Here is a 57,671-nt window from a genome sequence, read left to right as displayed (position 1 = left end):
CCAAGCTCGCGGCTTTTTTCGCGCAGTGCGGCATCAGTATCTGTATTGAAAATTAGTTGAGTTAAACCATAACGGTCACGCATGTCAATAAACGTGGTCCCGCCCAAATCGCGCGATTTTTGTACCCATCCGCACAAGGTAACAGATTGGCCTAAGTTGCTGATATTTAATTCGCCGCAGGTATGAGTTCTAAGCATAACAATATTTATAAAAGTTTGCAAAAGTAAGTTTTTGATTTCGGATTTCGGATGTTCGATTTCGGAATTTGAATTTATCAAATCAGAAAAATATTTGGCGCTGCAACTTTAAAGCCACAATTTCAGTTCCTTATACCCAAAATAGAACATCCGAAATCTCAAATATTCCCAAATCCGAAATCAAATCCTATCTTTGCACCATAATTCTCAAGGGGTGCCTTGCTTTGGTGAAATAAAAAACAAACAATTTGTTTTTACCAAACTGAAAGACAGGCTGAGATCAAACCCATGTCCCCCCAACCCCCTAAAGGGGGAGTTTTTAGTTTAAAGCCAGCCTTTAGCCTACTTGCTCCCCCTTCAGGGGGCTGGGGGGCTACACCTGATCCGGGTAATGCCGGCGTAGGGAGAGGTAACAAGTTAAGTATACTGCCATTGTACCCTGGTGAGCAGTTTAACTATTTTATTTTTTAAAACTTTGAAAAATTTATTCGCGGCTGCCATGGCCCTGCTGCTGCCCGCCCTGGTATCGGCCCAGCTTTCCATATCCGGAAAAATCACTAACCAATCCGGCGAAGCGCTGCCCGGCGCAACCGTTACCATCACCAACCCGGCTATCAATGCTATTGCCGATGCAACCGGCAAGTATCAATTTACCAATTTAAAGCCTGGCAACTACACATTAAAAGCCAGTTATATTGGCTATCAAACCACCGGCAAAAGCATCGTTTTAGGCAGCACGGTGATTATTAATATAAAACTTAACAGCAATACGTTTACAGCCGAGGAAGTTACCGTTAGCTCAACCCGTGCGGTTAAAAACTCACCTACCGCATTCACCAATTTAAGTAAAAAGGACCTTGCTAAAAACAACTTCGGGCAGGACTTGCCTTACCTGTTGAGCCTTACGCCATCGGTAGTTACCACATCTGATGCAGGCGCGGGTATAGGCTATACCGGTATCCGCATCCGCGGTTCTGATGCTACAAGGGTTAACGTTACCATCAATGGAATTCCGTTGAATGATGCTGAAAGCCAGGGATCATACTTTATTGATCTGCCCGATCTGGCCTCGTCTGTTGATAATATCCAGGTACAGCGTGGTGTTGGTACATCAACCAACGGTGCCGGTGCATTCGGCGGCAGTATCAATATTCAAACAACCACGCGCAGAGACACCGCTTATGCCGAAATCAATACATCGGCAGGCTCCTACGGCACTATCAAAAACACAGTTAATGCAGGCACCGGTTTATTAGGCGGACATTTTAGTTTAGATGGCCGGTTGTCGCGCATCCACTCCAATGGCTATATCGATAGGGCAACGTCCGACTTAAAATCCCTTTACCTGAGCGCCGCCTGGTATGGTAAAAACAGTACCATAAGGGCCAACGTAATATCGGGCCATGAACGCACCTACCAGGCCTGGAACGGCATTGCCGATTATGTTATAGGCGATAATACCCGGGCCGATAACCGTACCTACAACGAATTGGGCTTAATGGCCGATGGCTCGTTTTATAAAGACCAGGTTGATGACTACCTGCAAAACCATTACCAGTTATTGTACGATCAAAAGATAAGCGATAAACTATCGTTCAGCGGCGCCCTGCATTATACCAAAGGCAAGGGTTATTACGAGGAGTTCCGCCAGCAGGATGCCGTAGCCAATTATGGTTTAAAACCAGTGATCATTGGTACAGATACTATTACCACAACTGACCTGGCCCGCCGCCGCTGGCTGGATAATGAATTTTATGGTGTTACCTATGCCCTCAAATATCAGCCCGAAAGCAACCTGAACATGACTTTGGGCGGCGCTTATAACCAATACTCGGGCGCGCATTACGGCAATGTTATTTATACCAAAGAAAGTGCCGGCATAGGCCCCAATTATGAGTATTACCGCGATAATGCCAAAAAGAACGACTTTAATATTTTTTACCGCGCAGAGTGGCATTTAAGCAATGTTTTGTTGTATGCCGATGTGCAATACCGCCATATTTACTACAATTTTTACGGTATCGACAGAAACCTGAACAATGCGCAGCAAAGTGTTGAACTTAACTTTTTTAACCCTAAACTGGGTATAACCTATCAGCTTAATGAGCAAAGTAATGTGTATGCATCATTTGCGGTAGGTAACCACGAGCCAAATCGCGATGATTACATCAACTCTGTTCCGCAAAAAAGGCCAAAAGCCGAAAACCTTAAGGATTTTGAAGCAGGTTACCGTACCGTAGGCAAATTTTTTAGCGGCGGCATTAACGGATTTTACATGTTGTACAAAAACCAGCTGATATTAACCGGCGCGCTAAATGATGTAGGGTCGCAAATACGCACCAACGTTGCCAATAGCTATCGCGCAGGCGTGGAGCTTGACGGCAAGGTAAGGTTAACCAGCCAGCTCAACTGGGGGCTTACCGCCACCTGGAGCGCCAACAAGATCAAAAACTATCACCAGTTTTTCTCCAATTATGATGATGGCACATTAGTTGAAGAATCGTTTAAAACAACAACCATTGCCTACTCGCCATCGCTTACCGGCGCAAGCATCATCAGCTACAGCCCCGTCAAAGGCGGCGAAATTGCTTTCATCAGCAAATACGTGAGCAGGCAATATTTAGATAATACAATGAACCAAAACCCTGCAGGCTTCAACATAGCACCAGATAATATTGGCAGCCCGTATGCGGCCAACCGTTACCTGAAAAGCTATTTTACAAGCGATGTGAGGCTGCGGTATAATTTCAGCATCAGCGGGGTTAAAAACATTGGTTTGGGCTTACAGGTAAGTAACATCTTCAGCAAAAAGTACGAGGCTAACGGCGCTACTTATCCTGATATTGAAGGTGGCAATGTGGTTAACTACAACTACTATTTCCCGCAGGCGCCGCGCAATTTTATGGCATCGTTGAATCTTAACTTCTGATACAAATATTCACGAATTGAATCAACACGAATGGTCACGAATTTAAGCGAATTTCACGAATCTGGGCGGGTAATATTCAGACGGAACAGTGATACTAACGAAAAGGGGAGTTATGAATGATTTTATATCGCTTTTTATAGACCAAATAAAGGAAACCACCTGGGTGCAATGGCTTGCCGTTGCCCTAGGTGTTGCCGAAGTTTTGCTGGCACGCCGCAATAGCATCTGGCTTTATCCGGCAGGCATTTTGAGCACCGCGATTGCTATTTATCTTTTACTTAATGTTGGGCTTTATGCCGAATCCATCCTGAACATATATTACGTGGTAATGAGCGTTTACGGCTGGTGGTACTGGATAAAACGGCGAAACGAGCCGCCGGTACAAATTTCATGGAGCACCGGCACCGAGTGGAAAATAAGCATTGCCATATCTGTTGTTGGCTGGGTATTTTTTTATGTATTGCTCAAAAACCTGCCAGCTAAGTATTTTACACCATCAAACGTGCCGGTTTGGGATGCATTGATAACTTCAACGGCCTGGGCGGGCATGTGGCTGCTGGCAAGGCGAAAAATTGAGAACTGGATTTTTTTAAATATATCAAACCTGTTTGCCGTACCTATTCTGTTTTATAAACACCTGCCCATGTTTGCCCTGCTGACCATCTTTTTATTTGTAGTTGCCGTTTTTGGATATTTTGACTGGAAAAAGAAAGTCAAAGAGGGAGTTGAAAGCCGAAAGCTAAAGGCCGAAAGCTTTTAACTTCAAACTTACAAATTGCTTTGTGCTTTAAGGCGTTAGCTAAATGCGCAAAGTTTTCATGAACTTTAAAAATTGCTTTAAGCTTTTTGCTTTAAGCCTTTAGCTAAAATGAATCATCCATCATATTTACTAAAACCCGAATGGGTAAAAACCATTCGCGATGCGGCACCCAAAGCCGAAAAACTGGGCATGCTGCATCCTGATCAATTGGCATTGATATATGAACAGGGCTGGTTTAAATTTCTTGTTCCTGAAGCATACTCGGGTTTGCAGCTGGCCTTACCTGCTATGGTACGACTGGAAGAAAGCCTGGCCTGGGCAAATGGCAGCCTGGGGTGGGTGGTAACCCTGTGTAGCGGGGCAGGGTGGTTTGGTGGGTTTTTATCGCCACAAATAGCGCAGGAATTAGCTGGTAATCCTTATTTATGTTTGGCCGGGAGCGGTGCATCTACCGGCACGGCAACCATTACCGATGATGGCTACATCATAAACGGAACCTGGAAATATGCAAGCGGCGTACACCATGCCACACACATAACGGCCAACTGCATTATCAAAAACGGCGAAGAAACTGTTTTAAATGATGATGGCAGTGAACTGATCCTTCCTTTTATTTTCGACAGGAAAGATGTTGAAATTTTACCTGCATGGAAATACATCGGCATGATGGCAACCGGCAGCGATGCCTATAAAGTGACTGATCTTTTTGTTAAGGCCGACAGGTGTTTCAGGATCGATCCGGAATTTACGGTGATAGATGAGCCACTATACCGTTACCCGTTTTTGCAATTAGCCGAAGCAACCCTTGCGGCAAATATTTCGGGTTTAGCGGTCCGCTTTCTTGATCTTTGCGAACCACTGTTTAAGGAAAAACAATTGGACAAACGGGTAAGCACAGCCCAAAAAGAAACCATCAAACAGCTACTGGATGAGTTGACCGCCAAATTGCATGAAATCCGCCAGGAGTTTTTCATGGCAGTTGATGCATCATGGCGAAGTGGTTTAACAGGCAATGCCGGGTATTTAAACGAGGTAAGTACAAATAGCCGCAAACTTGCCAAAACAGCAAGAGAATTTGTAGACCAGCTGTACCCCTACTGCGGTTTGCAAGCCGCCAACCCCGATACCGAAATCAGCCAGGTATGGCGCGATCTGCACACCGCAAGCCAGCACTCCCTGCTAAATAGCCTCAGTTAAATTCCGGGTACAACAGAAGTGCTTTGAGATACCCCTGCATTAAAACCCGGTATTTTATCCGGCCGCCGATTTTAATGATTTGTTTTTTGCTTTGTAACAAAACCCTATAATTAACACAAACTTCACACAGCTTTTTAATTTCATTGCTGATATTTGGCCGATTCAAAGCAATATAAAAATGAAGTTTAAACATCTGCTGCTTATTTCCTTATCTGTAATCACCGTTTCTGCATCGGCACAAAAAAGAAAAACCACTACCACCGCCGCTTCAACAACTTCGGTACCCCGCCCTAAATTAGTTGTTGGTTTGGTAGTTGATCAAATGCGCTGGGATTACCTTTACCGCTATTATGACCGTTACCAAAGCGGCGGATTTAAACGGATGCTAAATGAAGGCTTTACCTGCGAAAACACCAATATTGATTATATACCTACCGTAACAGCCGCCGGCCATTCGTGTATCTACACCGGTTCTGTGCCTGCAATCCACGGAATAGCAGGTAACGATTTTATTATACAGTCAACCGGAAAATCTGTGTACTGTACCGATGATAGCACGGTTACCGCTGTTGGCAGCACTTCAAAAGCCGGGCAAATGTCGCCCCGCAATTTGCTGGTAAGTACCGTTACCGACGAATTAAGACTGGCCACCAATTTCCGCTCGAAGGTTATTGGCATTGCATTGAAAGACAGGGGAGGCATTTTGCCCGCCGGTCATACTGCAAACGCCGCCTATTGGTTTGATGATGCCACTGGCAACTGGATAAGCAGCACCTATTACATGACCGATCTGCCTGCCTGGGTTAAAAAATTCAACGATCAAAAGATCCCCGAAAAATACCTTAAACAGGATTGGAACGCGCTTTACCCGCTCACTACATATCTGCAAAGCGCACCCGATAACAGCCCCAGATACGAAGGCAAATTTGCCGGGATGGAGGCGCCAACCATGCCAGTTAAAACATCAGCATTGTATAAAGGCCATTTAGGAATGATCCGCTCAACCCCTTACGGAAACTCCATGACGCTTGATCTGGCCAAAGCAGCTGTTGAAAGTGAGCAATTAGGCAAAAACACCGTTACCGACTTTTTGGCCGTGAGCCTTTCGTCAACCGATTATATAGGGCATCAATTCGGCCCCAACTCTGTGGAAATTGAGGATACCTACCTGAGGCTTGACCGCGACCTGGCCTCATTTTTTACATACCTTGATGCTACTGTTGGTAAGGGCAATTATTCGATATTTTTAAGTGCCGATCATGGCGCCGCGCACAACCCCGGCTTCCTGGCAGATCATAACATCCCGGCCGGTACCTGGGATGACGGCCTGGCCCAAAAAGAAATGAACACTATGCTGAACGATAAATACAAAGCCGACAAGCTGGTTATCAGCATGGATAATTACCAGGTTAACCTCAACAATGCCGCTATTAAAAAAGCTGGTTTAAGCGAGGAGGCCATAAAACTTGATTGTATCCAGTATCTGCAAAAACAGCCGGCAGTTCAGTTTGCCGTTGATATGCAAAAGGTAAATGCTGCAACCATTCCTGAGGATTTGCGCACCCGTATTATCAACGGTTATAATACGGAGCATAGCGGCGTTATCCAGGTTGTTTTAAAACCCGGCTATTTTTCGGGTCATGGAGCAACCGGTACTACGCATGGAACCTGGGCGCCATATGATACCCATATTCCACTTGTATTTATGGGCTGGGGCATTAACCATGGCAGCCTAACCCGCCAAACCCATATGACCGATATTGCCGCTACCATAGCATCACTGCTACATATACAGGCTCCAGACGGCTGTATTGGGAAGACAATCAGCGAGGTGATAAAATAGGAAAGTCCGGATGTCGGTTAAGTCGGAAAGTCCGGAAGATGAATTTTCAAGACGTTCTTCCAAAATAAAAATTAAACTTTCGGTCTTTCCAACTACTTAAAATCATGAAAAAATACATTTCCAAATTTCATTATATAACACAGGATCTGCCAAACCGCAGTCATGCAGAACAAGTGCAGATAGCTTGCAGCGCCGGAGCCAACTGGGTACAATATCGCTGCATGACCAAAGCCGGAGATGAACTTATAGATGAAATAAACCAGATAGCCGAAATTTGTGACGAATGGGGCACTACACTTATTATAGCTAACCATTACCACCTCCTTCACCGGGTTGATGCGCAAGGTGCACACATAGAAGATCTGGAAGCTGATTTTGTCGCCATTCGCAAAGCCATAGGCGAGGATAAAACTTTAGGAGCTTCGGCAACTAACCAGGCCGAACTCCTAAATATACAAACCCTGGGTGTGGTTGATTACTGTGCATATGGTCCGTTTGCATATACGGATACCAAGCCGAATGATTTTCCCTTGTTAGGTTATGATGGTTACCGCCAATTAGTAAAAAAATCTATTGATATTCCTGTCATTGCAGTAGGCGGCATCGGGTTAAAGGATGTAGAGCAACTGCTTAAAATTGGAATTTATGGCATCGCTGTTTCGTCCGCCATTAACCTCTCGCCCGATCCTGCGGGTATGGTGAAGGAGCTGTACAGAACACTATATTGAAAAACGGAGCAGGGCACCACTTAAAGCCCTTATTTTTCCTCCAAACAAACTAAACAACACATCGTAACACGCTAACACACAATATTTTCATTGGTAAGATCAAATTAGCTATTGAATGCGTAAATTGCATATTATTCCAATACCTAATTCTAAATACCATGGAAACCTATAATAAAGTATGGCGGGCATTCTTTGCCGTTTCGCTAATTGCGATTGCCGTACAGCAATTTATTTACACCGGTTTCAGACCGGTGATTATGCCCCCGGAACCAGCGTTCATCGAACAAAGCACTTTCTGCATGTGCGTGGTAAGTATCCTGCTAATATTAATATCAATAGCTATTATGGCGGGTATCAATTCGCACGTAGTAGCCGATTATTTAGGTGCTTCGCTGCTCCTGATGCTGGTCCTTTTTCATATTCCTTACAATATAAAAACCAATTTGAGTAACCTGGGTGGCTGGACCAACGCACTGAAAATGTTAGCCTTTTGCGGCGGCGCTTTAATTGTGGCCACATCACTCCCAACCCACAAAATAAGCGGTATTGATATTGTAACCGAAAAGTTAAGACCAGCCGGCCCGTATTTCTTTGCAACCACTGTAATCGTTTTCGGTATCATGCATTTTGTTTATCCCACATTTGTAGCAACGCTTGTACCGGCATGGCTTCCTTTTCATCTATTCTGGACATACTTTGCCGGCGTAGCGCTTATTGCCGCAGGGGCAGCCATTGTGCTCCGGGTTAAGGTAAAGCTGGCAGCCACCCTCTTAGGTGTCGCGCTTCTTTTATGGCTTTTTATGCTGCACGTTCCCCGGGCCATTGCCGATCCGCACAGTGGCGATGGCAACGAGTGGACCAGCGTTTTTGAAGCTTTAGGTTTTAGCGGCATAGCGTTTTTAATAGCCGGAATGTATAAACCCAGGAGACCTGAAACTGGTCAGTAATTGGTCAAAACAGTTGTAGTTGTTTTAGCTGATTTGGTTTTGTTGTATATTCACGCAAAAATTCCATAGCATGACAGCTTATAGCTTTTTACAACATCTTCATTCCGGGTTCAGGTATATTGTACTGGCATTAATATTGGCAGCCATTATTGGCTCATTGATTGGCTGGCTGGGTAAAAAACCCTATACCAATGGCAACCGCAAGCTCAATTTGTTTGCCCTGATATCGGCACATACACAGTTGCTTATTGGCATAGTACTGTACTTTATTAGTCCACTTGTACAATTCAACAGTGAAACCATGAAAAACAATGTGAGCCGTTATTTTACTGTTGAACATTGGGTTATGATGGTAATAGCTATCGTTTTAATCACCATTGGCCACAGCAAATCTAAAAAAGCAGCAACTCCCGAAGGTAAGCATAAGGTTGTTGCTATCTTTTATATCATTGCTTTATTACTTATTTTGGTGGGTATTATACTAATCCCACGTAGCTAATAGGATTTAGCAAATAAATAGTTTCTAAATAAATTTGATAATTCATTTTTCTTTATAAATTTGTGACCTCGATGATTAAAAACTCACATAAAAACAGCTGGTGGCACCAATTAAATTTGGCAGCCGGATATGTTTTTGGTCAGAGATAATCTAATCAATTGTAAACCTAAGTAGGAAACCCGGCGACCCCAATTCGTCGGGTTTTTTTATTAAAAATATATTTTGAACGTAAAACATGAGCACTTTTAAAATAACCACCACCCATAAAAAACTACTTGCCGATACCACCACCCCGGTAAGCATTTATCTTCGCCTGCGCGATGTATTCCCCAACTCGCTGTTGCTGGAAAGTTCTGACTACCACAGCCGCGAAAACAGTTTAAGTTACATTTGCTGCGAACCAATTGCCGGCCTGGTGCTCAACAATGGCATTCTTAAAAAACAATATCCCGATGGCAGCCAGGAAAGCCATGAAGCCGGAACATTTGAATTAATAGACCAGCTTAACCAATTTATTGGCAGCTTTGAAACTGATCCCAATCCGCTTAAAATAATTTCGAATGGCTTGTTTGGTTATTTTACACACGAGGCAGTTGAACATTTCGAAACCATCAAACTAAAGCAAAGTGACGATGTTAGCCGGCAGATCCCGGTGATGCAATACCATATTTACCGTTACATTATCGCGGTTGATCATTTCAAGAACGAGCTATACATTTTCTATAACCAAAGCGAAGGCGGACCAACCAACGGCGGTATCGAGAAACTGGAATACCTTATCAAAAATAAAAACTTCCCCGAATACAGTTTTAAAAGCAGTGCTGCCGAAAAGTCAAACCTCACCAACGAGGAATTTATAGCCATTGTTGAAAAAATGAAGCAGCATATTTTCAGGGGCGATGTTTTCCAGATAGTACCTTCAAGAGCCTTCTCCCGCACTTTCCAGGGTGATGAATTTAATGTTTACCGCGCGTTACGCTCCGTTAACCCATCGCCATATTTATTTTATTTTGATTACGGCGATTTCCGGATCTTTGGTTCATCGCCCGAAGCGCAAATCACCATAAAAAACAACATAGCCAGCATATTCCCTATAGCGGGTACCTTTAAACGCAGCGGCGATGATGAAAAGGATGCAGAAATAGCCCGCAACCTGGAGAACGACCCCAAAGAATCTGCCGAACACGTGATGCTTGTTGACCTTGCACGTAACGACCTGAGTCGCCATTGCGAGCAGGTAAAAGTTAAGGCTTTTAAAGAAGTACAATATTACTCGCACCTCATCCACCTGGTATCGCACGTAAGCGGAAAGCTTTTGCCAGGCGTATCATCATTTAAAATTGTGGCCGATACCTACCCCGCCGGCACGCTAAGCGGCGCGCCAAAATACCGGGCAATGGAGATTATTGATGAGAACGAAAAAGCCAAACGCAGCTTTTACAGCGGCGCAATAGGGTTCATGGGTTTCAATGGAGAATTTAACCACGCTATCATGATCCGCTCGTTCCTCAGCAAAAACAACACCCTGCATTACCAGGCGGGAGCAGGCATTGTAGCAGGCTCTGTGGCCGAAAGTGAACTGAAGGAGGTTGATAACAAAATAGCGGCTTTAAGAAGGGCTGTTGAACTGGCGGAGGAACTTTAGATATTTCGGATTTGGTTTTTAGGATTTAGAATTTACAACATGAACAAAATATTAATAATAGACAATTACGACTCCTTCACCTATAACCTGGTACATTTGGTTAACGAGCTTGGCCTTCAGTGCGAGGTTTGGAGGAACGATAGATTTGCAATTGAAGATGTGGATGCTTATGATAAGATCATCCTATCACCGGGACCTGGCATACCTTCAGAGGCAGGGTTGCTGCTGGAGGTGATTGAAAAATACTCGCCTACAAAAAGCATTTTTGGTGTTTGTTTAGGCCAGCAGGCTATAGCAGAGGTTTTTGGTGGCAGCTTATACAATCTTAGTCAGCCGATGCATGGTATTGCTACCCCGATAAAGATTACCGATAACCAGGAGGAGCTTTTTAAAGGGCTTCCCGAGAGTTTTAAGGTAGGCCGCTACCATTCATGGGTAGTAAATAATGATGATTTTCCCGAAGTATTAAAAATTACTGCGATTGATGAATCTGATAATTCAATAATGGCATTATCACATCGCGAATATGATGTACGAGGTGTACAGTTTCACCCGGAATCTATACTCACCGAGTATGGGAAAGAAATGATGCAGAACTGGTTAAACCTGTAATTGACGGATAATGATAACTTTGTGTTAATAAACACACAACTGTTATTGCGAGGTACGAAGCAACAGCGAATTATGCAGATCCGCCTTGTAATCTTCGCGCTTGCCACGCTGGGCCCGCAATGACATTGTTTTTTAAGATTTCTGATACATGACAATACTTGATAAAATAGTTGCCAATAAAAAAAGGGAAGTGGAGTACGCCAAAAAACGGACTTCATATGTCGAACTGGAAGAATCTGAATATTTCCACCGGGAAACCTATTCATTCAAAGAATTTCTGCTTGACCCTGCCCGTACAGGCATTATAGCCGAATTCAAACGCAAATCGCCTTCGAAGGGCATTATTAACGACAAGGTTAGGGTTAGCAAAGTAACAACCGATTACGCGGCTGCAGGGGCTTCAGCGCTCTCTGTTTTAACCGATAGGGATTTTTTCATGGGGCGTAAGGCCGACCTTAAGAAGGCCCGCTCAGTAAACGCTATCCCGGTTTTACGTAAGGATTTCATGATAGATGAGTACCAGGTAATAGAAGCTAAATCATTAGGCGCTGATATTATCCTGCTGATAGCAGCTATACTTACGCCTGCCGAGATAGATAAACTGGCCACATTGGCCAAAAGCATCGGCTTGAATGTATTATTGGAGGTACATAATTTAGAGGAATTGGAGCGCAGTATCCACCCCAAATTAGATGCCATTGGTGTAAATAACCGTAACCTGGCCGATTTTTCTGTTTCGGTGGAAACATCCTACAAACTGGCCAAACACATCCCGGCCGAGTTCATGAAGATCTCAGAAAGTGCCATTAGCGACCCTGAAACCATAAGGCACCTTAAGCTGGAAGGTTTTAATGGCTTTTTAATTGGCGAAACCTTTATGAAGCAGGAAGACCCAGGGCAGGCCATGAGAGAATTTGTAGCGCTGCTATAACGTCCGATAGCTATTTTTTTAAAAAAAAGAGGGATTTGCCGATCGGCAAATCCCTCTTTTGTAACAGAGCAATCATTAATTCTTATCAAAAAACAATTTGGTTGTTACCAAATCGCCACCAATGGCAGCAGAAGCCTTATCGTAGTTTACTACGTTTACGTTTTGCTCACCTACAGGATATGTAAACCTGGTTGGGAAATCGCTTACCGGGTTAGCGGGTTTTGGCAATACAGGGTAATCTAACCTCCTGCTTTCTATCCAGGCATCCCATCCACGGTTGTACAAAGCCAACCATTTTTGATAGCCTATTTTTTGCTTATAGCTGCCTGTCGCTGTTGCATAAGCAACAGCTGGTTTACTAACGTAGGCTACAGCCTGGGCAGGAGTACCCCCCCAATATTCAATTGATGCTGTTATTGCATTTGCGTAATGGGTAGCTGCTGTGCCACTTACGTTATAACCCCTTTCAGCCGCTTCGGCCAGGTTAAATTCGGTTTCAGCATAATCCAATAATAAGCCTGGAAAATTGGGTGCGGTTAAAGTTGTGCTTGGCTTTGAGAAGGCATCATAGCTGTTTTTGGTGCCGACCTTGCCGCCAGAGTATCCTCCCGCTGCATCTGTTGTAAAGTATAAAGGCAGTCTTGGATCAGCACCGCCCGTCAGGTTATCAACTATCGTTTTTGAGGCTATAAAATCAAGCCTGCCACTTTGTACAAGGTCAACCCATATTGGGTTTGTGTTTGGCGGTGCCGAAGCGAATTTAAATTCTGCATTATCTGCATTACTGGTAAATACCCCCCCAGCCACCGCAGATTCAACAGCAGCTTTTGCTTTAGCATTATCCGCATCGGCTAAAGTGATGCCCATTTTTAATTTAAATGTATTGGCAAACCTTTTCCAACTGGCAATATCGCCCCCATAAACCTGGTCTGCATCACCTAAACTGCCCTGCCCTGCATCAAGGGCAGCTATGTCGGCATCTAACCTTGTTAATAAAGCCGCATAAACAGTAGCAGCATCATCGTATTTAGGAAATTTGTTGTCAATATTTAGTGCTTCAGTATAAGGTATATTGCCAAAAGTGGTCAGCAGGTAATAATACGTATACACCTCCATAATATCCGTGATAGCAATATCATTCTTTACTGTTCCGGCATCGAGAATGGTGGTTGGGAATTTTACTTTAGCCTGCTCAAATGGTTCCAGTACATCACGGTAATAGGCAGTCCAGATGCCATCAGGAATTTTATTATTCTTTATATCATAGTTACTTTCGGTAACATAAGTGGTTTCCTGCCATTGCTGTTCTATCAGCCTGAAGGTATTTAAAAAAACATTTGAAGATGCAAGCGTGCTTGCCAAAGTGTTTTGAGCCTGTGTAAACAAGGCTGTTCCAGGCACCGTTTGAAACCCCTTGGGGTTGGTGTTAAGGCTGGTTATATCTTTTTTGCAGGCCCCCAATAATAACATTGGTATTGCGGCTGCTATAATGATTTTTTTCATTTGAGTAGTTCTTAGAATGTTAGTTTGGCATTGAGTGAAATTGTCCTTACAGTTGGGTAAGCACCTGATTGATACCCCTGGAGGTTACCAGAACTCAAACTTTCTTCCGGATCGGCATAAGGCAGATTTTTGTGGATAATCCACAGGTTACGCCCGATCAATGAAAGATCAATACCTTTAATCGGACCTAATTTTGATACCGTTTTTTGTGGAAGGCTATAAGTAATCTGTGCCTGCCTTAATTTAATATAACCGGCATCATAAACAAAGCCTGCGTTAGGGTTATATTCATAACCATACAAACCCGAGCCTGTGTTTTCAACACGCGTAGTGTTTGGCTGACCATCTTCGGTAACACCTTTTAAGATAACACCGCCCCCATCTGCTATAGGAAGACGTGAAGGCTTGCCTTTATCATTTAAGCCCGCGGTGAGCGGATATAAACCTGTGTCATAACCATAGTAGGTATCTAATGAGAACACGCTTCCGCCTTTCCTGATATCGATCAGGAAGCTCAATGTAAAGTCTTTATACCTGAAACTGTTGTTGATACCACCTATCCATTTAGGGTTGCTGTTACCAATTACATTGTTTGCAGTATTTGTTTGCTCATAGTAGCCATCGCCGTCAACTACTTTTTGCCCGTTTTTATAAATAAAATCGGTACCGCGAATAGTTCCCAACGGCTGGCCTAAAGTGGCGTTGATTGTAACCCCCCCCTGGAACGTACCGATCTGGAGGTTTTTTGCCTGCTGACCTGTTGCATCGGTAAACAGCTCAAGTACCTTGCTATTGTTTTTGGTAAAGTTCACATTAATTTTCCACGAAAAATTCTTGGAGCTTACCGGCGTTCCATTTAATGAAAGCTCGATACCTTTATTCTGTACCGTTCCCGAGTTCAGGAATGCTGCACTATAACCTGTTGCTGATGAAACCGTAACCGGGATGATCTGGTCGATGGTTTTATTAACATAGTATGTTCCATCAAAACCTAAGCGATTGTTGAAAAAGGCCAGCTCAATACCGCCTTCAGTGCTGCTTGTACGCTCTGGTTTTAAATTTGCATTGTTTTTAGTGGTGCCTACAACAGCCTGCGGCGCACCGTTAATTGGAGTCCCTAAAGTGTAGGTGTCAATTGTGCTATAAATTGTGGCATCATTACCAACCTCAGCATAGTTGACCCTTAATTTACCATAAGATAACCAGGTATATTGTTTAAGTAATTCAGAGAAAACAAAACCTGCAGAAACTGCTGGGTAGTAGTAAGTGTTATTCCCTTTTGGCAATGTTGAGGACACATCCCGTCTTAAGGTACCATCAAGGGTGTAAGTATTTTTCCAGGTTAAGGTTGTACCTGCATATATACCATCAACCTCTCTCTTTTGATCTGCCTCTATAGGTGCATCAGGAGTATTTAACGAGTTTGATAAAGTATAAACCCCCGGAACAATTAAGCCGCCATTTGTTATCGCATAAATATCCTGGTATCTCTGTTTTCTTATGTTTGTACCGGCAACAGCTTTCAGGTTGAAATCTTTACCGATATTTTTATTCACGCTGGCAATCAGGTCATAATCTGTTTCATTCCAGCCTGTGTTCCTTCTTGAATAGCTTGAAACACCCGTTGTACCAACAGCGCGCCTTTCATCCTGTAATTGGTTCCAATTATCAACGGTTACACGGCCCAATATATTTAACCAGCTTGTAGGTTTATAATTGGCGTAAACATTACCAAAGTAACGGTTACGGGAGTCGGATTCGTAGTTTTGATAACGCATAAAATATGGGTTATCCCAATAAATAGCGGTAGGATCATCAAAGTTGCTCAAGTTCCAGGTAGCATTACCATTTTCCCCCTGGGCAAGGCTATTATAATAAGCACTCTTCAATTGCTTAATATCATTGTTCACCTGCCACCATTGTCTAAAGTTACCCAAAACGTTCTCTGACGAATAGCCTGTACCATACCGGCCAATACCATCGGTACGGGTATAATCAACAGAAGCTCCGGCAGTCAGTTTAGTGGTAATATTGTATGTTCCGGCAAAGTTGATAGCATTTTTCTGAATATTACTGTTTGGCAAAATACCATTGTCGTTATTACGGGTATAACCCAATTTAAATGACCCGTTATCGCCGCCATTTGTAATAAATATACTTTGGTTATTTGAAACCGGCTTTTCAAAAAATGTAGAAGGGTCATTTGCTGCTGCAACCCACGGGGTAGCCTGGCCGTAAGTTGGTAAGCCTTTGTAAAATGCATTCCATTGATAAACTTTCAGGTTAGGATTAAATGCATGGCCATATGAGGCATCTTCGGTTAATGGATCAACCAGGTCATCTTTCCCATCGCCATTAACATCCCTAAACCAAAAATAGCCCGAATCATCTTCATAATACGGACCGTAACCGCCACCATATTCTTTTTGGTACTTAGTAAAGGTTGATTTATCAATTGCCCCTAAACTAACACCGGCATTGACAACTATACCTAAACCTTTTTTAGCTTTTTTTGTGGTGATCAATATTACACCATTTGCACCTTGTGAGCCGTACAGCGCACTTGCTGCCGCGCCTTTTAACACGGTAACAGACTCGATGTTATCAGGGTTAATATCCTGTACCGGGCTACCGTAGTCATAACCACCACGACCTGTCCTTTGGTCGGATGAGTTGATGGTTGAACCAGAGGGGGCACCATTATTAAATGGCACACCATCAACCACAAATAAAGCCTGGTTTGAGTTAAATATTGATTTTGAACCGCGGATCACCACGTTGGTTGACGAGCCAAGACCATTATTTTGCCTGATTTCGAGACCCGAAACTTTACCAGATAAACCTTCGACAAAATTTGATGAGCGTGTTTTACTTACCTCTTCGCCCGATACCTGCTGGGCAGCATAGGCTTGCTGGTTACGCGTACGGGTTAAACCAAGGGCGCCTGTTACAACCACTTCGCCAAGTTGCTGGCTTGAGGTAGTTAATACAACATTCAATGGAGTAACATTTGCAGGTACTGATTGAGGAACGTAACCAATAAAGCTGAATGTTAAAACTGTGCCATCAGGAACCGATAAGGAAAATCTTCCGTTTGCGTCGGTTTGGGTTCCGGTTGTGGTGCCCTTAATGCTTACTGATACGCCTGGCAGCGGTAAGCCATCTTCTTTAGCCGTAACCTTTCCGGTTACGGTATGGTTTTGCGCAAATAGCTGCGTTACAGCCAGCCACAAAATRCACAAAGTCGTAAGTAGACTTTTTTTCATGAATAAATAGATTAGTTATTAGTTAAAACCTTGGGGGATAAACCTACTGGAGATTTATAATAAAATCAATTAATAATTGTAACGTTTCCTTTACATAAATATTATTAACCGCAAAGAATATTTTTCAGTGAGATAATAAAACATTTTGTTCTTTTGTGCGTTCTAATTCGGTAACTAAACCATTTAGTTAATAATAAGACAGTTAATTAAGTTAATTAGAACGGGGAAAATGCGCGAGGCATTTTCCCCGTTTATTTTAATATCGGTTTAAAATAAAATTTATTTAATCAACTAATTACAAGTGTATTGCAAATGAAAAAATGATTTACCCTTCAAATGCAACGCCGTTAACACTCTCCGTGAATGCCGAGGGGAGGGTATTCAAACGGTATATTTATCTCGATAATAATAATCATAGCTGAAAGCCAAAACGGACTATTATCAAGTATGTATTATATAAAAAGCCACTATTTAATACTTTTTTCTTTAAAAGTAATTAATTTGTTACAAAATTCAAAAACCTAATAAATAACGGGTTAATAAAAAAAGGGTGTTGGTAACACGCCCTTAGTCAACAGCAAACAATATTGGCAACTATTTCTCGCTGCTCATCGAATATGGTACGTCAGCATCTCTTGTACCGCGCGGTTTTAAAATACAGTATTGGGGATGAAATTAAACTGAGCGCCGCGGATTTCTCGCTAAAATTGAGTGCAATTATCATGAACAAGAAACTGCGCATATTCTATAAGCTTAAAGCTTAATCATCTTGCCATTATATACAACATTCCCGTTTAAGGCAATTACGTAAACATATACACCGGGATTAAGATTTACGGGAATAACATTTTGAAGGTTATTGAGTACTTTGGTCATACTAAGCTTACCGCCTGCGTCATAAAGCTTAAAATCGTAATTATTAATATCGCCGCTTAAAACAGTAAATTCTGTATTTACCGGGTTAGGAAAAACGGCAAACTGCCTGCTTTGCAAAACAATGGCCCTGGTCAGGTCCGAATAAATAACCTGGTTATCGGCTGTTGTTAATTTAGCCCTGTAGTATTGAACATGCTTTGGCGCCGCATCTGTAAACTGGTAGCTAAGCTGGTTTGTTACTATGGGCATTGTACCTATTGCAGTAAAGGTATCGGCCCCGGTCATTTTTTCCCAGGTGATTGTTTTAAGGTTTAACACGCTTCCCAGGCTAAGGTTTAACAACACCTTGTTATCAGCAACATTTGCCAGCAATGTTTTAACATAACAGCCTACACCCTGCACCGTAGCATCTATAGTATAGCTTTTTAACCCTTCAAAACCGTTCCCTTTAGCGCTTACCGCAAAATACTTTGATGTTTGCTGCTCCGCAGGAATAATGAGCATTGTATCGGTTGTTGTTTTAAGTTGCTGCAACAGGTTATCTTTTATACTATAAACAACGTAGCCTATACTGCCTTCCTGGGGCGACCAGTGCAGCAAGGTTCCATTTGTGCAATTATAACCCACATTAAGATTTATAGGTTTTGAAATATTAAATTCTGCGCTCACCAGTGCTTTGCCATCAATATCCATTTTAAACATAGCAGTACCGAATATATCCGGAGCCGTCCAGGTATAATTGTTGCTTTTGAGGTCAACTGTTTTGATTGCCTGCCAGGTTAAACCATGGTCGTAGCTTACGCTAAGCTTGCCGGTTGTTGTATTAAATGAACTTTGCCAACGCAGGTAATTATCATCAACTGCAAAAAGCTGACTATTGATAGTGGGATATATCCACTCAAACTTATCAGCTGGAGCCACCAGAAAAGTAAAATAGAACTTTTGCGAACCCGAAGGAACTTTGCTTCCCTTTACGTGTATAGTATAGGTACCGGCTGCCGGGTTTATCATGGATACTTGTTCGGTATTATTTAATGTGTCCCGTTGCCGTTGCGCTGGCTTTTGCAGCGAGTCAATAGCGGGGTAAGAGCTTAAGGTCCAGGGTAAAATAGTTTTTCCATCGGGAGTTGAAACATATAGATCAAGGTCATTAACCAATGCATTGGGAGCATTGAGCACTGTAGGCAAATCATTCCACGCAATTGATACTTTAAGCTCGCGGCAATTTGATGGCACCGTTATGCTGATGTCTTTTTGCTGGCCATTAATTACAGTGCCATTGCCAAACCTGCTCTCCTTTATGGTACGCAAAGCTTCAAGAGCATTTAGCCTGCCATAGCCGGTTTTAAAATCAACCGCCGTATTGCCAATATCATCCGCTGCATTAATAAGCACACTTTTAATTAAAGCAGCCGAAGGTAAGTGCCCATATTGTAATTTATATGCCTGTTGCAATAAGGCAATAGTACCCGATACCAGCGCTGCCGCGCCCGAGGTGCCATCCTCACCATCAGCTACAAGTTCGGGTTTTATACGGCCGTCATAAGCCGGGCCTGCCGAACTCAGGTCCTCCGGTAAGTTGGTACGACCAGTTCCGCCTATTACAAAAACATTTTTAGCCTGTTTAAAATCGCCCGATAAATTTGCTGTACCCGCCAAACCGTTATAAACCCCGGTTGATGGCGCCGTTGAACCAATATTTCCAGAGGAAAATACGTGGATAATGGTGTCATTATCTGCTACCTGTTTATCATAGGCTACAGCTTCGGCTCCATAATAGTTTTCTATGCCGGTTCCATAGGAGTGATTTTGCAGGCTGATATGGAATGCCTTAAAAATGGCTGCACTATCGGGGAATAAATTACTAAAGTTTGAAGAGGTAAAGCGCACCTGGGGTGCAGCACCAAGTCCTTTTATAAATGAGTTTCCATTACCGCCAATGAGTGTGGCCATAGTGGTAGCATGGCCCGAATTTGTTGCAGATGCCGGAAAAGAATCAAATGACCTTCCAAGCAAATCAAGATCATCATCGTACCGGTCTTCTTTAATACTTACATTTATGCCCTGCCCGTTAATTTCGGGATAATTACTACCGATAGCATTTATAGCATTAGCGCCCAGGTCAATATCGCTTATCGATAGTTCTTCATGCGCCTGCCGGGTATTATCTGCAAAAATCACATATGGCTGCTGCAGTATTTCCTTTAGCTTATTTATGGGAAAACTTACTTTAACCCTATTTCCATTTGTGCCTGTTATCTTCCCATACTGCGCTACCTGGTTGATAGCAGCTGGGTTACTCACCGTAATATCAACGTTGATCAGCTTATTGCTATTGGGATGTTTTTGAGAAAAAAGAACCAGGTTATCTGATGCTTTCCATAATGAATTAGCCGGTGCCGCGGCGGCAATATTCCCGCCTGGCTCAACAGGTATAGTTGATGCAACTATATAATAGTTATAAGAAATCCTTTTAATAATACGGTTTCTTTCCTGGCCGGCAACTGAAGGTTTTAAGAATTTAACCACATAATATTTAAGCGAATCTACTGCAGGTGTTTTATTTGCCGCCGCATAAAGATCAATGACCATTTTATCGCTGATTGGTTTTTGCGACCAGGAATATTTAAAGCATAAAATTAGAATAACACAAAACAGGAACTTTTTACCCATGCTTTAAATAAATAAAAATAAGGAAGGGCAATGCCCTCCCTTATAGTAGATCATATAATACAAATGTATGAGCCGAATACTTTTTTAATACAAATAATTTAAAGCAATTTTATCGTTTGGATTAAAAGTACGGTCGGTGCCGTCAGAGCAAGCCAGCATCCATGATGCCGCATCGGCTTTAGTTGGGGTGCCTGGGATATTAATTGCACCAATACCAGCGCTTCCTTCATTTGATCTGCGCCCGCCGCAGCTAAATGCGCGGTTCATGTAATCGGTGTGCCTGAAGCCAATGCAATGCCCTATTTCGTGCTGTAAAACCGAGGTAAGGTAATTCACATCGGGGTTGGTACCATAAGCCTGGGCATTGGTATTCATTTGGATTTCATTGTAAGGATTGCCAGATGATGTAGGAAAACCAGATGAGCCCAATGTGATATAACCGCCGCTTGGCCCTTCGTTAAACCCAATAACCTGGATATTGCCGCCGCTGCTTACTATCTGAAAAGTGATGGTAAGGCCTAAAGCATTGTAGCGGGCAACTGCGTTACTGGTAGCCGTTGCGTAAACGGTTGGTAAATTAGAAACAGAGACCGTAATTGTTCTTGGCAGGTTTTTAACCAGGTTTGTGGTTCGGTATTGCTCTGTTTCGGCAATCCTTAAATTAGGGCTGGTGCTGGTTTCTGATAAGTTAGCTGTTGTTAAAAGAATATCCCCCTCAACCAAATAACCACCGTCCCGTTTTTTGACATCATCGGTGCTAAACCCAAGGTTGGCTATGCTTTTTAATACATCGGCCGAAACTTCGTCGTTCTTTGGAGCCGGTTTGCTGCTATTCTTTGTACAGGAAAAGAACATAGATGCACTAAAAGCTACACCTAAAGCAATTGTTAGTAATACCTTTTTTTTCATGTTTTTTTGTGTTAAATTATTTTCATAAAGTTTCCCTCTTAAGAATTATAATTGGCTGGCCAGCAATTGAGAACAGTATAACTTTATCAAAAAGTTATACCTCCTCAACAATTAATTTATAATTACAAGTTAATTCTCAATTAATTGTAAATTAACTTTAATTTTTCAAAAAACAAATGTTGGATAAAAAAAGTTATCGGTTTCATCATTATCGATAACGCTAAAGAATAGATTCTTTTAAGAAACTGTCAAAATTTGATTTATTACTCCTTCTAATGAGACAGATATCCCGTTACTGCAGGGTGGGTAAGCAACGTTTTAAAAGGTTCCTCAGGCTGACAGGCCTTAACACCTTGAAAATCGAATATATCATAGGCACGCAGAGATCGGTGGCTAATACCTCTAAACCGGCTTAATCACTTCTATTTAATAGCGGGTGTATATTGGTAAACCACTTCATAAGGCTTGCCTTTCAATTTATCTGATAACTGCCCTATTGCTAGGTTCTGGCTTTGAGGTGTTGGTTCGCAAAGCGAATAAATTTTTCCTTTGTAAATTATTGGGCTGCCAACCGGTTTATCAAACTGTACAGCCATGGTAATGTGTGTAGGATACAAAATGGCAATCATGGGTAAATTATAAATTTCCTTAACCAGKTAAAAAAACAAAGCGGCCCTGTCATCACAATCACTATATTTTTCAAACAATGTTTCTTCGGGCGATAAGCGTTTTTCTTTCCCAAAATTCTGCTCATCAGTTTCATATAAAAAAGCATAGCGGGTAAACCGCATTAGGTAGTCCACCCCTTTTTTTTGATTCATCCCTTTTATATTTTTTCGTAACAGCGGGATAAGCGATCCGTAGGTTTCCTTAGTCAATGGAATATTAAAATACGATCCAAAATCAACTACCGGGTAGTTTTTAAAAATGGCTTCCACCTCCCTGTTCAGTTTTATATTAAAATAATAAACCTTATTATGGTAGGTAAACTGTAATTCCTTCTCAAAGTAATCTTCCGGTTTAAAGTCGGGCATCGTCTCTATATTATAGGAAAAAGCATTTACAGCTTCCGGAATATTTAGAGGCACAGGTACCGGTGAATCCTGGTTCAGATCGGTATTTGCATAATCATGATAATTTAGACATACGTACTTTTTATTATCAATCTCGAAGAATGGAATATCTTCCACCTGTTCATTATTAAAAACATAAAATATTACCTTATTTGATGTTAAAGCCAAACGGGCATCGTAACCCGATTTGGCCAGCAAAAACCATTTATACAATGTATAACTGCTATAGTTAATTTCCTTTGGACTAATTTTTTGTACTACTTTACGAATCAACTGATAATAAAGCCAGTCGTTTAAATGATTCCTTTGCTTATAGGCCGTTAATGAATCAATTACAGGTTTATAATTCCCGGCATTTACTTTGGCATAAAATKATGTTACAACCTGCGGTGTTAATTGTACCGGAACATCCACCCATATGGTACTGTCTATTTCGCTATTAAAAGTTCCCTGGTAAAACTCAAAACAGATCCTTTGATCTTTGCCCTGGCCGTAAACTGCTGACAGTGTAAAGATCAGCAACAATGTATATAATACATTAATACGCCTGATCATGGAACTTTATAATTGGTTATATTAAAGCTACTGATAATTAACAGCTTTGGTATATTATATTTTAACATAAAATATACTCCCACTTAACATTAACTCAACATATCATTTAGCTTCTATAAGCCTTAAATTCGAATTAAATCAATAAAAAAGTCCTCCAGGGCTTTCACCCTGGAGGACTTTTATTTAAGCGGGACAAAGGAGATCCCGGTTTAAGGTATCATTATCATGTTATTTACTTGCGCTCCAGCCGTCGCTCCATCCATTGCCGCCAGAGTTTTTCGCGCCTTTTACCAGTGCATCATATTTTACACGCTGTTTAGGTGTTAAAACAGTTTTGATCTTTTTAATAGTAGCCGTACGCAAAGGCTCAATGGCAACCACCATTTTTGCGTTATCGCCGTGAGTATCGGCTTTTATCTTTTCAAATTTTTCTGATGACTCCTTGTAAATAGCCGCTATTTTAGTGGTCTGCACGTCAGTAAGTTTCAACTGTTTTTGCAACTCTTTAGCTTTTTCTTCGGGCTTGGCAGCAGCTACATTATTTTGTGCATTACTTGCTGCTGTTAATCCGATTAACATACAGCACACTAACAATAATTTTTTCATCGTTTAAGTTATTTTATTTAAATGTAGCTGATTTTAATCGAATATTAAAAAATGCATGCAATGAACTTTTAATATAAATATACTGCCTACTTCATTTTGGCTGTCATGGGCATACAAAGCGACATATCCTGCTTATCTATAAATGTTAATTTGGCAAGCTGGTTTGCTTTAAATTGATCTACCCCTTCGGTAATGTGCAAAAACTGGTTGGGTAATACATTTTTAAAATATTGAACGGTGCCGCTTCCGGCCCACTTTATTTCAATTTCATCAATTGATTTGGCCTGCCCTATCCCTATTTCCTGCCTTAAAGGAGATGCCCCAAAACTCCCGCCAGAATTTACATCTTTATACACGCTTCTTTTAACGCCGTTTTCTGTAAACGTTAGTTTAATATGGCTGCCAATGGCTGCTTTATTTGCTTTTACGCCATCAAGCTTTAAACTTATCCAGTTATTATCATTGGTTTCGGGATTAAGGTATAACGAACTGGTATAAGAATCGCCGATATAAGCTCCCCCCATTTCGGCAAATATATCCTGCCTGCCAACATTTCTCAGATCGGCAAATGCAATACCATGCCCTTTTTGCAAATTGCCTAAACGCGAAGATGTTGTTATATCAACAAATTTTTTCCCGCCAGCATTCTTAAACATTTTGTTAGGCACCAATGACCTGAAATCGGGGTTGCCTGTTCCAAAATACATATCCAGGTAGCCATCGTTGTCAATGTCGCCAAAGTTGCCACCCATGCTGTATACCACTTTATCTAACCCAACCTCTTTGGTTACATTCGTAAAAGTACCATCGTGGTTATTTTTATATAAGAATACATTACCTGCATTAGGTACGGGATGTCCTGATGCTGCAGCGGCGCTATAATATCCCAGGGAGTATTTAAACTGGTAGTCGCTTACAATAATATCCTGCCAGCCATCATTGTTGTAATCATAAAACCAGGTTGTAAACGTCCGCTCTTTATTTTGTGCAATCCCTGCCTGTTCAGTAGCATCTTCAAAATCAACACCCCCGCCTTTTATACCTTTATTTTTGAGCAGGTATTTATTGCCGGTCATGGTTGAAATAAATATATCCGGGTAACCGTCATTATTATAATCGGCCGATGTAACGCCTTTTACAAATGATACGATATTGCAATGGGCGGTCTCGGTAACATTGGTAAATGTGCCGTTATGGTTATTAATATATAATGCACAGGGAGATGAATTTGCATCGAGTACCTGGGTTGAGGTTTCGGTACCCACAAAAACATCAAGCCAGCCATCATTATTAAAATCGGCCCAGGTGGCTGTTTGGGTAGGATGAAAGAAAAGCAAGCCGCTTGGTATGGTTACATCGGTAAAGGTGCCATCGCCGTTATTACGTAATAACGAGCTCGGCTGATTTCCAAATCCCCGGGTGAGCCAGGCTCCCCTCAACACAAAAAGATCGATGTTGCCATCATTATTGAAATCTGTTTGCTGGATATTTAACCCTCCTGTTATTCCGGTTAACCCGCTTTGCTCTGTTTGGTCGCTAAATGTGCCGTCCTTGTTATTTTTAAAGTAGTGCATAGGATCGCTCAGGTCCCATCCTGATGTTATGATATCCAGGTATCCATCATTATTAAAATCATCAATAGCAACACCGCCCGCGCGGCCATTAACGTTAAGGCCTAAGCTTGGGGCAATGTCTTTAAAAGGTTTTATGCCTGCTACGCTATCAGCATTCAAGCCTGGGATCAACAAATTTTTGGGCACCTTTTGCGGGTATTCGCCCAGCGTCATATAGGCGATGTTAATGAGCCATTTTGATTCCAGGTCATCCGGATGCATTTTTAACATGGTTTTATAGGTTTCAATTGCTTTTCTCGAGCCGGTCTGGAGCTTATGAACACCATCATTTTTAATTGGGAATATACAGGACGAGCCGGTATGATTAAGCATACAATTGCTGCGCTCGCCTAGGCGCATGTAAGCAATGCCCGATTCAGAGAAAACGGCATCTGTTGGCATAAAATCCAGTTTACTCAATACATTTTCATAAATATTAACGGCCTGTTGTTCCTCCCCTTTCATGAGCAGAAGCGATGCCTTTGAAGCCCACAGGTATGAATCCTGGTTATTAATCCCGATTTTGAGTACCGAATCGCAATATGCAATCTTAACTTCGGGGTTAAATGGGTTTTGAATATTATTATTCTTTTGCTTAATTCTTTCAAGTATTTGAACCATTTCGTCATGCGAAGAGCTTTGACTTGATGCGATTATAGTGAAGCCCAACGCTACAACGAGCGTTGATGCCAGTATTATTTTTAATTTCATATGGTTGTTTTTACTGCAGTTGTAAACCTGCCGGCTTACATTACTTTAAAGTATTTATAAATTAGCCTAATGCCATGGCATACAAAGCATCATAACAAATTAAAGCTGATTAACGGGTTGCCGGATTTGAAGTGGAATGCCGTAATTTATTTGCAGGCGCCAAACGCTGGGCATAGGTACCTGTCAATTAAAATGCATTCAATAACATCAAATGGGCATACCCAATGTGAAATAAATGAAAAGGAATATTAGCAGGAAGTTTTGGGTGGTTGTTCAGGAATATCCTGGTGGTAATGAACCAGCGGCTGTACGGGTTGCACAATATTTTGCCGCACCTTTTTTATAGGGCAATTAAACTCAAACTGTACAAAGGACAAGCTGAGATTATCCAGCATTATTGATTTACCATACGGAACATGGTTTTTTTGAGATACCGGTATATCTTTAAGTCTTTTGGCATTAACTACATTATTATCAGCCGGTCGGGTAGTTTCGTAATTGGGAATGCACATCAGGTGAATGGCATTCCGGGTGATCTTCATTTTTACGTAATTGTAACTGGTTTTACCAAACATAATCTGGCCGGCGATGTTTTCAAAGCGTTTCCAGTCATGTATACCAGGCAGGTTAATAGGAATTGCTATTTCGGTAAGATCTTTAACATCATATAAACCTTTGCCAATCTGTTGGTTGTAAAACTTATCGGTTTTATAAACCAAATATTGATGCATTGCCAGTTGCCCCCCGATATTGAGGAGGTAAATGTTTAGCAATAACAAGGCAATAAACTTTTTCAAGCCGTTTTTTTCAGGTAATGATTTATAAATATGGGGTTTATTATTTATAAATCAAAATAAGTTGAATTATAAATATCGCGCTTAATAAAATACATAGCGTTTCCGCTTAAACCTAAATCGGGTTTATATAAGCCTAATCATCATCGTCCTTACCGGCCAGTTTTGCGGGATAAGCTTTTTTGCCTTTGGCTGCATACCATAGTATCCGGTTCAACACATCATCGTTTCCGCCGTCAATATGGTCATACTCGGGCAATGATGATAATTGTGCATAATGCAGTGCCGCCCCCTTTAAAGAGGACAGCTTTGGATTAATGCTATTGATTGCAATCTTGTTCTTTAAGCTTTTATAGGTATAATTTGATGGTTTATCTGTAAAGCAATCAAACATGGGTATGGCCGTAGCATCTATAATATTCATTGGTGKTATACCTAAAATTTGTTCAATAGACCTTACCATGCAGGTTTGATTATAGTTTTTAGAAACCTTGCCCTGCAAACGACTGTAAGGACTTATCACAAAACCGGTGGTACGATATGCCGATACATGGTCCCAGCCCGCCTGTGAGTCATCCTCGGTAACAAAAATCACGGTGTTTTTCCAGAACCTGCTCTTTGATACTGCCTCCACTATGCGGCCAAGGGCCAGGTCGTTATCGGCTACCATAGCTTCGGGTGTTGGCATGCCTGGCCTGGTGCCAACGGTATGGTCTGATGAAAGGGCCATTATCATTAAATTAGGCAGCTTGTCGCCGGGCTGCTTTTCATAATCATTGAGTTCTTTAATAAAAGCCGATGCCCGCAACTGCTCATTGATGCGGTGATCATCAGAACCGGGAAAGTTTTGTGACAACATGGGCCTTACCCGCGATATGGTGCTGGTATTGGTAAACTTAAAGGGGCTCCCAGCCATGTAATTATTATAAATATCCGTCCAGGTGAGTTTATTATCAAAATGTGGCTGGCAGGCCTCGCCATATATCCTCACCGTTTTTCCGTGGTCTGCTGCATTGTTCCAGATAAAGCCATTGCCATCATAAACCAGGGCATCTTCCTGCACGTGGGGATAACTCCTGAACCATGAGCGTACACTTTTTTCAACATAATCGGTAACCATGGCGGCATCCGTCCATTGGTGCCCTTCGGCCGAGCATTTGCCCGATGCGTAATAATTATCCAGCAGTAAAAAATTACGTGCAATGTCATGCTGGTTTGGCGTGATGCTATCGCCATAAATGCAAAGCGATTTCATTCCGTTACCTTCGGGCATATCACCTAAAACCTGGTCGTAGGTACGGTTTTCTTTGATGATGTATAGCACGTGTTTAAAAATCGAAGGCTCGCCAATACGTTCGGGAACAGGTCGTGCCGGGATATTTTTGCGGGGCAGCAGCTGTGCAATTTCCTGCCTGAAGCTTAGGTTAAGATCCTTTACCCTTTTAGTGTATTGTTGCAGCTGTTTATCACCGGGTAAAGAGATGATAGATACTGTTGCCTTTTGATGATGCGAATTATAAACCCCTGCCGGGTTATTACTTAATTCGGCATCAAGGCCCGCTTTACTTACTTCTTTGCTGCTTACGCGCGCGCCTTCGCCCTCAAGGTTAGTAACAAACAAGGTGTTATCACTTACAGCAAGCCCGCCGGGATAGGCTTCCGTTGGGATAAAACCCTTTACCTCGGTGTTACCAGAACCCTTACCGGAAGATTTTGAACCCAGCTTTACCACGGCCACCGCGTTATCAAGCCCATTGGCTACGTACAAAGTGGTTCCCGATCCGTCAATTGCTAAAGCATTTGGTGTATCGCCTATATAACTCTTTTTACCCGGATTCAATTTTACGCCGATAGATTCCACATTTTGAAGCGAAGCGGCAGCAATCACCGAAACCATATCGCTATTGCCATTGGCGATATAAACAAACGCTTCATCGGCACTGCTGATAATGGCATTAGGGTGTAATCCAACCGGGATCTCTTTTATAACCTCACCATTAGCCAGGCCAATTACCATAACGGTACCCTGTGCTGTGGCGCCTGTTTTTGGATCAATATATGTTTTACCGTAAGGCACACCTGCCGTTTCGCGATTAAGGGTGTCTACCGCTTCGGGACCCGCCCAGTTGGTTACAAATGCCTTATTTTTGGCAATTACAATTCCATAAGGCGCAACACCTGTAGACTTGGTCCATACTGTTTTATTGTTATCGAGGTTTATTTTTACCAGCTGGTTATTCCCGTTTAAAACCACATACAGGTAGTTGGTGCCATTCTCGTTATTTATGGCCACATCATTAGGCAGTGCCAAAGGTGATTCGCCTTCGGGCTTAAAATCAAAAGTGTTTTTTATGCTGATTTCTGCACCATTAAATATCGCCTGGAAAACATATGATCTCGATTCTTTACCCTTACCTGCCGCCGCGCTCCAGAAGATCTGCGTTTGATTATTTAATTTCACCACTTTTAAGCCCGAGTAGGTACTCGAAAGCCCTTTATACTGGCTACTCGCCTTGTAGGTCCACCGGGTAACAACTTTACCCGATGCCGTATCAACTATAGCAACTCCATACCTGTCTTCTACAGCTATCTGCGGACTCCCGGGAATAAGCCTCACATCCATGCTATGATTTTCATCATCTGCATCGCCAAAGGCTACCACTTTACCGGCCGGGTCTATAATCCGGTTGTAAGGCATTAAAACAGGCAAAATATTCCTGCTTAATGTACTATCGTCATAAGCGCTATGCATGTTTACTTCTTCATTATCAACAGTTTTTTTATTTGTTGATAATGAATGGCATGCCGCCAATACACTTATTATACAAAGCGTAACCGGATATAATTTTAATGATATTTTAATCATGATTTTTTGATAGTTCCCAACTGATAAAAATATGCCATTAATATGTAAAGCCGGTTATCAAATAGTAAATTAATGAACCGGGGATTACATTTGGTTATAAAAATAACATTTGCCATGCGTTTACCAGAACCAAGAAAATAACAATAGAATTATCTGCCTATTCAAACATATCTATAAATTCAATTAATTTTTATATAACTATAGTATTTGTCTATATCGCGCTATCTTTTCCATATTTAATCGTCTCTTTATATTGATTTAGTACCTTTGGGCTTGCAATAATTAAAATGACGTCTCTCAATTCCCCTAAATATAAGACCCCCGTTTTTAAGAAAAACCAGCCCGACGATACCTATAAATTTCAGCCGCTGCCTGCTCCTGCGGGCAAATACCCATACCATTTACAGTTAAAAGATATTGTGCCCAACTTAAATAATGAGCGCATAATGTTTCACATGATTGGCGATACAGGGGGCCTGGGCAACCCGGCATTGCAGCAATTGATAGCTAATACCTTGGCCGGTCAATGTAATAAAGAGGGCAACGCGGGCGATAGTCCGCAGTTTTTATATCACCTGGGCGATGTAGTTTATCACTACGGAGAGGCCGAACAATATGACCCGCAATTTTTTCAATCTTTCAAGAATTATCCCTGTCCCATTTTCGCGATAGCCGGCAATCATGATAGCGATGTTAATCCCTTAAACATTCATCCATACAAAAGCCTTGATGCTTTTACAAAGGTGTTTTGTGATACCACATCCCGGCCTGTTATTTTCAGCCATCAAACCCACCGCAAAAGTATGGTTCAGCCCAATATATACTGGACCATGGAAACGCCTTTGGCTACCATAATTGGCTTGCACAGTAATGTACCCAAATTTGGCATTATAACCGATGAGCAAAAAAATTGGTTTATTAATGAACTCCAGCAGGCCAATCTTGATCATCCTGAAAAAATGCTGATAGTTTGCATTCACCATGCGCCTTATTCTGCTGATATCAACCATGGCTCAAGCCTGCCAATGATCAATTTTTTAGAGGATGCATTTGAGGCCGCGGGCAAAAGGCCCGATATTGTTTTCAGCGGGCATGTGCATAACTACCAAAGGTTTTGTAAAAATTATGCTGATGGCAAAAGTGTTCCCTTTATTATAGCAGGAGCAGGCGGATTTGACGAATTACACAATGTTGCCACCCTGGACGATGAGCGTTTTACAGCCGATATTCCGCAATTTGATGATGTTATGCTGATGAGCTATTGCGATATCGGGTATGGATTTCTCCAGATCACTATAAGCAAAGATGATGATGAGGTAGTACTCAATAGCAAATACTTTAGTGTAACACAAAAAGAGACTACATTAATAGATTCCGTTACCATTAGCAAAAACATTCAACAAAAAAACCTCCAGGCTTACGACTGAAGGTTTTACTGATTTGGTTATGGCTGCCTGATAAAAAAGTTTATTATTTTACTTTTAAATCACTCCCGGCTATATCTTCCCATCGGTAATAATGAAAAGTTTTATCATTACTCATTACTACAAAAATACCGTGTTTAAATGTTTCGTTAAGCGGTACAGCTATTACATCAGATCCATCGCTTTGACGTGCAGCCACATTTGCTACTTTTAATAAGCGGTGTTCAAAAGGATTGTTTTTTGTACCCTCGCGGCTAAATATCTGAAATCGGTTTGCCCCCTGGTCTGATACCAGAATATACCCCGTAGTATTGGTTAATTTGTAAATCGAGATCCCTTCATGGTCGGCCATAAAACCGCTTGTTCCAAATATGGCAAGCTGTTTATCGCCTTTTTCAGGATCTGCATAATATTGCCTTACACCGGTTTGTTCGTCGGAGTAATAAATATAACCCAGCTCATTATCTACTGCAATAGATTCGATTTCCTTTTTACCGCTATACTCACCAAACTTACGTACAAGCCGGGCCTTAACATTCCCCGTACCATCATCAGTAAGCAGATATTGCCAAATATATCCCCCTTTAAGCGGACCATTTTTACGCCCGACAATGGCGTACATCTGGCCATTTTTTGCAGTATAAATTGATATACCCATCAAGTCGCGGTACTCATTACCGGTTTCGCCGGCAAATGCTTCTATCCCTCCGTTATCTATGGGTTTCAAATCAGGCAGGGAGTATATGCGCAGCTTATGTGTTATGCGTTCTGTAGTAATGGCAATATCTGTTGGTTTGCCATTTAACATTAAGCCGTAGGCTATATCAACATTATTAGGGCGCTTAAGGCCTTTCGCTGTTTTGTTAGCTATTATTTTCCCTTCCAGGTTAAAAACATAAAGCGCGCCATCGCTGTTTTTATCCGTCCCAATAATAAGGCTTTGCGCCGGGTTACTGCGGTCAATCCAAATTGCAGGATCATCTGTATCAAACCCAACCGGATCTGTAATAACCGCAGGTTTTATTTCCGGCGAATTTATGCCTGGCAAATTGATATTACTTTTATTGGCGGCAGTTTGTCCGCAGGCCGTGTTAAATAGCAATAAAGCCAATGGTGCTATATAAAAAATATTAAATCTGTTCATTAAATTAAAATAACAGGCGGTCGCTATAAAGAAACCGCCTGTAGTGAATTATAAATTACCTGCTATTTTGTTCCGAAGGCTCCTACAAATACCGATGGGTCGGGCGATTTATAAGTTATACCGTTTATAATGATACCTGCCGCATGGTGGCGGGTAAAAGTAGTTATGCCTTTTGTTAATGCGGGCGATCCTGCTTTTAAATGAAAATCCCAGCTGGTGTTAAAATCAGCGTTGCTGGTTGATGTGCTAAGTGGATAATTTACAAATTGCGGATCATTCTCACCTGCATTTTTGCCAATCACATCATTTACACCTGCCACAATTTCGGCACTGGGCTGAAACTGGTTAACCGTCGTCTGATCAAATCCATAATACCAGTTATTGCTATACACCGACCGCTTATCCTCCGGCTTCTTGGTATCTCTTTTAACACCAAAACGGGTGTTGGCAAAAAGATTATTGTATAAATCGGCCCTAACGGTACTTTCCAGCCAAACTGATCCGCCTTTTGCGGTAGGCCTTCTCCAACCGGTATTTATCATGGTATTATTATAGGCTATAATATAAGCCTGTGGTACACGGTCGCCGGTGTTTGATAGTTTAAAGGCATTGGTATTGGCACTGTATACCATGTTATAAGCCAAATCTGCCAAACATCCCGATTTAAAGTTCATAGCCTCGCCGCCGGTTATACCTGTAGTATAAAATAAATTGTTGGCAAAAATCACTTTACCACCTTCAATATAGGTACAATCCTCATTAAAGTTCCTGATAGTGCTGTTGATTACTACCAGTTTTCCGTTAACGTTTGAAAACCATAAAGCAGGCAAATTTTCGCCGCTAACCGCTTTGTACAAACCTTGCTTTACCGATGTTGAAGCATCAGAAGTTGTGGAGCCGCCATATTCCAATATGGTGTTGTCAAGCACCAGCTCGGCGCAGCTTTTCGCAGCAAGTATCCCTCCCCAAAGCCTGCCAAATTTTTTGGCGGTGGTTTTATAAGCATCGTTCACGGTAAATTTAACCGGGTTTTCTGCGGTGCCATAGGAGTACAGGTTGCCTTTTACAATAATTTCGGGCTTGGCAACGGTATCCATCAATACGGTAACACCTTCTTCAATGGTTAATGATTTTCCTTCCGGGATAATAATGTCTCCCTTGATCATCTGTGTACTTCCTTTTGCCCATACACCCGATACCTCACCAATGGCCGATCCATCGGCCGGGGTTGTATCAACATCAATATTTGCTTTTTGGCAACCTGCAAAAATCACAACCGATAATGCGATACCTGCAGAAATTTGTTTTAAGTTCATTTTATATATTTTTAAATGATGATGTTTTTATAGTTTATACCTGATGCCCAGCAGGTAGCTTTGTTTATAATAGTCTTCGCGGATTAACGTTTGCCCGTTTGATACAAGCTTCTCCTGAACTCTAAGGTTTTCGGGATTGGTGCCTTTAATGAACAGCTTAGCTGGTGTATTAAGCAGGTTTCCGGCTTTTAAAAACACACTTATACCGCCTTTAAATCTTTTTTCGGCCGAGAAGTCCATCTGTATAAACCCTTTTTGCCACAGGTCATTATTTAAAAACTGCGAAACAGTATTGATACGCGGCCCGGTATAAGCGCCTGCCAACTGTGCATCCCAGCCTTTTTTGGTATCCTTATAGAGTATAGAAATATTACCGATATGCTCCGATTGGCCGTAAAGCGGGCGCGATTGCTCAACAGAAAGGGGCTCAACATCCCCTGTTGAGCTGTTAATTGCCCTTGAGGTTTTAACGGTTGTGATGCGTGAGTGGGTATAGGTATAGTTGGCTTTGATACCAAATTTATTAAAGAATTTAATGTAATCGATCTCTGCACCATAGTTGCGCGCGGTACCAAAATTGCCCGGAATATAATAAATATCCTGTCCGCGGGTGGCATCAGCCTGGAAAGTGTATTCAATAGGGTCTTTAATTGATTTATAAAACGCGCCTATCAGTAATTGTTGAGATGCATCCGGGAACAGTTCATAGCGCAAGTCGAAGTTATCCGCTTTGGCGCGTTTCAAATCGGGGTTACCGCGTTCCTGATATTCTTCGGTTACAACCTTACTTGGTACTATTTCATAAAACCCAGGGCGGTTAAGCGATTTGAAGTATGATGCATGCAGCTGATCTTTATCGCCCAGTTTATATTTCAACGTTAAACTTGGCAGTACGTCGGTATATGCCTGGCTGCCCTTAGGCCTTAGCTCACCTGCCGGAAACAGCAGGTTATATGCCTGGTTGGTATGCTCAACCCTAGCACCGCCGGTTACCTGCAAAGCATTAACAGTAAATTTAAACATTCCGTAACCAGCGCTTGTTTTTTCTGAAGCATCATAGGTTAATGGGTTATTTACAGCGCCGGTAGGATTTTGAACGACCCATGCTACATCTGTATAGTTTTGGAAATCGGTACCATATTGTGCCGCAGTGTTAACCGGGTAAAGGGTGTAGTTATTAAAAAAACTACTGCGTTGCTTATTCCTGTATAAACCACCTGCTGTAAAATCAACATTTACATTGCCAACCGGTACGGTGTAGGTAATATCCAAATAACCTGCTTTATCTTCATCGGTGTTGCGCTCCCAGCGATGTGTGCTTTGTTCAACCACAGTACGCCTGTCAACATTATTATCACGCACGCCGCTTAGTGAAATAGTTGTATTTTCGGGCACATCGTTTTTTGCTGATGAATAAACGGCCGACCATTGGATCTTTAGTTTGTTATCAAAAAGTTTATGATCGCCATGTAAAGTACTGTTGTATATCTGCTGCTCGGTTAAACGGGTACGTGTGGAGTAACTTAATTCCGCATCGCCTGTTGACGGATTATAGCCGGTGGAGTAATTGGTAGATACCGCGTCCCGGGCCTGTATATTATCAAGCTTTACGTATACATTATATAAGCTCAGTTTGTTATTTTTATCAAACACATAATCAACTTTTCCATGTAAACCGTATCGCTTTTGCTGTTCTGAATATTGCCGGCTGCTTTTACTGGTGATAACTGCATACTTGTCGGTACCGTTTACATCCGAACTGTAAAATGTGCTGTTACTGCCCCTATAGGTATTTTGGTAGCTGCCTGCTAAAATAACACCCAGCTTATTATCAAAAAAACGCTGACCTATTGATAAGCTTCCTACCAGGTTTGGGGCTGGTTTCTTTGAATCGTAGTTTAATGTACCTTTAGGAAAATCACTTTGGGTTGCCTGGTAATTTTTGCCGTTAATTTCGTAAGGCGACTTATGGTTTATTTCTGATGATTGGTAACTAAGAAAATTACGGTCAAAAAATAGCTGATTGTATCCGCCGGCTATATTTGCATTCACCTGGAAACGGCTTGGGGCATCTTTCATTACCATGTTAACTACACCACCAACAGCATCACCTTCCATGTCCGGTGTAAGGGTTTTGTAAATTTCAAGCCTTTCCAGTAAGTCGGCAGGAAATATATCAAGCGGAACATAGCGATACTGATTATCGGGACTTGGAATTTTAACTCCATTTACCAGCGTATAATTGTACCGTTTATCCATACCCCTTAAAATAGCATACTGTGCATCGCCATTACTGTTACGCTCAACCGATACGCCGGATACGCGTTGTATAATGTTGGCAACCGTAAGATCGGGAGAGGCTTCAATAGCCCGGCCAGATACTATATTCATAACCTGTACAGATTGCTGCTCAATACGGCGGGCCTCATGCTCTGCCGATCCGTCTTTTTTTGATGTTATAGAAACCTCCTGTAAATCCTTTCCATCAGCCTGAAGATAAATTTTTACACGTGGATTATCTTCCTTTTTAATATCAAGTTCCTTAACAACAGTTTTATAGGAAATATAGGAAACCCGAAGTGAAAAGGAGCCTGCGGAAACTCCCTTTAACTCAAAGGAGCCATCAAGCCCTGTTACGGTTGCTTTATTAGCCTTGTCGAGGGTAATGGTTGCCCCAACAAGCGGCTCACCCGTGCTTTGATCATAAACATGACCTTTTAATGTAGTAGCGCTTGCAGCTGTTGCGCAAAACACAAACATCAATAATATCTGTATAAGTTTATTCATTTTTCGAAATGGATTTATTCAACAATGTGTTCTCTTTTTTTATGTCGCAAAGGTGTAACAGGAACAGGCATTAACTGAAATTTAGGCTGTTACAAAAAGTATACACCGTTACATACACCATATACAGCATGGCAACAAAAAATCATAAAAAACTGAAAATAAATTAGATATGAATGATAAAAACCGCCATTATCATTTAATTACCGTTACATTAAGATAATGTTAAGTGATTTGTGAAGCCGGCGCCCCGCTTATAGTGTTTGTATAAATGCGGAAAGATTATCCCCCTGGCTAAGATTAAGTTTTTTACGCAGTCGGTACCGCGAAACCCGGAGGCTATCCAACGATATTCCCAACAGGGTTGCAATATCTTTGGAGTCGAGGTTAATCTTAAGCAATGCGATTAACCGCATATCGGCTGAGGTAAGTTCGTTACTGTATCTTTTCAGGTCTTCAAAAAAACGTTGATGTACCTGTTCAAACGCAGCGGTAAATTCTTTCCAGTGCTGTTCGTGGTTAAAGCTCTGGTTTATCTGGTGAATGATCTGCTGCATCTGTTTCTTTTGATCGCGTTTATCATCCTTAACCATTTCCTGGAGTGTGTTACGCAAACTCTCCAGCAGCTGATTGTTTTTTATAAGATTTAAGGTATGGTTGGATAGTTCTTTACCTTTTAGCTCCAATTGTTGTTTTAATGCATCTTCCTGTAGCTGTCTGTTTTTTAACTCCAGGTTCATTAATTCGCGCTGAGCCTCAAAAATCGATTCTTTCTGTGCTGCCAGTACGCGTTGATCTTTAATTTTTAAACGTTGCCTGCTAAAAATAACCAGGCCTAAAACAACCAGTAAAACAACCACAATTATTTCGGCTATGGTAATCACCTGGTTTGTTTTACGTATGTTGTTTAACCTTGCTATTTCGTCGCTTTTTTTATTAATATCATAAAGCACCTGCAAAAAAGCCGTTTGATTAATCCCTTCTTTTGAATAAACCTCAAGCGAATATTTCCGACTAAGTTCAATATAATGGTAGGCGCTATCCAGCCGGTTCATTAACTGGTAGGCCTTACCCAGGTCTCTGCAGGCGGCTGCAAGCTGATAGGTGTTACTGGTTTGTTGTGCAAGTGTTAATGCCCTGTATGATAGTTTTAAACCATCTTCATACCGGCCAGTTTTACGTAATATATCGCCAAGGTTATTTACAACCTCAATACTGCCTATTTCGTTATGAGCTTCCTGGTAAAGCAGCAAAGATCTGTTGAAGCAATTATAAGCAGAATCATACCGGGCCTGATCTTCATAAATGCTTCCTAAATTTTCGTATATCTTAGCCGCGCCCTGTTTAAAATTGATTTTTTGATACCTGTTTAAAGCAAGGTTTTGATAAAAAAAGGCGCTGTCATATTGCTGATGCTTTTCGTAAAGATGACCGATGTTTCCAAAAATGTCAGCCTGTCCCTTTAAATTCCCCTCTTGCTTATATATTGATAAGGCCTTATCATACAAAGCACGCGATTTCCCTATCTCTTTGTTGTAATAATACAATATACCCATCTGGCTCAAATTGGCTGCTAATAACTCCTTGTTTTTTGATGCCTCAAAGATTTTATCGGCATGTAAATAAAAATCAAGTGCCTGGGCATAGTGCCCCTGGTTAAAACAAATCATCCCCATTTGCTGCAAACAAATACCAGTTGTTAAAACATCATTTTTTTCTGTAGCAACAACATATACTTTCTTTAAAATAATGAGTGCAGAATCGGGATGATTTTGACTTATCGCCATTGTATAGGATAATTGCTTATCCTGGGCACAAAGGTTTCCTGGCAGAACACCCATAAACAAACACAGGCAACTCATGAAGAAATACTTAACAACGTGCCTGCACATACTTATCATTCTTTATATCCCGTTAATTTTCTTTCGATACAGCCTTAAAATACAAAAGCTTTTCTAAACAAAGTAAAGCAATCAGTATGATGATAATGTTAACAAGCATTTTACAATAAATACACACAGGCTAAATAAAGTTAATTACGCTACCCTTACGTTTTTTGCTATAATCATAAAACTTAAACACTTGCGTAAGTTAAACTCGGCGTTCTTCATCAATATTTTATGATGACCAGCAATTGCCTGCCCGGCGAAAATTAATTCTCTCCTTAGCTATTCTGCGCAATGGGAAGTATTAATGTTCATTTTGCCTGAAATGATTACCATCTAATAAGTTTTAACTATCGGATATAGAATTAATTGATTGTGATTGTGTTATCTAATGTCATAATTTTATATCGCTGTACAAATCAATAAGTGCAAGTAAGTGTTCAATATATAAACTCATAACTATGGAAAGAGAATCAAATGACATCAGTAAATGTCCGTTCCACAACGGCAGCATGAAACACAATGTTGGCGGTGGTGGCACCCGGAACCACGATTGGTGGCCTAATCAGTTAAAGCTGAGTATCCTGCGTCAGCACTCTTCTTTATCAAACCCGATGGGTGAAGATTTTAATTATGCCGAAGCTTTTAAAAGTCTCGACCTTGCAGCAGTGAAAAACGACCTTCATGCACTCATGACCGACTCACAGGACTGGTGGCCGGCAGATTTTGGTCATTACGGCGGGTTGTTCATCCGCATGGCATGGCACAGTGCAGGAACCTATCGCGTGGGCGATGGGCGTGGAGGCGCCGGTGCAGGGCTGCAACGTTTTGCTCCGCTTAACAGCTGGCCCGATAACGTAAGCCTCGATAAAGCCCGCAGGCTACTTTGGCCTATAAAACAAAAATATGGCAGCAAAATTTCATGGGCCGATCTGATGATCCTTACCGGTAACGTAGCGCTGGAATCCATGGGCTTTAAACCCTTTGGCTTTGCCGGTGGACGTGAAGATGTATGGGAAGCCGATGAATCTGTGTATTGGGGCGCTGAAAACACCTGGCTGGGTGGAGATTTGCGTTATGGACATGGTTCACCCGGCGTAAAAGAGGGGCATGGCGTCTTGGTATCAGACGATGATGCCGATCGCGACATTCACTCCCGCAACCTGGAAAAACCGCTTGCAGCTGTACAAATGGGGTTGATCTATGTAAATCCAGAAGGTCCTGACGGCAATCCTGATCCTTTTATGGCCGCTAAAGACATTCGTGATACGTTTGGACGCATGGCGATGGATGATGAAGAAACCGTTGCACTAATAGCCGGAGGCCATAGTTTTGGCAAAACCCACGGCGCCGCGACCGCTGACCATGTAGGCAAAGAGCCCGAAGCTGCCGGCATCGAAACGCAGGGCTTCGGCTGGAGCAACAGTCATGGTTCTGGCAAAGGTGCTGATACAATTACAAGTGGGCTGGAAGTAATCTGGACCAAAACGCCTACCCAATGGAGTAATAATTTTTTTGAAAACCTGTTTGGCTTTGAATGGGAACTTACAAAAAGTCCGGGCGGCGCGCATCAATGGGTTGCTAAAACTGATGAGGCCATTATTCCGGATGCTTATGACGGCACAAAAAAACATAAGCCTGCAATGCTTACTACCGACCTTGCTTTAAGGCTTGATCCGGCTTACGAAAAAATATCAAGGCGCTTTTTGGAAAATCCCGATGCGTTTGCAGATGCTTTTGCGCGTGCCTGGTTTAAATTAACCCACCGCGACATGGGCCCCCTTGCGCGTTACCTGGGCCCGGAAGTACCACAGGAAGAACTGTTGTGGCAGGATCCTATTCCTGCAGTTGACCATGTATTAATTGTTGAAAGTGATATTGAAGCTTTAAAAGCAAAAGTATTGGAATCAGGCTTGAGCGTATCTGAGCTGGTTTCCACAGCATGGGCTTCGGCTTCCACTTTCCGCGGTTCCGACAAGCGCGGTGGCGCCAATGGCGCCCGCATTCGTCTTGCTCCACAAAAATACTGGCAGGTGAACAATCCGGCACTGTTGCAAAACGTATTGAACATACTCGAGGCCATTCAAAAAGAATTTAATGCTGCGCAGGCCAACGGCAAGAAAGTTTCGCTGGCAGATTTGATCGTGCTGGCCGGTTGCGCAGGTGTTGAAAAAGCAGCTAAAGATGCCGGACAGGCTATAACGGTTCCGTTTACACCGGGCCGTATGGATGCCTCGCAGGAGCAAACCGATGTGGAATCGTTCGGCTACCTGGAGCCTGCGGCCGACGGTTTCCGTAACTATCGCAAATCAAAAGTACCTGTATCTACCGAAGAGTTGCTAATAGATAAGGCGCATTTGCTTACGCTTACGGCACCTGAGTTAACCGTATTGTTAGGTGGGTTGCGTGTATTGGGTACAAATTTTGATGGCTCCAAACATGGTGTTTTCACTTCACGCCCCGGTGTACTCACCAACGATTTCTTTGTAAACCTGCTCGATATGGGCACGGCCTGGAAAGCGGCATCTACTGACAGGGAAGTTTATGAAGGTAGCGACCGCGCTACCGGCGAAGTAAAATGGACAGCAACCCGTGCAGACCTTGTTTTTGGTTCCAACTCAGAATTAAGGGCGGTTGCCGAGGTATACGGAAGCGCCGATACCCTGGGTAAGTTTTTGAAGGATTTTATAGAAGTCTGGAATAAAGTGATGAACCTGGACAGATTTGACTTAGCTTGATTGTAAATCATGAATCACCTTCGGTTTCTCTGTTGACCACTAATGGTGATGGATCAAATAGATGAACAAGATTAGGTAGTATTTTAAATAAGGTGCCGTTAGCCGGCGCCTTATTTAAAATATTTATATCAATCCTTTTTTAGCTGTAGTGTTATCACAAATGGCTGGGTAAATTTTGCATCACCTAAATGCAGGTAATAATCGTTCCCGTACGTTTTCTCGATCCGGAATTTTTGATGGCTGTCAGTTAAAAGGGAGTTATCTGCAATTGTTGTTTTTTCGGGAAGTTTTAATTTTAATGCTTTAGAGACAGGTATATTAAAAACGATCATATAAAGCTTGCCATCACCCGGCTTTTGCGTAAAATAACCCCAATCCTGTTTTTCCAGGCCGGCATTATCGCATCCATATATTGCGGCCGAATTGATCTTCATCCATGCACCGACTTCCTTAGCCAGGTTTTGCTCATAAGTGCGGATAGTGCCGTCGGGCTGGGGACCGAAATTGAGTACAAAATTTCCGCCCATGGAGGTGCAGGTTGCAAGCATTTCCTGTATTTCGTAAGGGGTTTTTACATGGCCTTCCCATATTTTGTGGTATCCCCATTGATTTTCGGGAACGGTCATGCATGCCTCCCAGTCAAAATCCAATTTTTTTACATTGGACGGCAAACGGCGCTCAAAACTGCCGTCAAAATCTCCAAAATGCCGCCCTTTATAGTCATGGTCTACATGGCCCTGCGCATCTGTACGAATGCGGTTATTAAGGATGATACCCGGTTTTAATGCCCGGCAATATTGTTCCAGCTCATAACCCATTTTATAGTTCTTTTTGTAGGATGCTTCCCATTGCCCATCAAACCAAAGGCCTTTAATATTGGGATAAGTGGTTATCAGCTCTTTCAGTTGGTTTTCAACAAATGCAAAGTACCGTTCAAAAGCCCTTTGGTCTTCATCAGATTTTATCACTGAACGATAGTCGGGATGATGCCAGTCGAGAATGGAGTAATAAAAATAAACATCGATACCCTCTTTTTGATACGCTTTTACAAAAGGCATTAGCAGGTCTTTTTTATAAGGCGTTGATGCGACTGAAAAATTTGTAAAGCTGCTGGGCCATAGACAAAACCCTTCATGATGTTTGGTTGTAAGAATGACGTATTTTACGCCCATATTTTTAGCGATGTGCGCCCATTCTGTTGGATTATATTTTTGAGGATTAAACTGATGGATGAGTTCGGCATATTCTGTGGAGGAAATGCCCGCATCTGCTTTTAACCATTCGGCGGCGCCCGGATAATTTTTACCTTTCCATTGCCCGCCTGGAACCGCATATAAACCCCAATGAATAAATTGACCAAAACGATTGTCGCACCATTTCTGCATGGCCGAATCGGGGCGCTTGCTTAACACCGAAGCTCCCATTAATGAACCTGCCATGGAAATTGTTTGTGCAAATGAAAACGCATTTACAACTGTACAAACAATAAGGGTAATTATAATTTTCTTCATTTTTTTAATAGACGTAGGTATAGCAATGACGGGCGCGCCATTTGATAAAATATCGCCTTGGCAATACAATGGTACCAAAATAATAATCTAAAAAAATAGTGAAAAATAGCGCAACCGTTTGCACAGGCCATATCAAACGTTTGCGTAAGTTTTATAGCCCAGGGGCATGGTTCTGCGCTTTATTTTTCAATTAAATTTTAGTTAGTTTCGAGAATGTTAACCCTCAAAATCAATACTTTCATATGCGAAAACTAACTTTTCTGCTTGTTTTATTTTTACCGATACATCTTTTTGCCCAACAGTTTGAACCAGTAAAAGCATTGGTTAAAAGGCGCGCTCCCTGGTTAAGCGATCATATCATTTTTAAAGCCGTAAAAACCAGCAGCCCCGAAATAGTTGAACTGCAAACTGTAAAAAACAAACTGGTTATCAGCGCATCCGGAGCTAATGCAGCCGCGGTTGGTGTAAACTGGTATTTAAAATATTATTGCCACCGATCTATGTCGCATATGGGCGATAACCTGGCGCCTGTGTTTCCGATCCCGGCTGTTGGCAAAAAAACAACTGTACAGGCGGAGGCTAAGTATCGTTATGCATTGAATTATTGCACCTATAATTATACCATGAGCTTTTACAGCTGGCCCGATTGGGAACGGGAACTTGACTGGATGGCCCTTAACGGGGTTAATACAATGCTTGCCGTTGAAGGGATGGAAGCGGTATGGCAAAATACCCTGAAGAAGATAGGGTACACCGAAAATGAAATTAACAACTTTATAGTTGGCCCGGCCTATACCGCCTGGTGGCTGATGGGCAATATTGAGGGCTGGGGAGGACCAACGCCACAAAGCCAGATTGACAACCGGAAGCTGATTCAGCAAAAAATGATAAAGCGAATGCAGGAGTTGGGTATAGAGCCTGTGTTGCAGGGTTTTTATGGAATGGTGCCCAGCTCATTAAAAAATAAGAGTAAAGCGCATATCATCGACCAGGGTAACTGGGGAGCGTTTAAAAGACCGGACATACTTGACCCTACAGATCCCGAATTTAGCCGCATAGCGGGCATATATTACAGTGAAATGCAGAAATTATATGGCAAAAACATTCCCTTTTTTGCAGGCGACCCTTTTCATGAAGGCGGCAAAACCGATGGCATAGATCTCAAGAAAGCAGGAGCCTCCATACAGGCATCAATGCAACGTTATTATCCGGGTTCGGCATGGGTGTTGCAAGGTTGGCAGGATAACCCCAAACAGGCTATGCTTGATGGTCTTGATAAATCAAAAGTATTGGTGCAGGAGCTTTTTGGCGAATTTACCAACAACTGGGAAAAACGTAATGCCTATGATAACACGCCATTTATATGGTGCAGTGTTAACAATTTTGGTGAACGCCCGGGCGTATACGGTAAATTACAGCGTTTTGCCGATGAAATATACAGGGCAAGGCAAAGCACCTACAGCAATTATCTGAAAGGCGTAGGAATAATGCCCGAGGGCATTAATAATAATCCTCCGGATTATGACTTGATGCTTGAACTGGGTTGGCGTAAAGAACATGTAAATACCCGGAACTGGATTAACGAATACGCCAAATATCGGTACGGTAAAAGTAACACACATGCCAGCAATGCCTGGCAGGGCTTTTTACAAACAATTTACCAAAGCCTTCCCGGTTACCAGGAAGGGGCAGGCGAATCTATTTTTTGCGCAAGGCCGGCACTTAAAGTTAAATCAATCTCCAGCTGGGGTACGCTTACCCGAAATTATGATACTGTAAAGTTTGAAAATGCAGTAAAGGAATTTGCCAAAGCAACACCTGCTCTTATAAATTCAGCAACTTATAAAATAGACCTCATCAATATGATAAGGCAGGTACTGGCCAATAAAGGAACCCTTGTTTTTAATGACCTGACAACGGCATACAACAATAAGGATCTGCAGGCCTTTAACAAGGCCAGCGAGAAGTTTTTGCACATGATAAAGTTAACGGATGACCTGTTGAACACCGATCCTTACTTTAGGCTCAACACCTATCTTAAACAATCTGTAGCTAACGGAAATACAGCCAAAGAAAAAGCAAATAATTTAAAAAACGCGCTGATGCAGATTACTTATTGGGGAGAAAACGTGCGTACAGAGGATAACCTGCATGAGTATGCCTATAAAGAATGGGCTGGCCTGATGGATGGTTATTACCTGCCCCGCTGGGAAATTTATTTTGATTACCTGCGTGGCAACCTGGATGGCAAAACCACTCCCGAACCCGATTACTTTTCCTGGGAACGCAAATGGGTGGATGAAAACCAGAAGCTAAATCCCGAAAAGCCACACAGGTCTCTACAGGAAGTAGTTAACCAAATTTTATCGATGTAAACTTAAACACCCATTTTAATTCAAACTAACAGACCGCTATGCGTCAATTCAAAAAAACGGCCTTCATTATTTTATCAATTTCCCTGGTATTTTCTTCTTTATATGCTCAAAAGAAAATAGGAGCAGAAACACCCGAACAAAAAGCGAAACGCATGGCCTGGTGGACCAACGATCGTTTTGGGATGTTTATCCATTGGGGCCTTTACTCGCAGGCGGCAAGGCATGAATGGGTAAAGAGATGGGAACGGATGACCAATGAACAATACCAGCCTTACTTTGATGAGTTTAACCCCGATTTGTTTAACCCTAAGGAGTGGGCAAAGAAAGCCAAGGCAGCCGGAATGAAGTATGCCGTGCTTACCACCAAACATCACGAAGGGTTTTGCCTGTTTGATTCAAAATATACCGATTACAAGGCCACCAATACCGCCGCTAAAAGAGACCTTGTAAGAGAATTTGTAAACGCATTCAGAGCCGAAGGCATAAAAATAGGTTTCTATTATTCCTTGTTAGACTGGCATCATCCGGATTTTACGGTCGATGTTTTACACCCATTGCAACCGGCAAGCGAAAAGGATGAGGATTATGATAAGTTGAACAAAGGCCGGGATATGGCCAGATACCGCACGTATATGCACAAGCAGATTAAAGAACTGCTTACCAATTATGGCAAAATTGATATGCTGTGGCTCGATTTTTCGTACCCCGACAACGGCAAACACGGTAAAGGCAGTAAAGATTGGGGATCTGTTGAATTGGTTAAAGAAATAAGAAAACTACAGCCCAATATTATAATTGATAATCGCCTTGATATAAACGAATACCAGGACGGATGGGATTACCTTACACCCGAACAGGTAAACTTATCAGAATGGACAAAAAAAAACGATTACAAAACTTATTGGGAAACCTGCCAAACGTTTTCGGGTTCCTGGGGATATTTCCGCGATGAAAACAGCTGGAAAAGCACCAAACAGTTAGTTACGATGCTGATAGAGGCTGTAAGCAAACGCGGTAACCTCCTGCTGAATGTAGGCCCTACTGCACGTGGTTTATTTGATAAACGTGCCAATGAGAGGCTGGACGGAATAGCAGCCTGGATGAAATACAACAGCCGGGCTATTTACGGATGCACCGAAGCCCCGGAAACATTTAAAGCTCCTGAGCATACCATGCTTACCTATAATGCCAATACCCGGCGTTTGTATGTGCATTTGCTGGAGTATCCGGGCAAAACCATCACCTTACCGGGCTATAAGGATAAGGTTAAATATACTCAGTTTTTGCATGATGCATCAGAGATACAGCCGAATAGCAAATCAAAAGCTTCGGGAAACGACCTGGTATTAAACCTCCCCGAAACAAAACCTGATACTGAAATACCTGTAATTGAACTGGTATTAAACTAATGCAATATATCCAACTATTAAAATTTATCCATCATCAATAATTTTATCATGGTTCAGAAATTTATACTTGGTCTTTGTTTGCTGGCCTGTAGCCAGGCAGCAATCGCGCAAAATGAGCATGAAATGTCCAACACCTACCAGGTTCCTAAAGATCCCCTGGTACGGCAAAAACTTGCCCTATGGCAGGACCAAAAGTTTGGTTTGTTTATGCACTGGGGAACATATAGCCAATGGGGTGTGGCAGAAAGCTGGACTATTTGTCCCGATGACTGGGTTACCCGAACCGGCCCCTATGGCAATGATTATTTCGCCTATAAAAAAGCATACGAAAACCTACAAACCACCTTTAACCCGGTTAACTTCAACCCCGAAAAATGGGCCAGGGCGGCCAAAGCTGCGGGTATGAATTACATGGTATTTACAACCAAACACCATGATGGCTTTAGCATGTTTGACACCAAACAAACAGATTATAAAATTACAGACACTAAAACGCCTTTCTCAAAAAACCCGCGAAGCAATGTCACCAAAGAAATATTTAACGCCTTTCGTAAAGACAATTTTATGATCGGGGCATATTTCTCCAAACCAGATTGGCACAATCAAAACTATTGGTGGTCTTACTTTCCCCCTAAAGACCACAATGTTAATTACGACCCGCTACGCTACCCCGAACGCTGGCGAAAATTTAAAGATTTTACCTATAACCAAATAGAAGAACTGATGACGGGCTACGGCAAAGTAGATATTTTATGGCTCGATGGGGGTTGGGTGCGGCCATCACCAACAAAGGGGAACGATCCGCAGCACTATAACCAGGATCTTGATATGGCCAGAATAGCAAAAATGGGCCGCAGTTATCAACCCGGTCTTATTATGGTAGACCGTACCGTTGCCGGCGAATTTGAAAACTATACCACACCCGAACAAGAAGTACCGGATAAGCCTTTATCCTACCCTTGGGAAACCTGTATGACCATTGGTAAGTACTGGAGTTACGTCCCGAATGACGAATTTAAACCCAGCCTGCAACTGGTTCAAACACTTATAAAAATAGTTTCGCGGGGAGGCAATCTCCTGCTTAATATCGCCCCAGGGCCCGACGGCGACTGGAACCCCGTTGCTTATCAAAGACTACAGGATATTGCCGGCTGGATAAAAATTAACGGCAAGGGCATCTATGGCTCTGAACCGGTTGCGCCTTACTCTGCCGGGAATATTTATTTCACCAGGTCGAAAACTAAGAAAACGTTATATGCATTTTGGTTATCCGAAAAGGATAATGTAACCCTCCCGTCCATGGTAAGTTTCCCTCTTAACAAACAAGTAAAAAAAGCAAGCTTGCTTGGCAGCACTCAAAAATTAAAATGGCATTACCAAAACGGGCTGTTAAGCATTCAAATACCTGGTGCTTTACAAAAAAGCACCGCCTTAAAATACAGTGGCACTTTTGCATTAGCATATTAGGGAAGAGATTTTTATGTCCTGGCATTAACTGCATGAGTAACCATACTGAAATCAAAAATGCCCACCGTCTTTATATCTATCCGGTGGGCATTAAGCCTCTTTCTGCATTTGATAATTAAACCATGTAATTATTGATAAGCGCCTTTGTTTATCTGCTTATTTACAATGCGCCCATTACCATCAAAATCAGTATTACCGTTAATTGTTTCTGATATTACTAACCCGCTGTTTTTTGCAGGCGAGGATGATTGCAAATGAAGATCGGGGCCGGATGTATTTACGAATAAAGGGTCGATGCCATTTGTTGAATTAGCATCTCCGCTGCAGGCTGCCTTCCATAAATTATAATCGGTATATAAAATGCCATTCCAGGTCCATTGTGCAGTGCCTGTTGTATAATATAAATTGTAATCGATGATATTACCAGATCCTTTCGCGGTGTATTTATGAATAAACATATCTGATGCTCCGCCATAAATAATGTTATTTTTTATAACATTGTTGGTGCAATCCTCCCTGATACTAATCTCTCCTTCTATTTCACCAAATGCGCCTAAAACCTGGTTGTTGTTATACAATGTATTATTTACAATAGCCGAATTGTTTGTACCGCCACCTGTATAATTTAAATACCCTCCCATATAAATACCAGAGCACCAGCAGTTATACACCAGGTTGTTCCTTATGGTGACATGATCAGTAGGGAATCCATTGGTTTCGCTTACCGCGCCAATACCCCTATCGGTAACAGATACTTTATTTTTCTCCACCACCACATTTCTGCCGCCATCAACATAAATACCAATAGCGCCATGCCCGCCAAGCGGCCCCCTTTTACTTTCAATGTTATAGAGGGTATTACCACTGATAATACCATTGCGCGCATAATTAAGTGCAGGGTTGGTATTTGCCGCATAACCACCGGCCGCATCAATACCAATATTCTGGGCGTTATATATTGTATTGTTGGTGATGGTAAAACCATCAACATAGCCATTGATGGTTAGGTTTTCCCCATACCCGGTTTTACAATCATGTATGGTATTCCCGGTAACGGTAATATTGGTTACCGGATCGGAAGTATTCCCGATAATTAAAATGGCATTACCCCCTCCGTTAAGCGGCAGCTGGGTATAATCAATACCGTATACGGTGTTATTTTTTATGGTAATGTAATCAGAGCCACCTTCAACCATAATGCCCTTAGGATCGCCGGTAGATGTTTTAAGATTGCGTATTTCAAATCCATCAACAACTATAAACTTTGCCTTGTCAATAGTTACCAGCGCCTCCCGGCCATTAACGCTAAAAGCACTACCATCAATTACAGGTTTTTCGCCACGATACGCTTTTAATGTAATATACTTATCCATTACCCCCGATTTGGGGAATACTACTTTTTCACTGTACGTTCCGCCCCTTACTATTACAGTATCACCGGGCACGGTATGACTTAGGGCATTATTAATGGTTTGGAATGGCGCATCAATTGTTCCCTTATTTGACTCTAATCCGTTGGCCGCTACATAGTAAACATGCACATTGCCGGCAGGCGTTACAACCTCGGTAGCGTTTTTTTTGCTGCAACCCAATACCTGTACCGCAAAGCCAAGCATCAAAAAAAAATTAACATTATGTTTCATTCCCGTTCGTTTTTAAATTAAGAACCTCTTACTGCTGTGCGCCCTTATTTATTTTATTGTTCACAATACGCGCATTTCCATCAATATCTGTTGCCCCGTTTATATCAGCTGAGATTACCTGCCCGGAATTTTTTGCAGGCGAAGATGATTGTATGTGAAGATCGGGAAGTGAGGTATTCTTCAATTGTGGGTCGGCGCCGTTTGATGAATTGGCATCATTGCCGCTGGTTGTCTTCCAGGCATTCAAATCGGTGTTTGGAGCACCATTGGTACTGTTCCAGATCCATTGCGGGGTGCCTGTGGTATAGTATAAATTGTTATCAATAATATTATTGCTCCCCGTTGAAGTATACTTGTGAATAAACACATCAACCGGCCTTGCGTATACAATATTGTTTTTTATCACGTTGTTATCGCAATGCTCTGTAAGCCTTATCTCTCCTTCTATCTCACCAAATGCCCCCACAACACGATCGTTTTGATATAGTGTATTATTCACTACAAAACAGTCTTTAGTTCCGCCGGATGTGTAGTTTAAATAATCGCCCATGTATATGCCCGTACGATAGCAGTTGTATACAAAGTTGTTTCTTACAATGGTGGTTTTTGTTGCATATACATTGCTTTCGCTCACCAGCCCGATACCTCTGTCGCTATTATATACCCTGTTTCTTTCGATGATAGTGTTAGCTCCGCCGCAAACATAAATGGAGATGGCGCCATACCTGTCGGGCCCCCAGATTTCGGGAGTCCTGGTCATGGTATTATCATGAAACTCGTTATCGCTTATCACGCCATTACGGGCATAATTGGTAGCAACATCTCCATCTTTATTAAGGTTATCGCCGCCAGCAACAATTATCCCTATGTTTTCTGTATCGTATACTTTATTATGGCTAAAAACAAAGCCGTCTATATTACCGGCCAACGTTACATTTTCGCTTGTGCCTGTTTGTGTATCATGCACTGTGCAGCCTGTAATAACCAGGTTAGTAATGGCTGTGGCTCCGTTACCTATTACCAGTATGGCGTGGCCGCTTCGCCAGTCGGCTAATGACGCGTTGCTTTTTATATTAAAAATATTACAGTTTTTAATAGTTATATCGCGAGAATTGCCATTAATGGCTATGCCCTCAGGATCGGTATTAAAAGTTGCACTTGTAAGATTGCAAATATCAAAGCCATCCAGCGCTATATACTTTACATTACTTAGTGTAACTAATGACACCCAGCCCGAAACTATTATTTTGCTGCCGTCTATTACAGGCTTTTCTCCGCGGTATGCTTTCACTGTAATAAGCTTATCCTTTACCCCCGACTTGGGGAACACCACTTTTTCATAATAGGTGCCGCCTCTAACCATAACAGTATCGCCAGGTAAAGCATGGCTCAGTGCGGTATTGATGGTTTGGAAAGGGGCATTAATTGCACCTGCATTAGCATCAGATCCATTAACTGATACATAATAAATATGCGTATTACCTGCAGAAGGCGTTACATCATTACCAGTGCTTTTTTTGCTGCAAGCCATTCCCTGCAATGCAAAAACAAGCATAAAAAAAATATTAATATAACGTTTCATACAGTACATTTTCAAATTAAAACACCCGATATTTTTCATTCAATAAGTTTATTGGTGTTTGAAGATGCAAAGCATAGAACCGAAGCAGAAACATGTTTCTGCTTCGGGGACTATACCAATCAAACAAAACAACCATCAATTATTATTTGCATTGCTCCCCGGGCAACAGCATTTGTAAGGATAGACGATTAACTGATATAACAGTAATTACGAGGGGTAATGCTGTTATTGGCGATTACCATTATTCGGACACTATTTTTCTTATCCTGTTATTATTTTTGTCCAGTACATACACCGTTCCGTTTTTGTCAACGGCAACACCTGTTGGAGCGCTAAAAAGGGCCGATCCTCCTATAGCATCGGCATAACCAGCCGCACCGCTTCCGGCAAAGTTGCTTACCTCAAAGGTGCCGGCCTGGATATAACGGATACTTTGATCGGGATTAGAAGTACTGCCATCCCAGGTTCCGTTACCGGCTACATATATATTGTTGTTATTATCTACGGCTATACCCCATGGAGCAGAGAATTTTGCTGCTGTAGCGGCTCCGTTCACATACCCGGCGCTTCCAGGCTGCCCGGCAATAATGCTGCCCTGCCATGTGCCTGCAGCAAATTTTTGGATAACCTGATCTCCATTATTCGATACGTATAAATTGCCGGTTTTATCAAACTTAATTCCCGCCGGATAATTAAGACCAGATACAACTTGTTTTGTAGTCCACTGAGCTGATAACTGGTAAATGTTTCCCGGGCTGGAGCAGCTTGAATAATAAACGTAGCCGGTAGTTTTATCAACAGCTACACTCCAGGGCGACTGGTTTCCCCATGCCCAGGTAACGGCAGTACCATCGGGAGATATTTTGCGAATATCCCAATTCCCCGGATCAACAGTGTATACGTTGCCCTGAGCATCAAGAGCCACATCATAAGGTAAAGAAAAGTTTGCTGCGCTTCCTTTCCCATCCGCATAACCAGAAACCTGGGGATTGCCCGCAAGTGTGGTTACGTTCCCCGCTGTGTCAATTTTTCTGACACAATGGTTCCCTGGATCGGCAACATAAATGTTCAGATTATCATCAACAGTTATACCGCAGCTCCTGTACCAGCTTTGGCCGCCAAAATCAAACATAGCATCTGTTCCCTGGCCATTGGCAAAGCCTGCTTTGCCCGATCCGGCCAATGTGGTAACGGTCCTGGTATATTGGTAAGTAAAATTACTTGTACTTGTGGCGGTTCCTTTTCCTATGGTTACAACCAGCGGCCCCGACCCTGCCTTTTTGGGTACCACGGCAATCATTTGCGTAGTATTGGCGCCAATGATCCTAAGCTTTAAACCATTCAGCGTAACTGCAATTTGCGAAGTGTCGGTTGAAAAATTGGTCCCCGTAATCAGTACTTCCGTACCTCCACCACCCTGTGCCGGAATAAATGTGTTAATACTGATAGGCGAGTCGGCATTATGCGTAGGTGCCTTTTCTTTTTTGCAGCTTATAAAAGCCACCATTATAAAAACCCCGCCGGCAAGTAAGTATTGATTTATACTTTTTGCCATTATGTTTATGAATGTTTTCATTTGAATAATTATTCTTTAATTATTTATTTTTTACAATATCTTCTATTGCCTTTTGGGCAAATAAAAACGTGCATTACCAACCCGGATTTTGTACTAAAGCCCTGTCGCGGTCTAACTGGTACTGGGAGATGGGGAACAAGTACATTTTATTGTTCCATACCCTTTTTTGGAAAAGCGTTCTATTGTAAAAACCGGTAAACGAAAATCCCAGGCCCTGGTCGTCGGTATTTACATTCAGGCCATAAATGGTTTGGTTTTCATCAATGCCTAATAATAGTCTCCTTACCAGGGTATAGTACCTGTCGCTTTCAAAACACAACTCTACCTGTCTTTCCTTTAAAATGTATTTTCGCATTACATCCTTGTTGCCAACGGCGCCCGGATAAACAGTTTCTATACCGGGTAAACCGGCCCTGCTCCTGATCTGATCCAGGTACAGAACAATATTTTGATTTGATGGATCATATTCGTTCAAAGCTTCTACATAATCCAACAATATTTCGGCATATCTTATCAGTATAAAAGGTCTGTAATTTGCAGCATCCTGCCTTATATTATCAGCCGGGCTTACATTCTTCAGCACATCATATCCTGTAATATTGTTACTGGCCCCGCTTGCTTTTGCACCAGCTTTGCCATTATAATAAAACTCTACCCTGCCTGTTCCATCAATATTAGCAGCCGATGAATAATAGTTTTTGTCATCAACGGTTGGGGCGGGTAATACCGGCCTGCCATTATATTGTATATAGGCATAAAACCGGGGCTCGCGGTTTGCATACATATTCCATTGCCCCTTGCTGTGTTCCCAGTACTTATTACCATTGCTTTGAGCAAAACTTGTTCCTGTATATCCGGATAGCGGATCATCAATGGTTCTGCCATTATTCATATAAAATGCATCCACAACGTTTTGGGTAGCGTTGTACATGCTATACCCTCCCGGCCCTGGCGATACGCATTTTGTATATCCCCAATAATTCCATGAATTTCTTGAAAATATGATCTCGCTGTTCCAGTTGGTTAAGAAAAGATCCCTGACAGACAGGTAAGGATCAAACTGGGTTCCGCCATTATCAAGATTGGTAAATAACTTATATGAACCAAGGTCAATTAAAGCCTTTGCTGCATCTGCGGCTACCTTCCATTTATTGGCATCATATGCTGTTGGCGCCAGCTGTGTACCATCCTGGTTTTTAAAAGAGGAAAATGCAGGATTACCATTCCACAGCGGGCTCGCAGCCAATAAAGCAATTTGTGCTTTTACAGCAAGACAGGTACCTTTTGTTGGACGGCCATAACTGCTGGTTGAGGGCCACTGGGCTGGTAAACTTGCCGCAGCCTGATCCATCAACTGGTTAACATAGTCTTTGCAATCATCAAAAGATGATCTTGGATACTTGTTAAAGTCCTCGTTTAAACTTAACGCCTCGGTTACTTTCACAACCGGGCCGTATTGTTTTATCAGCTGCCAGTAAAACCATCCGCGTAAAAACCGGGCTTCGGCTTTATATTGATTTTTTAACGTTACACTCAACTGGGTGATTGGAACTTTATCAATATTAGCTTCAAAAATAAATGACGACCGGATTCCATTATAATAATTACCCCAATAATCAAAATAAGCATTTACAGGGCTCCAGTTACCTACAACCATTTGCCTCACGTTGGTACCCGGAATTGATACAGACGATTCATCACTTGCCCCCATGGCGCTAAAATTACCGCCATCAGTTTGTATAATATACCCATATATATTGTACAGGTACGATTCGGCATTGGCCCGGGTGCTCCAGATCAAATCAGATGTTAACAGGTTATCTGGTTTTTTATTAAGATAATTACAAGAAGATAAACCGGCGGCCAGGAACGATGCCCCGACAGCCATAATGAGTATATATTTTTTCATTTGGAACATTTTAAATACTTTTTAATTTGACTTAAATTCATTATTTCTTTAAAACGAAGCTCTTAACCCCAAAGCAAATATTCTTACCGGTGGATAGCCTGCGCCGTTTGAGCCAAGCTCAGGATCCCAAAGTTTGAATTTGGAGAATGTTAATAGGTTTTGGCCGGTTAAGTAAAAGTAAACCGAGTTAACACCCGCTGTTGTAAGGAACGATGGCGTAAGCGTATAACCCAATGTTGCCTGTTTTAAACGAACAAAACTTGCATCTTTTGACCACCATGTACTTGGCTGATAATTGTTACTATTTTGATTAGAAATACCCAACCGTGGATAATCTACATTTTGGCTCGGGTTTTCAACTGTCCACCTGCTTTCAAGATTGGCAAGCATTCCAGACGGATATGTACCCATACCAGTAAACGGAACAATACCCGCGCCGCCTGCACCAGCCCCGCTTATTGAAGAACCATTGGCCATAATAATTACATTGGCGGTTCCCTGGAAAAAGAGAGAGAGGTCGAACTTTTTATAGCCAACCGTAAATCCGGCGCCATACAATATGGTAGGTATATCAGATTTACCGGTAAATACCTTATCAAAGCTGTTTATTACGCCATCGTTGTTAACATCTTTGTACTTAATATCGCCGGGCCTTAACACTGCTCCAAATTGGGTAGGGCTTTTGTCCACGTCTTCCTGGGATGTAAACAACCCTTCGGCAACATACATCAGGTTATCGCCAAATTTACGCCCGGTTGATTGCTGGTAAGCGTACAGCTGCTTAGGTTCATCCCGCTGTACAATTTTATTATTGTTATAAGTAACGTTACTGTAAAGGCGAAGGGACACTTTACCAATATTGTCGTTATACTCAACATTGCCCTCAATACCATGATTATTCATTTCGCCCAAATTGGCAAATACAGATCCGCTTACACCCAATATGCCCGACAATGAGCTGCGTTGAACTAAAATATTGGTTCTTCTCTCTTTATAGGCATCTATGGTGATATTCAATTTATTGAACAGGCCTATCTCTAACCCAATATTGTCTTTGGTTGCTTTTTCCCATGTAAGATTCTCTACCCCAATTACGCTTTCGGTAGTACCACCATATATAGTTCCGTTAAGTCCTAAACCCACGGATCCGCCACTGCCATATTGATTAATATAAGGGAACCTGGTAATACCGTAGGCCGATCCAATCTGGTCATTACCCACAAGACCGTGAGAGCCCCTTATTTTTAGCAGTGTAAATGTTTTTGAAAGATCCTTAAAAAATGACTCCCTCGAAATTACCCAGCCTGCAGAAACGGCAGGAAAAAAGCCAAACTTCTTACCCGGTTCAAAATTTTCTGACCCTGTATAACCGGCATCAAATTCCAACAAATATTTGTCGGCATAAGTATAGGTTACCCTGGCCGCTAAACTCTGGTTGTTATAAGGGATAGAGCCTATAACGCTGCCTGCCGAGCTTACCACCCTCGACCGCATATTATACAAAATCAGGCCGCCAACATGGTGCTTGCCAAAAGACTGGTCATAATTAATATTTGTTTCGAGGTACATGGTTTTTTCGGCAGAGGATGACTGCGAATACCCCAAAAACTGGCTCCCGTATCTCGACTGGCCCAATACCAAATTACCTTGCGGATCTCTTGATGTAGCTAAAAAAAGATCATTCGTGCCGGTTCTTCCATTATCATTTTCGCTATAGGAGTCGAATGAAAACCTTGCCATAGCGCTCAAGCCTTTTGTAATAACATCCAGCTTTTGGTTGATGGAAAAAACAGACTGAATAGTGGGGCGAAACTCGTTATTATAACCGGAGTTTTGAATATCGTTTACCGGGTTTGAGCCCCCGTTATTATAAGGGCCAGCCCATATACCACCCGGATATTGTATTGGAAACGCGTTAGGCGGCGTTAAATACGATTCGTACCAGATAGCCCCGGCAGATATACCAGGATAGCGGCTATTTACCAGCATCGCATCCAGATTCATTGTCAATAAAGTAGTTTTGCTTAAATCAATATCCAGGTTAGATCTGAAATCATACCTTTTAAAGTTAAGATTAGGATTATAACCATGTTGCTTGGTAACCTTATAACTTCCATCCTGATCATAAAAAGAAGCAGAAACATAATACCTTACCGTTGATGCACCGCCGCTAACATTAAGGTTGGTGTTATACCCGGGAGCCCAATCCTTATAAACTGATTTTATCCAGTTAACATTTGGATACAGGTAGGGATCTAACCCACTTGCTGTTTTTTGAATAGTTTCTTCGGAATATGCCGATGGGTTACCATCATTTGTAGTTGCTTCATTATGCAGCCGCATCCATGATACCGCATCCAGCATTTTAGGTGTTTTAGTGAGGCCCGACATGGACATCTCTGTTTTGAAAGAAATTTTAGGCTTACCCGCAACACCTCTTTTAGTAGTGATGATTAAAACTCCGTTGGCACCTTTGGCACCATATACAGCGGTTGATGAAGCATCCTTTAACAAAGAAATACTTTGAATATCCTCGGGGTCTATGTTATTATAAGCCCCCCCATAGGTACTGTTTACATCATCGCGCTGAACCCCATCTATAATAATAAGCGGGTTTGAGTTACCAGTAAAAGTACCGATACCGCGAATAGTAAATGATGCATTATCATAACCAGGCTCCCCGCTTCGCTGCATAGATATAACACCTGCAACTTTACCGGCCAGCGCGTTAGATAAAGAACGATTTGGAGTCATCACGTCTCCAACACTCACCGTAGTAACAGCCCCCGTTATCGTTAGCTTTTTCTGCTTACCATAAGCCACAACTACCACTTCGTTTAGTGCCAGGTTATCTTCCTTCATTGTAACATTAAGTGATGTTCTCCCATTTAAAGGAATCTCCTGCTTAATAAAGCCCACCATCTGGAAAACCAGTACAGCATTCGCATCTGCCTGAATCTTGAAGGTTCCTTCGGTAGTTGTTGATGTAGCAATCTGGGTACCTTTAACTACTACGGTTACCCCGGGAAGCGATTCCCCTTTCGCATCTGTTACCGTACCTGTTATAGTAACAGCAACCGGGTTTATTAAAGCGCTTCCATTTATTGAGTTACGGGCATACCCCTCATAACACAACAAATTAAGAAGTAAGAACAGCCCGAAGCCGGGTTGAAT

Annotated in this window: 36 protein-coding genes (1 of these 36 running past the window's edge); 16 read left to right on the top strand and 20 right to left on the bottom strand. The window is 42.1% G+C overall.

Going from position 1 to position 57,671, the window contains the following annotated elements:
- On the bottom strand, positions 1 to 197 hold the 5' portion of the coding sequence (aspS, locus tag AC1DQW_RS04100) for an aspartate--tRNA ligase (RefSeq protein ID WP_477452961.1). It extends 1,549 nt beyond the left edge of the window; the window shows 197 of its 1,746 coding nt (coding positions 1-197); the start codon lies at positions 195 to 197; the stop codon falls past the left edge of the window.
- Positions 198 to 485: 288 nt separating this feature from the next.
- Between aspS and AC1DQW_RS04095 the strand changes: the two genes are divergently transcribed.
- The 11 genes from AC1DQW_RS04095 to trpC all read left to right on the top strand — a co-directional run bounded on the left by AC1DQW_RS04095 (position 486) and on the right by trpC (position 12,288).
- Positions 486 to 668, top strand: a complete 183-nt coding sequence (locus tag AC1DQW_RS04095) for a hypothetical protein (RefSeq protein ID WP_477452960.1) — start codon at positions 486 to 488, stop codon at positions 666 to 668.
- A 4-nt stretch (positions 669 to 672) separates the two neighbouring features.
- A complete protein-coding gene (locus AC1DQW_RS04090; protein WP_477452959.1) occupies positions 673 to 3,126 on the top strand; it encodes a TonB-dependent receptor in 2,454 nt (817 codons plus the stop codon).
- Between the two features lie 112 nt (positions 3,127 to 3,238).
- Positions 3,239 to 3,886 carry a nicotinamide riboside transporter PnuC gene (pnuC, locus tag AC1DQW_RS04085; RefSeq protein WP_477452958.1) on the top strand — a complete coding sequence of 216 codons (648 nt, stop codon included), beginning with the start codon at positions 3,239 to 3,241 and terminating at the stop codon, positions 3,884 to 3,886.
- 108 nt (positions 3,887 to 3,994) lie between these two features.
- Positions 3,995 to 5,083, top strand: coding sequence for an acyl-CoA dehydrogenase family protein (locus tag AC1DQW_RS04080; RefSeq protein WP_477452957.1), 1,089 nt, complete (start codon positions 3,995 to 3,997; stop codon positions 5,081 to 5,083).
- 178 nt (positions 5,084 to 5,261) lie between these two features.
- Positions 5,262 to 6,926: an alkaline phosphatase PafA gene (gene pafA / locus AC1DQW_RS04075; protein WP_477452956.1), complete on the top strand. Its 1,665-nt coding sequence runs from the start codon at positions 5,262 to 5,264 to the stop codon at positions 6,924 to 6,926.
- Positions 6,927 to 7,030: 104 nt separating this feature from the next.
- Positions 7,031 to 7,654, top strand: coding sequence for a thiamine phosphate synthase (locus AC1DQW_RS04070; RefSeq protein WP_477452955.1), 624 nt, complete (start codon positions 7,031 to 7,033; stop codon positions 7,652 to 7,654).
- A gap of 158 nt (positions 7,655 to 7,812) precedes the next feature.
- Positions 7,813 to 8,601 carry a DoxX family protein gene (locus AC1DQW_RS04065; protein ID WP_477452954.1) on the top strand — a complete coding sequence of 263 codons (789 nt, stop codon included), beginning with the start codon at positions 7,813 to 7,815 and terminating at the stop codon, positions 8,599 to 8,601.
- A 70-nt stretch (positions 8,602 to 8,671) separates the two neighbouring features.
- Positions 8,672 to 9,100 (top strand): cytochrome B, encoded by a 429-nt coding sequence (locus AC1DQW_RS04060; protein WP_477452953.1) that lies wholly within the window; start codon positions 8,672 to 8,674, stop codon positions 9,098 to 9,100.
- 235 nt (positions 9,101 to 9,335) lie between these two features.
- Entirely contained in the window at positions 9,336 to 10,745 is a 1,410-nt protein-coding gene (locus AC1DQW_RS04055; RefSeq protein ID WP_477452952.1) for an anthranilate synthase component I family protein, read from the top strand.
- 39 nt (positions 10,746 to 10,784) lie between these two features.
- The gene (locus AC1DQW_RS04050; RefSeq protein WP_477452951.1) at positions 10,785 to 11,357 is read left to right on the top strand and encodes an anthranilate synthase component II; all 573 of its coding nucleotides are present in this window, start codon (positions 10,785 to 10,787) and stop codon (positions 11,355 to 11,357) included.
- Between the two features lie 148 nt (positions 11,358 to 11,505).
- Positions 11,506 to 12,288: an indole-3-glycerol phosphate synthase TrpC gene (gene trpC / locus AC1DQW_RS04045; protein ID WP_477452950.1), complete on the top strand. Its 783-nt coding sequence runs from the start codon at positions 11,506 to 11,508 to the stop codon at positions 12,286 to 12,288.
- A 75-nt stretch (positions 12,289 to 12,363) separates the two neighbouring features.
- Here trpC and AC1DQW_RS04040 read toward each other — a convergent pair whose 3' ends face one another.
- The 9 genes from AC1DQW_RS04040 to AC1DQW_RS04000 all read right to left on the bottom strand — a co-directional run bounded on the left by AC1DQW_RS04040 (position 12,364) and on the right by AC1DQW_RS04000 (position 29,733).
- Complete coding sequence (locus AC1DQW_RS04040; protein ID WP_477452949.1) at positions 12,364 to 13,791, bottom strand: SusD/RagB family nutrient-binding outer membrane lipoprotein; 1,428 nt, start codon at positions 13,789 to 13,791, stop codon at positions 12,364 to 12,366.
- Between the two features lie 11 nt (positions 13,792 to 13,802).
- Entirely contained in the window at positions 13,803 to 17,057 is a 3,255-nt protein-coding gene (locus AC1DQW_RS04035; RefSeq protein WP_477452948.1) for a SusC/RagA family TonB-linked outer membrane protein, read from the bottom strand.
- Positions 17,058 to 17,810: 753 nt separating this feature from the next.
- Positions 17,811 to 20,525, bottom strand: a complete 2,715-nt coding sequence (locus tag AC1DQW_RS04030; RefSeq protein ID WP_477452947.1) for a S8 family peptidase — start codon at positions 20,523 to 20,525, stop codon at positions 17,811 to 17,813.
- A 165-nt stretch (positions 20,526 to 20,690) separates the two neighbouring features.
- The gene (locus AC1DQW_RS04025; protein ID WP_477452946.1) at positions 20,691 to 21,515 is read right to left on the bottom strand and encodes a M57 family metalloprotease; all 825 of its coding nucleotides are present in this window, start codon (positions 21,513 to 21,515) and stop codon (positions 20,691 to 20,693) included.
- Positions 21,516 to 21,937: 422 nt separating this feature from the next.
- Entirely contained in the window at positions 21,938 to 23,143 is a 1,206-nt protein-coding gene (locus AC1DQW_RS04020) for a hypothetical protein (RefSeq protein ID WP_477452945.1), read from the bottom strand.
- Positions 23,144 to 23,371: 228 nt separating this feature from the next.
- On the bottom strand, positions 23,372 to 23,749 hold the full coding sequence (locus AC1DQW_RS04015; protein WP_477452944.1) for a hypothetical protein: 378 nt from the start codon (positions 23,747 to 23,749) through the stop codon (positions 23,372 to 23,374).
- Between the two features lie 86 nt (positions 23,750 to 23,835).
- Positions 23,836 to 26,073 (bottom strand): CRTAC1 family protein, encoded by a 2,238-nt coding sequence (locus tag AC1DQW_RS04010; protein ID WP_477452943.1) that lies wholly within the window; start codon positions 26,071 to 26,073, stop codon positions 23,836 to 23,838.
- A 248-nt stretch (positions 26,074 to 26,321) separates the two neighbouring features.
- Entirely contained in the window at positions 26,322 to 26,870 is a 549-nt protein-coding gene (locus AC1DQW_RS04005) for a hypothetical protein (protein ID WP_477452942.1), read from the bottom strand.
- Positions 26,871 to 27,003: 133 nt separating this feature from the next.
- Positions 27,004 to 29,733 carry a bifunctional YncE family protein/alkaline phosphatase family protein gene (locus AC1DQW_RS04000; RefSeq protein ID WP_477452941.1) on the bottom strand — a complete coding sequence of 910 codons (2,730 nt, stop codon included), beginning with the start codon at positions 29,731 to 29,733 and terminating at the stop codon, positions 27,004 to 27,006.
- A gap of 287 nt (positions 29,734 to 30,020) precedes the next feature.
- Between AC1DQW_RS04000 and AC1DQW_RS03995 the strand changes: the two genes are divergently transcribed.
- Positions 30,021 to 31,160 (top strand): metallophosphoesterase family protein, encoded by a 1,140-nt coding sequence (locus tag AC1DQW_RS03995; protein ID WP_477452940.1) that lies wholly within the window; start codon positions 30,021 to 30,023, stop codon positions 31,158 to 31,160.
- A 43-nt stretch (positions 31,161 to 31,203) separates the two neighbouring features.
- Here the strand turns inward: AC1DQW_RS03995 and AC1DQW_RS03990 are convergent, their stop codons facing one another.
- The 4 genes from AC1DQW_RS03990 to AC1DQW_RS03975 all read right to left on the bottom strand — a co-directional run bounded on the left by AC1DQW_RS03990 (position 31,204) and on the right by AC1DQW_RS03975 (position 38,188).
- Positions 31,204 to 32,301, bottom strand: a complete 1,098-nt coding sequence (locus tag AC1DQW_RS03990; protein ID WP_477452939.1) for a phytase — start codon at positions 32,299 to 32,301, stop codon at positions 31,204 to 31,206.
- A gap of 62 nt (positions 32,302 to 32,363) precedes the next feature.
- Positions 32,364 to 33,617, bottom strand: coding sequence for a right-handed parallel beta-helix repeat-containing protein (locus AC1DQW_RS03985; protein WP_477452938.1), 1,254 nt, complete (start codon positions 33,615 to 33,617; stop codon positions 32,364 to 32,366).
- Positions 33,618 to 33,644: 27 nt separating this feature from the next.
- Positions 33,645 to 36,404 (bottom strand): TonB-dependent receptor, encoded by a 2,760-nt coding sequence (locus tag AC1DQW_RS03980; RefSeq protein WP_477452937.1) that lies wholly within the window; start codon positions 36,402 to 36,404, stop codon positions 33,645 to 33,647.
- 251 nt (positions 36,405 to 36,655) lie between these two features.
- A complete protein-coding gene (locus AC1DQW_RS03975) occupies positions 36,656 to 38,188 on the bottom strand; it encodes a tetratricopeptide repeat protein (protein ID WP_477452936.1) in 1,533 nt (510 codons plus the stop codon).
- A 560-nt stretch (positions 38,189 to 38,748) separates the two neighbouring features.
- On the opposite strand from AC1DQW_RS03975, the gene katG reads away from it, so the two are divergent.
- On the top strand, positions 38,749 to 41,025 hold the full coding sequence (gene katG, locus AC1DQW_RS03970) for a catalase/peroxidase HPI (RefSeq protein ID WP_477452935.1): 2,277 nt from the start codon (positions 38,749 to 38,751) through the stop codon (positions 41,023 to 41,025).
- A gap of 128 nt (positions 41,026 to 41,153) precedes the next feature.
- Here katG and AC1DQW_RS03965 read toward each other — a convergent pair whose 3' ends face one another.
- Complete coding sequence (locus AC1DQW_RS03965) at positions 41,154 to 42,536, bottom strand: alpha-L-fucosidase (protein WP_477452934.1); 1,383 nt, start codon at positions 42,534 to 42,536, stop codon at positions 41,154 to 41,156.
- Positions 42,537 to 42,778: 242 nt separating this feature from the next.
- Between AC1DQW_RS03965 and AC1DQW_RS03960 the strand changes: the two genes are divergently transcribed.
- Genes AC1DQW_RS03960 through AC1DQW_RS03950 form a run of 3 tightly spaced genes read left to right on the top strand, consistent with a single transcriptional unit; the run spans position 42,779 to position 47,787 of the window.
- Complete coding sequence (locus AC1DQW_RS03960; protein ID WP_477452933.1) at positions 42,779 to 44,911, top strand: alpha-N-acetylglucosaminidase; 2,133 nt, start codon at positions 42,779 to 42,781, stop codon at positions 44,909 to 44,911.
- Between the two features lie 38 nt (positions 44,912 to 44,949).
- A complete protein-coding gene (locus AC1DQW_RS03955) occupies positions 44,950 to 46,320 on the top strand; it encodes an alpha-L-fucosidase (protein ID WP_477452932.1) in 1,371 nt (456 codons plus the stop codon).
- A 48-nt stretch (positions 46,321 to 46,368) separates the two neighbouring features.
- Entirely contained in the window at positions 46,369 to 47,787 is a 1,419-nt protein-coding gene (locus AC1DQW_RS03950; protein ID WP_477452931.1) for an alpha-L-fucosidase, read from the top strand.
- Positions 47,788 to 47,915: 128 nt separating this feature from the next.
- Here AC1DQW_RS03950 and AC1DQW_RS03945 read toward each other — a convergent pair whose 3' ends face one another.
- From AC1DQW_RS03945 to AC1DQW_RS03925, 5 genes are all read right to left on the bottom strand, one after another.
- Positions 47,916 to 49,430 carry a right-handed parallel beta-helix repeat-containing protein gene (locus AC1DQW_RS03945; protein WP_477452930.1) on the bottom strand — a complete coding sequence of 505 codons (1,515 nt, stop codon included), beginning with the start codon at positions 49,428 to 49,430 and terminating at the stop codon, positions 47,916 to 47,918.
- A gap of 28 nt (positions 49,431 to 49,458) precedes the next feature.
- Positions 49,459 to 51,012 carry a right-handed parallel beta-helix repeat-containing protein gene (locus AC1DQW_RS03940; RefSeq protein WP_477452929.1) on the bottom strand — a complete coding sequence of 518 codons (1,554 nt, stop codon included), beginning with the start codon at positions 51,010 to 51,012 and terminating at the stop codon, positions 49,459 to 49,461.
- A gap of 241 nt (positions 51,013 to 51,253) precedes the next feature.
- Positions 51,254 to 52,567, bottom strand: coding sequence for an IPT/TIG domain-containing protein (locus AC1DQW_RS03935; RefSeq protein WP_477452928.1), 1,314 nt, complete (start codon positions 52,565 to 52,567; stop codon positions 51,254 to 51,256).
- 94 nt (positions 52,568 to 52,661) lie between these two features.
- Positions 52,662 to 54,497, bottom strand: a complete 1,836-nt coding sequence (locus tag AC1DQW_RS03930) for a RagB/SusD family nutrient uptake outer membrane protein (protein WP_477452927.1) — start codon at positions 54,495 to 54,497, stop codon at positions 52,662 to 52,664.
- A 48-nt stretch (positions 54,498 to 54,545) separates the two neighbouring features.
- The coding region (locus tag AC1DQW_RS03925) for a SusC/RagA family TonB-linked outer membrane protein (RefSeq protein WP_477452926.1) at positions 54,546 to 57,671 on the bottom strand (3,126 nt) is incomplete at its 5' end.

This window comes from Mucilaginibacter sp. P5_A4 (genome assembly GCF_056400605.1).
Note: the sequence above shows the minus strand (reverse complement) of the source record. Positions and strands in the feature narration are given on the sequence as shown.

Bases quoted from the DNA above. Each gene is read 5' to 3' on its own strand.
- AC1DQW_RS04095 (WP_477452960.1), top strand. From the start codon at position 486: ATGTCCCCCCAACCCCCTAAAGGGGGAGTTTTTAGTTTAAAGCCAGCC.
- pnuC (WP_477452958.1), top strand. From the start codon at position 3,239: ATGAATGATTTTATATCGCTTTTTATAGACCAAATAAAGGAAACCACC.
- AC1DQW_RS04080 (WP_477452957.1), top strand. From the start codon at position 3,995: ATGAATCATCCATCATATTTACTAAAACCCGAATGGGTAAAAACCATT.
- pafA (WP_477452956.1), top strand. From the start codon at position 5,262: ATGAAGTTTAAACATCTGCTGCTTATTTCCTTATCTGTAATCACCGTT.
- AC1DQW_RS04070 (WP_477452955.1), top strand. From the start codon at position 7,031: ATGAAAAAATACATTTCCAAATTTCATTATATAACACAGGATCTGCCA.
- AC1DQW_RS04065 (WP_477452954.1), top strand. From the start codon at position 7,813: ATGGAAACCTATAATAAAGTATGGCGGGCATTCTTTGCCGTTTCGCTA.
- AC1DQW_RS04060 (WP_477452953.1), top strand. From the start codon at position 8,672: ATGACAGCTTATAGCTTTTTACAACATCTTCATTCCGGGTTCAGGTAT.
- AC1DQW_RS04055 (WP_477452952.1), top strand. From the start codon at position 9,336: ATGAGCACTTTTAAAATAACCACCACCCATAAAAAACTACTTGCCGAT.
- AC1DQW_RS04050 (WP_477452951.1), top strand. From the start codon at position 10,785: ATGAACAAAATATTAATAATAGACAATTACGACTCCTTCACCTATAAC.
- trpC (WP_477452950.1), top strand. From the start codon at position 11,506: ATGACAATACTTGATAAAATAGTTGCCAATAAAAAAAGGGAAGTGGAG.
- AC1DQW_RS04040 (WP_477452949.1), bottom strand. From the start codon at position 13,791: ATGAAAAAAATCATTATAGCAGCCGCAATACCAATGTTATTATTGGGG.
- AC1DQW_RS04030 (WP_477452947.1), bottom strand. From the start codon at position 20,525: ATGGTCATTGATCTTTATGCGGCGGCAAATAAAACACCTGCAGTAGAT.
- AC1DQW_RS04025 (WP_477452946.1), bottom strand. From the start codon at position 21,515: ATGAAAAAAAAGGTATTACTAACAATTGCTTTAGGTGTAGCTTTTAGT.
- AC1DQW_RS04015 (WP_477452944.1), bottom strand. From the start codon at position 23,749: ATGAAAAAATTATTGTTAGTGTGCTGTATGTTAATCGGATTAACAGCA.
- AC1DQW_RS04010 (WP_477452943.1), bottom strand. From the start codon at position 26,073: ATGAAATTAAAAATAATACTGGCATCAACGCTCGTTGTAGCGTTGGGC.
- AC1DQW_RS03995 (WP_477452940.1), top strand. From the start codon at position 30,021: ATGACGTCTCTCAATTCCCCTAAATATAAGACCCCCGTTTTTAAGAAA.
- AC1DQW_RS03990 (WP_477452939.1), bottom strand. From the start codon at position 32,301: ATGAACAGATTTAATATTTTTTATATAGCACCATTGGCTTTATTGCTA.
- AC1DQW_RS03985 (WP_477452938.1), bottom strand. From the start codon at position 33,617: ATGAACTTAAAACAAATTTCTGCAGGTATCGCATTATCGGTTGTGATT.
- AC1DQW_RS03980 (WP_477452937.1), bottom strand. From the start codon at position 36,404: ATGAATAAACTTATACAGATATTATTGATGTTTGTGTTTTGCGCAACA.
- AC1DQW_RS03975 (WP_477452936.1), bottom strand. From the start codon at position 38,188: ATGGCGATAAGTCAAAATCATCCCGATTCTGCACTCATTATTTTAAAG.
- katG (WP_477452935.1), top strand. From the start codon at position 38,749: ATGGAAAGAGAATCAAATGACATCAGTAAATGTCCGTTCCACAACGGC.
- AC1DQW_RS03965 (WP_477452934.1), bottom strand. From the start codon at position 42,536: ATGAAGAAAATTATAATTACCCTTATTGTTTGTACAGTTGTAAATGCG.
- AC1DQW_RS03960 (WP_477452933.1), top strand. From the start codon at position 42,779: ATGCGAAAACTAACTTTTCTGCTTGTTTTATTTTTACCGATACATCTT.
- AC1DQW_RS03955 (WP_477452932.1), top strand. From the start codon at position 44,950: ATGCGTCAATTCAAAAAAACGGCCTTCATTATTTTATCAATTTCCCTG.
- AC1DQW_RS03950 (WP_477452931.1), top strand. From the start codon at position 46,369: ATGGTTCAGAAATTTATACTTGGTCTTTGTTTGCTGGCCTGTAGCCAG.
- AC1DQW_RS03945 (WP_477452930.1), bottom strand. From the start codon at position 49,430: ATGAAACATAATGTTAATTTTTTTTTGATGCTTGGCTTTGCGGTACAG.
- AC1DQW_RS03940 (WP_477452929.1), bottom strand. From the start codon at position 51,012: ATGAAACGTTATATTAATATTTTTTTTATGCTTGTTTTTGCATTGCAG.
- AC1DQW_RS03935 (WP_477452928.1), bottom strand. From the start codon at position 52,567: ATGGCAAAAAGTATAAATCAATACTTACTTGCCGGCGGGGTTTTTATA.
- AC1DQW_RS03930 (WP_477452927.1), bottom strand. From the start codon at position 54,497: ATGAAAAAATATATACTCATTATGGCTGTCGGGGCATCGTTCCTGGCC.